The sequence below is a fragment of the Streptomyces sp. NPDC005722 genome (genome assembly GCF_040630935.1).
Lineage (GTDB): Bacteria > Actinomycetota > Actinomycetes > Streptomycetales > Streptomycetaceae > Actinacidiphila.
Genome location: NZ_JBEXYN010000034.1, coordinates 1 through 56,687, shown reverse-complemented (window position 1 = coordinate 56,687; position 56,687 = coordinate 1). Strand labels below are relative to the sequence as shown.

At 74.1% G+C, this 56,687-nt stretch carries 48 protein-coding genes (1 of these 48 running past the window's edge); 24 read left to right on the top strand and 24 right to left on the bottom strand.

The genetic code is table 11. The features are described from left to right. A protein-coding gene (locus ABZ479_RS30280) for a hypothetical protein (protein WP_499603822.1) crosses the window boundary here: on the bottom strand, positions 1–63 show its start. 156 nt of this gene lie to the left of the window's left edge; only the first 63 of its 219 coding nucleotides appear in the window; it begins with the start codon at positions 61–63; its stop codon lies beyond the left edge, outside the window. A gap of 202 nt (positions 64–265) precedes the next feature. Then, positions 266–1,036 carry a DUF8842 C-terminal domain-containing protein gene (locus ABZ479_RS30275; RefSeq protein ID WP_500464530.1) on the bottom strand — a complete coding sequence of 257 codons (771 nt, stop codon included), beginning with the start codon at positions 1,034–1,036 and terminating at the stop codon, positions 266–268. Positions 1,037–1,580: 544 nt separating this feature from the next. Here ABZ479_RS30275 and ABZ479_RS30270 point away from each other — a divergent pair. From ABZ479_RS30270 to ABZ479_RS30260, 3 genes are all read left to right on the top strand, one after another. Next, on the top strand, positions 1,581–2,207 hold the full coding sequence (locus tag ABZ479_RS30270) for a LysM peptidoglycan-binding domain-containing protein (protein WP_500464529.1): 627 nt from the start codon (positions 1,581–1,583) through the stop codon (positions 2,205–2,207). A 113-nt stretch (positions 2,208–2,320) separates the two neighbouring features. After that, complete coding sequence (locus ABZ479_RS30265) at positions 2,321–2,839, top strand: LysM peptidoglycan-binding domain-containing protein (protein ID WP_500464528.1); 519 nt, start codon at positions 2,321–2,323, stop codon at positions 2,837–2,839. Positions 2,840–3,232: 393 nt separating this feature from the next. Next, positions 3,233–4,561 carry a glycosyltransferase family 4 protein gene (locus ABZ479_RS30260; RefSeq protein WP_500464527.1) on the top strand — a complete coding sequence of 443 codons (1,329 nt, stop codon included), beginning with the start codon at positions 3,233–3,235 and terminating at the stop codon, positions 4,559–4,561. A gap of 85 nt (positions 4,562–4,646) precedes the next feature. Here the strand turns inward: ABZ479_RS30260 and ctaD are convergent, their stop codons facing one another. Next, positions 4,647–6,359 (bottom strand): aa3-type cytochrome oxidase subunit I, encoded by a 1,713-nt coding sequence (gene ctaD, locus ABZ479_RS30255; protein WP_500464526.1) that lies wholly within the window; start codon positions 6,357–6,359, stop codon positions 4,647–4,649. Between the two features lie 320 nt (positions 6,360–6,679). Here ctaD and ABZ479_RS30250 point away from each other — a divergent pair, with 320 nt between their 5' ends. The 3 genes from ABZ479_RS30250 (at position 6,680) to ABZ479_RS30240 (ending at position 8,413) form a co-directional block, all read left to right on the top strand. Then, positions 6,680–7,585 (top strand): bifunctional DNA primase/polymerase, encoded by a 906-nt coding sequence (locus tag ABZ479_RS30250; protein ID WP_500464525.1) that lies wholly within the window; start codon positions 6,680–6,682, stop codon positions 7,583–7,585. 4 nt (positions 7,586–7,589) lie between these two features. Beyond that, complete coding sequence (locus tag ABZ479_RS30245) at positions 7,590–7,979, top strand: DUF779 domain-containing protein (protein WP_499603810.1); 390 nt, start codon at positions 7,590–7,592, stop codon at positions 7,977–7,979. A gap of 218 nt (positions 7,980–8,197) precedes the next feature. After that, positions 8,198–8,413, top strand: coding sequence for an I78 family peptidase inhibitor (locus ABZ479_RS30240; protein ID WP_500464524.1), 216 nt, complete (start codon positions 8,198–8,200; stop codon positions 8,411–8,413). A 117-nt stretch (positions 8,414–8,530) separates the two neighbouring features. Here the strand turns inward: ABZ479_RS30240 and ABZ479_RS30235 are convergent, their stop codons facing one another. Then, on the bottom strand, positions 8,531–9,535 hold the full coding sequence (locus ABZ479_RS30235) for a phosphatase PAP2 family protein (protein ID WP_500464523.1): 1,005 nt from the start codon (positions 9,533–9,535) through the stop codon (positions 8,531–8,533). A 668-nt stretch (positions 9,536–10,203) separates the two neighbouring features. Here ABZ479_RS30235 and ABZ479_RS30230 point away from each other — a divergent pair. Then, entirely contained in the window at positions 10,204–11,832 is a 1,629-nt protein-coding gene (locus ABZ479_RS30230; protein WP_500464522.1) for an MFS transporter, read from the top strand. A gap of 82 nt (positions 11,833–11,914) precedes the next feature. Further along, entirely contained in the window at positions 11,915–13,099 is a 1,185-nt protein-coding gene (locus ABZ479_RS30225; RefSeq protein ID WP_500464521.1) for an acyl-CoA dehydrogenase family protein, read from the top strand. Between the two features lie 48 nt (positions 13,100–13,147). Here the strand turns inward: ABZ479_RS30225 and ABZ479_RS30220 are convergent, their stop codons facing one another. Then, the gene (locus ABZ479_RS30220; protein WP_499603801.1) at positions 13,148–13,597 is read right to left on the bottom strand and encodes a cell division protein SepF; all 450 of its coding nucleotides are present in this window, start codon (positions 13,595–13,597) and stop codon (positions 13,148–13,150) included. Positions 13,598–13,890: 293 nt separating this feature from the next. Between ABZ479_RS30220 and ABZ479_RS30215 the strand changes: the two genes are divergently transcribed. The 3 genes from ABZ479_RS30215 (at position 13,891) to ABZ479_RS30205 (ending at position 17,629) form a co-directional block, all read left to right on the top strand. Beyond that, complete coding sequence (locus tag ABZ479_RS30215; protein ID WP_500464520.1) at positions 13,891–15,033, top strand: DUF5685 family protein; 1,143 nt, start codon at positions 13,891–13,893, stop codon at positions 15,031–15,033. 472 nt (positions 15,034–15,505) lie between these two features. After that, on the top strand, positions 15,506–16,567 hold the full coding sequence (locus ABZ479_RS30210) for a S1 family peptidase (protein ID WP_499603796.1): 1,062 nt from the start codon (positions 15,506–15,508) through the stop codon (positions 16,565–16,567). Positions 16,568–16,717: 150 nt separating this feature from the next. Then, complete coding sequence (locus tag ABZ479_RS30205; RefSeq protein ID WP_500464519.1) at positions 16,718–17,629, top strand: S1 family peptidase; 912 nt, start codon at positions 16,718–16,720, stop codon at positions 17,627–17,629. A gap of 35 nt (positions 17,630–17,664) precedes the next feature. Here ABZ479_RS30205 and ABZ479_RS30200 read toward each other — a convergent pair whose 3' ends face one another. Then, entirely contained in the window at positions 17,665–18,786 is a 1,122-nt protein-coding gene (locus ABZ479_RS30200; protein WP_500464518.1) for a winged helix DNA-binding domain-containing protein, read from the bottom strand. A 62-nt stretch (positions 18,787–18,848) separates the two neighbouring features. Here ABZ479_RS30200 and ABZ479_RS30195 point away from each other — a divergent pair, with 62 nt between their 5' ends. Both ABZ479_RS30195 and ABZ479_RS30190 read left to right on the top strand, forming a co-directional pair. Continuing rightward, on the top strand, positions 18,849–19,814 hold the full coding sequence (locus ABZ479_RS30195; RefSeq protein ID WP_500464517.1) for a helix-turn-helix transcriptional regulator: 966 nt from the start codon (positions 18,849–18,851) through the stop codon (positions 19,812–19,814). 124 nt (positions 19,815–19,938) lie between these two features. Further along, complete coding sequence (locus ABZ479_RS30190) at positions 19,939–20,901, top strand: slipin family protein (RefSeq protein WP_500464516.1); 963 nt, start codon at positions 19,939–19,941, stop codon at positions 20,899–20,901. Here ABZ479_RS30190 and ABZ479_RS30185 read toward each other — a convergent pair. Further along, positions 20,894–21,736 (bottom strand): GNAT family N-acetyltransferase, encoded by an 843-nt coding sequence (locus tag ABZ479_RS30185; protein WP_500464515.1) that lies wholly within the window; start codon positions 21,734–21,736, stop codon positions 20,894–20,896. The two genes, ABZ479_RS30190 and ABZ479_RS30185, sit on opposite strands and share 8 nt — an antisense overlap. A gap of 147 nt (positions 21,737–21,883) precedes the next feature. Between ABZ479_RS30185 and ABZ479_RS30180 the strand changes: the two genes are divergently transcribed. Further along, complete coding sequence (locus ABZ479_RS30180) at positions 21,884–22,999, top strand: S1 family peptidase (RefSeq protein WP_500464514.1); 1,116 nt, start codon at positions 21,884–21,886, stop codon at positions 22,997–22,999. A 100-nt stretch (positions 23,000–23,099) separates the two neighbouring features. Here the strand turns inward: ABZ479_RS30180 and ABZ479_RS30175 are convergent, their stop codons facing one another. Next, positions 23,100–23,393, bottom strand: coding sequence for a hypothetical protein (locus tag ABZ479_RS30175; RefSeq protein ID WP_500464513.1), 294 nt, complete (start codon positions 23,391–23,393; stop codon positions 23,100–23,102). Between the two features lie 274 nt (positions 23,394–23,667). On the opposite strand from ABZ479_RS30175, the gene ABZ479_RS30170 reads away from it, so the two are divergent. Further along, positions 23,668–24,897, top strand: coding sequence for an amidase (locus ABZ479_RS30170; protein ID WP_500464512.1), 1,230 nt, complete (start codon positions 23,668–23,670; stop codon positions 24,895–24,897). Here ABZ479_RS30170 and ABZ479_RS30165 read toward each other — a convergent pair. Continuing rightward, positions 24,884–25,765, bottom strand: coding sequence for a thermonuclease family protein (locus ABZ479_RS30165; protein WP_500464511.1), 882 nt, complete (start codon positions 25,763–25,765; stop codon positions 24,884–24,886). The two genes, ABZ479_RS30170 and ABZ479_RS30165, sit on opposite strands and share 14 nt — an antisense overlap. 170 nt (positions 25,766–25,935) lie before the next feature. Here ABZ479_RS30165 and ABZ479_RS30160 point away from each other — a divergent pair, with 170 nt between their 5' ends. From ABZ479_RS30160 to ABZ479_RS30150, 3 genes are all read left to right on the top strand, one after another. Beyond that, positions 25,936–29,427, top strand: coding sequence for a DNA polymerase III subunit alpha (locus ABZ479_RS30160; RefSeq protein ID WP_500464510.1), 3,492 nt, complete (start codon positions 25,936–25,938; stop codon positions 29,425–29,427). After that, on the top strand, positions 29,424–30,464 hold the full coding sequence (locus tag ABZ479_RS30155; RefSeq protein ID WP_500464509.1) for a DNA polymerase Y family protein: 1,041 nt from the start codon (positions 29,424–29,426) through the stop codon (positions 30,462–30,464). The genes ABZ479_RS30160 and ABZ479_RS30155 overlap by 4 nt, the downstream gene beginning before the upstream one ends. Before the next feature lie 169 nt (positions 30,465–30,633). Next, on the top strand, positions 30,634–31,578 hold the full coding sequence (locus tag ABZ479_RS30150) for an esterase/lipase family protein (RefSeq protein ID WP_500464508.1): 945 nt from the start codon (positions 30,634–30,636) through the stop codon (positions 31,576–31,578). A gap of 9 nt (positions 31,579–31,587) precedes the next feature. Here ABZ479_RS30150 and ABZ479_RS30145 read toward each other — a convergent pair whose 3' ends face one another. After that, positions 31,588–32,601: a lytic polysaccharide monooxygenase auxiliary activity family 9 protein gene (locus ABZ479_RS30145; protein ID WP_500464507.1), complete on the bottom strand. Its 1,014-nt coding sequence runs from the start codon at positions 32,599–32,601 to the stop codon at positions 31,588–31,590. 618 nt (positions 32,602–33,219) lie between these two features. Here ABZ479_RS30145 and ABZ479_RS30140 point away from each other — a divergent pair. After that, positions 33,220–33,732, top strand: coding sequence for a DUF4232 domain-containing protein (locus tag ABZ479_RS30140; protein WP_500464506.1), 513 nt, complete (start codon positions 33,220–33,222; stop codon positions 33,730–33,732). 60 nt (positions 33,733–33,792) lie between these two features. Here the strand turns inward: ABZ479_RS30140 and ABZ479_RS30135 are convergent, their stop codons facing one another. Together ABZ479_RS30135 and ABZ479_RS30130 are read right to left on the bottom strand one after the other, a co-directional pair. Then, positions 33,793–34,548, bottom strand: coding sequence for a DUF2637 domain-containing protein (locus ABZ479_RS30135; protein ID WP_499603768.1), 756 nt, complete (start codon positions 34,546–34,548; stop codon positions 33,793–33,795). A 54-nt stretch (positions 34,549–34,602) separates the two neighbouring features. Continuing rightward, positions 34,603–34,917 (bottom strand): hypothetical protein, encoded by a 315-nt coding sequence (locus tag ABZ479_RS30130; protein WP_499603767.1) that lies wholly within the window; start codon positions 34,915–34,917, stop codon positions 34,603–34,605. Between the two features lie 118 nt (positions 34,918–35,035). Between ABZ479_RS30130 and ABZ479_RS30125 the strand changes: the two genes are divergently transcribed. The 3 genes from ABZ479_RS30125 (at position 35,036) to ABZ479_RS30115 (ending at position 38,297) form a co-directional block, all read left to right on the top strand. Beyond that, the gene (locus ABZ479_RS30125; RefSeq protein ID WP_500464505.1) at positions 35,036–36,565 is read left to right on the top strand and encodes a carboxyl transferase domain-containing protein; all 1,530 of its coding nucleotides are present in this window, start codon (positions 35,036–35,038) and stop codon (positions 36,563–36,565) included. 194 nt (positions 36,566–36,759) lie between these two features. Next, the gene (locus ABZ479_RS30120) at positions 36,760–37,926 is read left to right on the top strand and encodes a methyltransferase domain-containing protein (protein WP_500464504.1); all 1,167 of its coding nucleotides are present in this window, start codon (positions 36,760–36,762) and stop codon (positions 37,924–37,926) included. After that, entirely contained in the window at positions 37,923–38,297 is a 375-nt protein-coding gene (locus ABZ479_RS30115) for a GntR family transcriptional regulator (RefSeq protein ID WP_500464503.1), read from the top strand. The genes ABZ479_RS30120 and ABZ479_RS30115 overlap by 4 nt, the downstream gene beginning before the upstream one ends. Before the next feature lie 16 nt (positions 38,298–38,313). On the opposite strand, the gene ABZ479_RS30110 is transcribed toward ABZ479_RS30115, so the two are convergent. Beyond that, positions 38,314–38,856, bottom strand: coding sequence for a TrmH family RNA methyltransferase (locus ABZ479_RS30110; RefSeq protein WP_500464502.1), 543 nt, complete (start codon positions 38,854–38,856; stop codon positions 38,314–38,316). After that, entirely contained in the window at positions 38,856–39,971 is a 1,116-nt protein-coding gene (locus tag ABZ479_RS30105) for a DUF5925 domain-containing protein (protein WP_499603759.1), read from the bottom strand. Before ABZ479_RS30105 ends, ABZ479_RS30110 begins: the two co-directional genes overlap by 1 nt. Before the next feature lie 130 nt (positions 39,972–40,101). On the opposite strand from ABZ479_RS30105, the gene ABZ479_RS30100 reads away from it, so the two are divergent. Beyond that, a complete protein-coding gene (locus tag ABZ479_RS30100; protein WP_500464501.1) occupies positions 40,102–41,523 on the top strand; it encodes a xylan 1,4-beta-xylosidase in 1,422 nt (473 codons plus the stop codon). A gap of 620 nt (positions 41,524–42,143) precedes the next feature. Here ABZ479_RS30100 and ABZ479_RS30095 read toward each other — a convergent pair. The 7 genes from ABZ479_RS30095 to ABZ479_RS30065 form a co-directional block, all read right to left on the bottom strand. Next, on the bottom strand, positions 42,144–42,347 hold the full coding sequence (locus tag ABZ479_RS30095; RefSeq protein WP_500464500.1) for a hypothetical protein: 204 nt from the start codon (positions 42,345–42,347) through the stop codon (positions 42,144–42,146). Between the two features lie 118 nt (positions 42,348–42,465). Continuing rightward, positions 42,466–46,236, bottom strand: coding sequence for a lipopolysaccharide biosynthesis protein (locus ABZ479_RS30090; RefSeq protein WP_500464499.1), 3,771 nt, complete (start codon positions 46,234–46,236; stop codon positions 42,466–42,468). Then, positions 46,229–47,053, bottom strand: coding sequence for a polysaccharide deacetylase family protein (locus ABZ479_RS30085; protein WP_500464498.1), 825 nt, complete (start codon positions 47,051–47,053; stop codon positions 46,229–46,231). Before ABZ479_RS30085 ends, ABZ479_RS30090 begins: the two co-directional genes overlap by 8 nt. Positions 47,054–47,105: 52 nt before the next feature. Further along, on the bottom strand, positions 47,106–48,068 hold the full coding sequence (locus ABZ479_RS30080) for a glycosyltransferase family 2 protein (RefSeq protein WP_500464497.1): 963 nt from the start codon (positions 48,066–48,068) through the stop codon (positions 47,106–47,108). Beyond that, positions 48,065–48,862 (bottom strand): glycosyltransferase family 2 protein, encoded by a 798-nt coding sequence (locus ABZ479_RS30075; RefSeq protein WP_500464496.1) that lies wholly within the window; start codon positions 48,860–48,862, stop codon positions 48,065–48,067. Before ABZ479_RS30075 ends, ABZ479_RS30080 begins: the two co-directional genes overlap by 4 nt. A gap of 413 nt (positions 48,863–49,275) precedes the next feature. Beyond that, positions 49,276–50,373: a GNAT family N-acetyltransferase gene (locus ABZ479_RS30070; RefSeq protein WP_500464495.1), complete on the bottom strand. Its 1,098-nt coding sequence runs from the start codon at positions 50,371–50,373 to the stop codon at positions 49,276–49,278. Position 50,374: 1 nt separating this feature from the next. Further along, positions 50,375–50,701, bottom strand: coding sequence for a hypothetical protein (locus ABZ479_RS30065; protein WP_499603746.1), 327 nt, complete (start codon positions 50,699–50,701; stop codon positions 50,375–50,377). A 460-nt stretch (positions 50,702–51,161) separates the two neighbouring features. Here ABZ479_RS30065 and ABZ479_RS30060 point away from each other — a divergent pair, with 460 nt between their 5' ends. Further along, the gene (locus tag ABZ479_RS30060; protein WP_500464494.1) at positions 51,162–51,953 is read left to right on the top strand and encodes an SGNH/GDSL hydrolase family protein; all 792 of its coding nucleotides are present in this window, start codon (positions 51,162–51,164) and stop codon (positions 51,951–51,953) included. 104 nt (positions 51,954–52,057) lie between these two features. On the opposite strand, the gene ABZ479_RS30055 is transcribed toward ABZ479_RS30060, so the two are convergent. The 3 genes from ABZ479_RS30055 to ABZ479_RS30045 form a co-directional block, all read right to left on the bottom strand. Then, positions 52,058–53,707, bottom strand: a complete 1,650-nt coding sequence (locus ABZ479_RS30055) for a serine/threonine-protein kinase (protein WP_500464493.1) — start codon at positions 53,705–53,707, stop codon at positions 52,058–52,060. A gap of 82 nt (positions 53,708–53,789) precedes the next feature. Beyond that, positions 53,790–55,466 carry a nickel transporter gene (locus ABZ479_RS30050; protein WP_500464492.1) on the bottom strand — a complete coding sequence of 559 codons (1,677 nt, stop codon included), beginning with the start codon at positions 55,464–55,466 and terminating at the stop codon, positions 53,790–53,792. Further along, positions 55,463–56,687, bottom strand: a 1,225-nt coding sequence (locus ABZ479_RS30045) for a tetratricopeptide repeat protein (RefSeq protein WP_500464491.1), incomplete at its 5' end; no start/stop codon positions are given. The genes ABZ479_RS30050 and ABZ479_RS30045, both read right to left, overlap by 4 nt.

The following is a 56,687-nucleotide window of genomic DNA, read 5'->3' as shown; positions in this document are numbered from 1 at the left end:
GGTGCGGAACAGCCTGCGGTACTCGGAGTAGAGCGCGTCGTAGATCGGCGTGCCCTCACTCACGGACGCCTCCTGCGCGGTGCGCATGGGAGGAATGGGGCTCCGGTACTGGGCTCGTGAGGAAGCGTCAAAGGTGTGCACGTCGTGGCAACGAGCGGCTCAACTGCGGGGATGCGGGTCGTACGGATGAATCACGCATATGCACTGCCATAGGCCAAAGGCGCGTACGGACAGCCGTACGCGCCTTGGGCCGGAGCTGGGACGATCAGGTGCCGGAGAGGGGCATCGTCGCCGCGACGAGGAGCCCGCGCCCGCAGGCGCGCTCGAGGGCGTCGCGCAGCAGGTCCTCGCGGGGCTGCTGGCCGATCGTGCCGTGCGGGGCGGCGTACACGTACACCTCGTTGGTCTTGTGCACCGCCTGGCGCCAGCCCTCGCTCACCGCGAGCGGCTGGTGCGCCTGCCACCACGCGCCGGCGGAGCCGGGCTGCAGGATGGCGTGCAGTTGCCCCATGGCCAGCAGCACGGACCAGCCGGGCAGCGGGGAGGGCGGCGTGGACAGGTCGTTGACGGGGAGGAAGCCCTGCTCGATGAGGATCGGCAGGAAGTCGTCCTCCGGGCCGTTGTCGCCGGGGCGGGCGATCGGGCCGGTCGGTTCGATGACCAGGGCCGGGCACACCTCCTCCTTGACCAGGACGAGGCCGCAGGTGATGCCGAGCACCGCCTGGCGGGGCACGGCCGGCGCCGCGGCACCGGCCACCTCCTCGCCGGCGATGCTCTGCACCGCGCCCTGCAGTTGCTCCTCCGACACCGGTACGACCTGGGAGGGGATGCAGGTCGCGTGGGCGAAGGCGAGCACGGCGGTCTCGTCGCCGACGAACAGCACCGTGCTGGTGCGCTCCGTGGCGGTGTCCCCGGGGGTGCGGCAGGAGGTGCAGTCGTACGTGCCGGGCGCGCTGTCGCCGGCCAGCAGGCGTGCCGCCTCCTCATCGCCGATCTCGGCTCGTACCTCGTCGCTGACGTCGAGCATGGGCGGCACTGAAGCCTCCTTGGAAATGTACGGCTACGGGCTCCTTTGCCGGGCCTCGCCCGGCACATAGTGACAACGGCCGATCTGTGGCGGGAGTCACGGCCTACTTGGTGCGTGCTCGTGCGTCCGCGTGCGGAGGGTGAGCGGAGGTGCGGAGCCGGTCACTCCTCGTCCCACCTTTCACCCCCGGAAGCCTCCGCGCCTATGAGACGGGTCACATGGCGCATATGCGCTGTGCGGACATGCCGTAAAAAGCACCATCAATCCGGTGTCCGGAATAGGTCTTTACTCCCGGTAACCCTCAAGTGGCCTGCGACGTAAGGGATTTGCTTGGTGACGGAGCGCGAGCCTGCCTAAATTGGCCCGCCGTGTGCAGGGAGCACCACCCGGGAGGGCCCGTACGGAGGGCGACCGCGGCCAGGACGGCCGGCGGTCGGCGGTCGGCGGGCGAAGGGGGCGGGGACCGCGCCGGATGCGCGGGGACCCGTCCGTCGGGTGCCGTACCAGGAGTACGGCGCCATGGGGGAACCCCGGGTCCGTGGAGAGGGATTCCATGGCCGTATCAGCCAAGTACCGCCGGTCCGCAGTCGCAGCCGGCGTCACCGTCCTGACCCCGCTGGCCCTGATGGCCGCCGCGGGGCCCGCGAAGGCCGCCGGCAACGGGGTCTGGGACCGCATCGCGAGTTGCGAGAGCGGCGGGAACTGGCACATCAACACCGGCAACGGGTACTACGGAGGACTCCAGTTCTCGGCCGGTACCTGGCGCGCCTACGGCGGCACCGCGTACGCGGCCACCGCCGACCGGGCGAGTCGTGAGCAGCAGATCGCCGTCGCCACCAAGGTGCAGCGCGCGCAGGGCTGGGGCGCCTGGCCCACCTGCTCCGCCCGCGCCGGCGCCCAGGGGAGCGCGCCCGCCCGCGGCAGCGCCCCGACAGCGCCCAGGACGGAGCGGCACACCGCCCCGGCGCCGGCGAAGCAGTCGCGAGGTACCGGCGACCACGCCGACCGCGGCCGGAGCCGGCCGGCGGGGCACGGTGACTACAGCGTCCGCAGCGGCGACACCCTGAGCGGCATCGCGGCCGCCCACGGGACGACCTGGAAGAAGCTGTACGCCGTCAACCGGTCCGTGATCGGCGCCGACCCCAACCTGATCCTGCCGGGTCAGCGGCTGTCGGTCTGACCTCCCGCGCACCCCGGACCACCCGGCGGCCGTGCGCCGACCGGGTGGGCCCGGGCCGCGCCCACGGCGCGGCGGGCGACGACGCCCGCCGCGCCGCGCCTAGCCTGGCCCGCATGTTCCGCCCCCGCCGTCCCGCGGTGACCGCGCTCGCCCTGCTCGCCACCTCGGCGGCCCTCGCCACCTCGGCGGCACTCGCCACCGGCGTCGCGCGGGCCGACGGGCACGCCCCCGTCTGGGTGGAGCTCGCGAACTGCGAGAGCAGCAACCGCTGGAAGACCAACACCGGCAACGGCTTCTACGGCGGGCTGCAGATCTTCCAGCCCACCTGGGCCGAACACGGTGGCCTCGACCTGGCGTCCCGGCCCGACCGCGCCACCCCCGACCAGCAGGTGACCGTCGCCGAGGAGATCCTCCGCGACCAGGGCTGGGAGGCCTGGCCGACCTGTGCGCAGCGCCTGCGGCTGGCCGGCCGTGCGCACGCCGTCCAGTCCGGCGAGACCCTGGAGTCCGTGGCCCGGCGCTTCGACGTCAGCGGCGGCGCGGCGGAGCTGTACCGGCTCAACCAGGACGTCGTCGGCTCCGATCCGGCCCGCCCGCTCACCCCCGGGACGCTGCTGCGCCTGCCGAAGTGAGACCGGCGGGCACGCTGTGAGCGCTTCCCCGAGCCCCGCCGTGCGCTGCTCCATGTCCCACCGACCCCGTGCCCGTGGCCTCCGCCGTCCACCGTCACCCGGTGCGCCCTTAGCCCGGTGGGGTGATACCGCGGACGCCGGCCTGGGGGCCTGAGCCGTCCGCGGAAGGCGGCGTGGAGCGCGATCACCGCGCCGCGGTAGGGCCTCCGTACCGCGTGGTGCGGCATCCGGGGAGGATGCCTCGGGACCTCACGTGAATGTCACAACGAGGAAACAACGGGGACATGACGGGGAACCGGGTAGGCGGACGGGGGCAACCTGTTGGTTCCCGAGGCGGTCTTGCCAGTACGAGGGGGGACACCGGTCGTGGCGAGCAGGAGAACGCGGAGACGCATGCGCATTTCCATACTGATCCACAACGCATACGGAGTCGGGGGCACCATCCGCACGACGTACAACCTGGCAAGTGCCTTGGCCGAGCGGTACGAGGTCGAGATCGTGTCAGTGTTCCGCCACCGTGACGAGCCTGTCTTCACCCTCGATGCGCGCGTCGGCCTGCGTCACCTGGTGGACTTGCGCCGGACCAGCAGGACGTGCGACCTCGACGACCCGCTGTACGGCCGGCCGGCCAAGGTCTTCCCCTCCGGCGAGAACCGGTACGAGCAGTACAACGCACTCACCGACCAGCGGATCGCGGCACACCTTGCGTCACTCGACGCCGACGTCGTCGTCGGCACGCGCCCCGGGCTGAACGTCCACATCGCCCTGCAGGCCCCGCGGCACGTGGTGCGGATCGCGCAGGAGCACCTGACCCTGGAGACCCACCGCGTACCGCTCATCCTCACGCTGCGCCGGTTGTACCCACGGCTGGACGCGGTCACCACGACCACCGAGGCCGACGCCGCCGCCTACCGGCGCAGGCTGCGGCTGCCCGGCGTGCTGCTGGTCCCCCTGCCGAACAGCGTCCCCGACCCGGGCGTCGCGCCCAGCACGCTGGACGCCAAGTACGTCGTGGCGGCCGGCCGGCTGGCCCCGGTCAAGCGCTACGAGGACCTCATCAGGGCCTTCGTCAAGGTCGCGGCGGAACGCCCGGACTGGGGTCTGAGACTGTACGGCTCGGGTGCGCAGAGGGAGAAGCTGGAGCGGCTCATCGCGCGCCTGGACATCGGGGACCGGGTGACCATGATGGGCACCTCCTCGCCGATCGAGCCGGAGATGGCCAAGGGGTCGATGCTCGCGGTCTCCTCCAGCATGGAGTCGTTCGGCATGACCATCGTCGAGGCGATGCGCGTCGGTCTGCCGGTGGTGAGCACCGACTGCCCGCTCGGTCCCGGCGAGATCATCAGCGACGGGGTGGACGGCCTGCTGGTGCCCCCGCGGGACGTGGACGCGCTGGCCGCGGCGATGCTCCGGCTGATCAACGACGACGAGCTGCGCCACCGCATGGGCCGGGCGGCCCTGGAGAAGGGCGCCAGGTACGACCCCGCGGAGATCGCGGGCCACTTCGAACGGCTGCTGGAGGTACTCCTCGCCCGGCGGGTGGGCGCCGTGGGCCGGCTGCGCGCGGTCGGCCGCCACGTCGGTGGCCTGGGCGTGGGTGTCGTCTACTCGGGCAAGGACCTCGCCCGCGCGGCCAAGCGGCGGGCCCGCAGGCTCCGCAAGAAGCTCCGCGGGAGCGGGCGCAAGGCCGGGTCCCCGGCGCGGGGCCGGTCCGCGGGATAGCGGGATGGCGGGGTCCTGGCCGCGGGTCAGCGCGGGCCGGGCCGGACGGGGCGGGGCGGTACGGCGTCGTGGCGCCCCGCCCCGCTCAGCCGTTCTCCCCGGCCCCGGCTCCGGGGTCGACGGCGTCGCGGCGGCCGGTGGACCGTGCCTGGTCGAGGGCGGCGACCTCCGGGTGGTGCAGGTCGAAGGCGGGGGACTCGGAGCGGATCCGCGGCAGCGTCGCGAAGTTGTGCCGCGGCGGCGGACACGAGGTCGCCCATTCCAGTGAACGGCCGAAGCCCCAGGGGTCGTCGACCTCCACCCGCCGGCCGTACCGGGCGGTGCACCACACGTTGTAGAGGAACGGCAGGGTGGACAGACCCAGCAGGAACGCCCCGATCGTCGAGATCGTGTTGAGCACCGTGAAGCCGTCCGCCGCCAGGTAGTCGGCGTACCGCCGGGGCATGCCCGCCACGCCCAGCCAGTGCTGGACGAGGAAGGTGGTGTGGAAGCCGACGAAGAGCGTCCAGAAGTGGATCATCCCCAGCCGCTCGTCGAGCATCTTCCCGGTGAACTTCGGCCACCAGAAGTGGAAGCCGGCGAACATCGCGAACACCACCGTCCCGAAGACCACGTAGTGGAAGTGGGCCACCACGAAGTACGAGTCGCTGACCTGGAAGTCCAGCGGAGGCGAGGCGAGGATCACCCCGGTGAGGCCGCCGAACAGGAAGCTCACCAGGAAGCCGACGGACCACAGCATCGGGGTCTCGAAGGACAGCGAGCCGTGCAGCATCGTGCCGATCCAGTTGAAGAACTTCACCCCGGTCGGCACCGCGATGAGGAACGACAGCAGCGAGAAGAACGGCAGCAGGACGGCGCCGGTGACGAACATGTGGTGCGCCCACACCACCATCGACAGGCCGGTGATGGCCATCGTCGCGCCGACCAGCGTCGTGTAGCCGAAGACCGGCTTGCGCGAGAAGACCGGGATGACCTCGGTGACGATGCCGAAGAACGGCAGCGCGATGATGTACACCTCCGGGTGGCCGAAGAACCAGAACAGGTGCTGCCACAGCAGCGCCCCGCCGTTCCCCGGCTCGAAGACGACCGAGCCGAAGCGCCGGTCCGCCTCCAGCACCAGCAGCGTCGCCGCCAGCACCGGGAAGGCCATCAGCACCAGCACCGAGGTGAAGAGCACGTTCCAGGTGAAGATCGGCATCCGGAACATGGTCATGCCGGGGGCGCGCATCCCCAGGATCGTCGTGACGAAGTTGACCGCGCCGAGGATGGTGCCGAAGCCCGACAGCGCCAGCCCCATGATCCACATGTCGGCGCCGATCCCCGGCGAACGGGTCAGGCTGTTCAGCGGCGCGTAGGCGAACCAGCCGAAGGAGGCGCCGCCGGTCGGCGTCAGGAAACTGCCCAGCACGATCAGGCCGCCGAAGAGGAAGAGCCAGTACGACAGCATGTTCAGCCGGGGGAAGGCGACGTCCGGCGAACCGATCTGCAAGGGCATGATCTCGTTGGCGAACCCGGCGAAGGTCGGGGTGGCGAAGAGCAGCAGCATGATCGTGCCGTGGACGGTGAACAACTGGTTGTAGCGGTCGTTCGTCATCAGCTGCAGACCGGGGCGGGCGAGTTCGGCGCGCATCAGCAGGGCCATGAACCCGGCGGCGAGGAAGAAGCCGAAGGACGTGATCAGGTAGAGGTGGCCGATCTTCTTGTGGTCGGTGGTGGTCAGCCAGTCCACCATCAGCCGCCCGGGCCGCCGGGGTGCCTTCGGCCGTCCGGTCGTGGTCCGTGCTGCGTACGTCCCCATCGGAGCGTTCCCTCGCGGTAGGAGATCCTGCCGGTACCCGCGGTCCTGCGTACTCGATCCTCCGTACAGTCTCGGGCAGACGGCCCGTCATGCGACGGACCGGGACGGGACGGCCGTGCCGCGTCGTCGACGGGTGTCGGTCCGGAGCGTCACCATGGGGGGTGACCGGCCCGGGCGGGAGAGGGCGCGTGAGGGCTCGTCAGGCACCCGGTGCCGGGCGGGCCGGCGGCTCGTAGGGGCTGTTCGGCGCGCCATTGAGTGGGCGGTCGAACGAAAGTACGATAAAGAGGCCATGCCGTAGCGCATCGAGGGGGCACCCCGTGACGCATCCGGACCACGACCGCGCGCTGGAGTGCGCGCTCGCCGCCGCGCGGCGCGGCTTCCCGGTCATCCCGCTGTCGCGGACCAAACTCCCGGCGGTCCGTTCACCCCACCGGGGGGAGACCGGCCGCGGGATGTGCCGCGGCCAGTGCGGACGGCTCGGCCACGGTGTGCACGACGCCGCCACCGAGCCCGCCCGGATAGCCGAGCTGTTCGCCGCCGCTCCCTGGGCCGGCGGGTACGGGATCGCCTGCGGGCGCGCGCCGCACTACCTGATCGGCCTCGACCTGGACCGCAAGGACGGCGTCGACGGCGTGACCGACCTGGTGGACCTGGCCGCCCGGTGGGGCTTCGCCGTGCCGTGGACGCGCACGGTGATCACCCCGAGCGGCGGCCGGCACCTGTGGCTGCGCGGGCCGGCCGAGGTGATCGTGCCCAACTCCGTGCGCCGGCTCGGCAACGGGATCGACGTGCGCGGCAGCGGCGGCTACCTCGTGGGGCCCGGCTCGGTCACCACGGCCGGCTTCTACCGCTGGGACCCGCCGACGGCCTCGATGCCGCCGGCCGCCGTGCCCAGGAGACTGCTGCGGCTGCTGCTGGCGACCCCGCAGCGCCGGGCCGTGCGGGCCGCGGCGGGCGGTGCCGGCGGTGGTGGGGGTGGCGGCACGGCCGAGCCGCTGATCCGCTTCGTCCTCGGCTCGCCGGTGGGGGAGCGCAACGAGCGGCTCTTCTGGGCCGCCTGCCGGGCGTTCGAGAACGGGCACGGCGACCGGGTCGCCGCGGAGATGGTCGGAGCGGCCGTCAGCACCGGCCTGCCGGAACGCGAGGCGGAGTCGACCGTGGGCTCCGCCCGCCGGCATGTCCTGCGGGGGTCTGGCGGGCGGCGCCCGGCGGGAGCACTCTGACCCCATGACCTCAACCGCACCGAGGGCCCGCCGGGTCGACGTCACCGAGGAGGCCGCGGGGCTGCTGCGGCTGCTCGCCGACCAGCACGGCCCGTTGATGTTCCACCAGTCCGGCGGCTGCTGCGACGGCAGTTCGCCCATGTGCTACCTGCTGGGCGAGTTCCTCACCGGGGACTCCGACGTGCACCTCGGCGACCTCGACGTCCCGGGCGTCGACCCGGTGCCCGTGTGGATGTCGCGCGACCAGTTCGCCTACTGGAGCCACACGCATCTGACGATCGACGTGGTGCCGGGGCGCGGCAGCGGCTTCTCGCTCGAAGCACCCACGGGCAACCGGTTTCTGATTCGGTCCCGGCTGCTGACGGACGACGAGCTGTCGTCGCTGGGGATGTGATGTGAGGGAAGTGTGTGGATCGTTTCCCGGAATTCCGCCGGGACCGGTCCGGCCGGTTTTCCGCGGTCCGGACCGCGAATTCGGCGGCCGATTGGAAAAGTCGCCCCCAAAGAGTGAACGGTGCACGCCAAACGCTGCCCGGGATTCTGTGACAGAAGTGTGACGATCAAGCCGGCCGCGCCTTCCGTCACGGCTCGTGTGCGCCTACGGTTGCTCACATGGCAACCGATCCGACCGCCGCACGGCAACCGCAGGACGAACCGGAGACCTACGTCGGCCTCCCCGCCGACGAGGCCGAGCGCCGGGCCACCGAGCGCGGCTGGAGCGCGGTGCGCGCCCTGCCGCCGGGCGCCGTCATCACCATGGAGTACCGGGTGGGCCGGCTCAACTTCACCGTCGAGGGCGGCCGGGTGACCCGCTGCTGGAGCGGCTGAGGTCCCCCGTACCGCCCCGCACCACGGCGAAGGCCCCGGCCGCCCCTGTGAGGGGCGGCCGGGGCCTTCGTACGCGGCGCGGGCGGGGTTGAGTGTGCGTACCGGCCCCGCGGGCGGTCAGCCGGTGGCGTTGCGGCCGCGGGCCACGCCGGCCTGGCCGACGGGAGCCGGGCGGCCCGGCCGGTCCGTGGGCGGGCGGCGGCTGCCGGCCGGGGTGACGGGGGTGCGCTCGTGCCGGTTGGTGTGCGGGCGGGCCGGGTGGTGCGCCACCCCCGGGGTGGGCGCCGTCGCGCGGCCGCTGAGAACGACGGGCTCGAGTGGGCCGTCAGGGTTGTCGGCGAGCTGCGCGGAGGCCATCGACGCGTTCGCTACGGGGGCCGCGGCCGGAGCCGGCGCGGTGCGGCGGCGGCGCGCCCAGGCGGCGGTCATCCGCTGCTCGGCGGAGGCCATCAGGGGCTCGAACCAGGGCAGTGCCAGCAGGATCAGCAGGCCGGCCGCCCAGCCGAGCAGGACGTCGCTGACCCAGTGGGTGCCGAGGTAGATGGTGGTCATGCCGACGCCCAGCGCCAGCAGCGCCGCGATCACGGAGGTGACCCGGCGGACCCACGGGGTGGTGGCCAGATAGGCCAGGACCCCCCAGGTCACCACCGCGTTCGCGGTGTGACCGGAGGGAAATATATCGCCGCCGGCGAAGAGTTCGGCCGATCCGGCGCTGGTCGCGTAGTGCGGGCCGAGCCTGCCGAGGCCGTACTTCACCGAACCCACGGTGACGTTCAGCAGCAGCAGCGACGTGCCCAGCACGAGCAGCGGGTGCAGGGTGCGGTGGCGGCAGGCGCGCCAGCCCAGCCAGGAGGCCACGATCACGGCCGTCGGGCCGCGCTGGCCCAGGACCACGAAGTAGTCCAGGAAGGCGTGGATCTGCGGCCATTGCTTGTACGGCCGCCACATCATGACCTGCCAGTCCAGGGTCACGAGCTTTGACGTGGTCAGGACGGCTACGACGATGGCCACGTAGGCCACGAGCGTCGAGCCGAACAGCAGTACGCGTGTCCGGCTCATACCCGGGGGCGCCTGGGCCGTCTCGGGCTCCTCCATGAGGCGAAGCTTGTCATCGGTACGCACTCAATCGACGTTACAGCGTGTGATGGCGGAGTTCGGCCGGAGGGACGGGTTCGTAATGACGATGTGATGTGGACTCCGTCTCACTCCACCCATTGGCCGTAGCGCTGACGTGCGCATTGAGCCGAATGCGGGAACTCCTTGATTTTATGTTTCGAAGTGCTTCCGGAGGGTCTTGTGAAATAGTGCGTTCGATTTTCTTATGCCTTGTTTATCTTTGATTGGCCGTCACTTCTCCTGGAGTTCGCCCGGCCTTGGCCCGGGCCGCCCCCGGGCCGCCCCCGTGCCGTCCGGACCGGCCGCCGCGGGCCGGAGGCGGGCGGGCGGTCGGGGCGGATTCCCCGTCGGCGGGTGCGTGAACGCATGGGAAGGGCGTGCGCGTTGGCTCGCGCGCCCCCGGACCGTGCTGCGTGCGACGGGAACGGACGGGTACACGAGACCGCGTGGACACCCCGGCGGACGGCCCGCCGGCACCGGAAACGTCCGGCAGGTCGCCGGCGGATGACCGTCACGTGACGACGGCCACGGGGCAACGTGACCTGCGCCACCCACCATCGGCGCGGACTCGCGTAGTCTGACGACTTCACTCGCCCTCGTCACTGGGTTCCCCCGGGACCGTCCCCCTCGTCCTGCCCAGGGACACCGCGAGAGCACCGCTGGGAGGTACGTACATGACAGGGACGTCCTCGGCCGGCTTTCCCGCGCGGGCCGCCGTCCCACGGCACGATCGACCGGTCAACCGCTGGACCGTGCTGATCGTCCTCTGCGTCAGCCTGCTGCTCGTCGCCCTCGACGCGACCGTGCTGCACGTCGCCGTTCCCGCGGTGAGCGAGGACCTGCGCCCCGGCGCGATCGAGCTGCTGTGGATCGTCGACGCCTATCCGCTGGTCGCCGCGTCCTTGCTGATCCTCTTCGGCACCCTCGGGGACCGGGTCGGAAGACGCCGGATCCTGCTGCTCGGCTACGCGATCTTCGCGGCCGCCTCGGCGGTGGCCGCCTTCGCGCCCGACCCGCACGTGCTGATCGCGGCCCGCGCCCTGCTCGGCGTCGGCGGTGCGATGATCATGCCGGCGACGCTGTCGATCCTCCGGCAGGTCTTCCCCGACCGCCGTGAGCGGGCCGTCGCCATCGGCGTGTGGAGCGCCGTCGCGGCCGTCGGCGCCGCCGTCGGGCCGGTCCTCGGCGGTTTCCTCGTCGAGCACTTCTGGTGGGGCTCGGTCTTCCTGATCAACATCCCGCTGATGGCCGTCATCCTTCCGGTGGCCCGCTGGCTGCTGCCGGAGTCCCGCGGGGAGCTGGACGGGCCCTGGGACGTCCTGGGCGCGGTGATGGCCGCGCTGGGCATCCTCGGCGCCATCCTCGGCGTCAAGCGGATCGGCGGCGGCGCGGCCCCGTACGGGCCCTCCGTGCTGGTCCCGCTGCTCGTTGGCCTGGGTCTGCTGGTGCTGTCCGTGCGCCGGCAGCGGCGGCGCGAGCACCCGCTCATCGACATACGCATGTTCACCAGGCCCGCCTTCGGCACCTCCGTGGGCTGCATCGTGCTGGCGCTGCTCGCCCTCGTCGGCCTGGAACTGATCGCCGTCCAGTACCTGCAGCTGGTCCTCGGCCTGAGCCCCCTGCAGACCGGGCTGCGGCTGCTGCCGCTCACCCTCGCCGCCATGGGCGCCGGCCTGCTCGGCTCCCGGATGCTCGGCGGCCTCGGGCCGCGTGTCATGGTCAGCTCCGGCTTCGTCCTCACCGCGTGCGCGGTGCTCGTGCTCACCCTGATGGGCCAGCACGACCGGCCGGGAGTGCTGGCCACGGGCTTCGTCCTGCTCGGCTTCGGGCTGGAGACCACGCTCTTCGGCGCGTACGAGTCCATGCTCAGCGACGCCCCCGCCGAGCAGGCGGGCGGCGCCGCCGCGATCGGCGAGACGTCCTACCAGATGGGCGCCGGACTCGGCATCGCGCTGCTGGGCAGTGTCATGAACGCCGCCTACGCCCCCGGCGTCGCCCGGGTCCCCGGCGTGCCCGCCGAGGCCGGCGCCTCGGCCGGGAAGTCGCTCGGCGAGGCCTACGAGGTCTCCGACCACCTCGGCGGCTCCGCCGGGGCCTCCCTGCGGCACGCCGCACGGCACGCCTTCGTGCACGGGATGCACCTCACCCTGGTGGTCAGCGCCGGGCTGCTGCTGCTCGGCGCGGTCGCCGCGCTGCGGCTGCCCCGCCGGATGGAGTGCGGAACGGCGGCCCAGCGGGCCGCCACGCCCGGCATCCCCTCCCCGCGCGAGCACGCCCTGGCCGGCGCCGACGTGTCGCGCTGAGCACACCGCCGGGGGCTTTACCCGCCCCCGCCGCGGAAGTAGCTTCGTCGGCGAAGCGCAGTGATCACCGGAGAGGACGACGATGTCCGCTGGAAGGCCGCAGTTCGACCCGTACGACCCGCTCGGCATCGACGACCTGCTGGACGACGAGGACCGCGCCGTACGGGACACCGTCCGGGTCTGGGCCGCCGACCGCGTGCTGCCGCACGTGGCCGAGTGGTACGAGCGCGGGGAGCTGCCCGGGATCCGCGAGCTGGCCCGGGAACTCGGCTCGATCGGCGCGCTGGGCATGTCGCTCACCGGCTACGGCTGCGCGGGTGCCACCGCCGTCCAGTACGGCCTGGCCTGCCTGGAGCTGGAGGCGGCCGACTCCGGCATCCGCTCGCTCGTCTCCGTCCAGGGCTCGCTGGCGATGTACGCGATCCACCGCTACGGCTCCGAGGAGCAGAAGCAGCGGTGGCTGCCGCGGATGGCGGCCGGCGAGGTCATCGGCTGCTTCGGGCTCACCGAGCCCGACCACGGCTCCGACCCGGCGGGCATGCGCACCCACGCCAAGCGGGACGGCTCCGACTGGATCCTGAACGGCCGCAAGATGTGGATCACCAACGGCTCGGTCGCCGGCGTCGCCGTGGTGTGGGCCCAGACCGACGAGGGCATCCGCGGTTTCGCCGTGCCCACCGACGCCCCCGGGTTCTCCGCCCCCGAGATCAAGCACAAGTGGTCGCTGCGCGCCTCCGTCACCAGCGAGCTGGTCATGGACGACGTCCGCCTGCCCGCCGACGCGGTCCTGCCCGGGGTCACCGGCCTGCGCGGCCCGCTCAGCTGCCTGAACCACGCCCGCTACGGCATCGTCTGGGGCGCCATGGGCGCCGCGCGCAGCAGCTTCGAGGCCGCCCTGGAGTACTCCCGCACCCGTGAGCAGTTCGGCCGGCCCATCGGCGGCTTCCAGCTGACCCAGGCCAAGCTCGCCGACATGGCGCTCGAACTGCACAAGGGCGTCCTCCTCGCGCACCACCTCGGGCGGCGCATGGACGCGGGCACGCTCCGTCCCGAACAGGTCAGCTTCGGCAAGCTCAACAACGTGCGCGAGGCGATCGAGATCTGCCGCACGGCCCGGACCGTGCTGGGCGCGAACGGGATCTCGCTGGAGTACCCCGTCATGCGGCACGCGACCAACCTGGAGTCCGTGCTGACCTACGAGGGCACCGTCGAGATGCACCAGCTCGTGCTCGGCAAGGCGCTCACCGGGATCGACGCCTTCCGGTAGCCGCGAGGACGGCGCCGGGTCCCGGGACCCGGCGCCGTCCCCCCGCGGTCAGTTCTGGTTGAAGAAGCCGTCGCCCCCGCGCTTGCTGTCGGCGTTGACGACCAGGTAGTCGGGCGGGGTCAGCAGGAAGACGCGGTTCGCCACGCGGTCGATGGAACCGCGCAGGCCGAAGGTGAGTCCGGCCGCGAAGTCGACGACGCGCTTGGCGTCGGCGGGGTCCATGGCCGTCAGGTTGACGATGACCGGGACGCCGTCCCGGAACAGCTCGCCGATGCCGCGGGCGTCCCGGAAGCCGTCCGGGGTGACCGTCGCGATCCGGCGTCCCTGCTCCTCGGCCGAGTCGGACGCCACGCGCACGCGGGGGTCGGTGACCCAGGAGTCGGGGGAGGACGTCTCGGCGCCGTCGCCGTAATCGGCGTAGTCCTCGTCGTAGTACTCCTCGGCGCTGTTGTCGTCGACGAGTCCCAGCCAGGCGCTCGCCCGTCGTACCGATCCCATGGACGCCTCCTCTCGCACGCGGTTCAGTTTGCCGTCCGCACCCCTATGGTCGTCCATGATGCGGATGATGCGCCAAGCGGATACCCACCGTGGGGTGGATTCGTGACAGACCTGGTGCATAAATCGCACTAGTGGCCCCCAGTCACCCCACGGAATACGGATCCTGACGGATCATCGGAAAGGGTCCCGCTCGGTAGAGTGATGCCGCACCGCCGGACAGCCGAACGGGTGGCGTACCGAACGACCAGCCGATGACGTGCTCCATTGCTGCGAATGACGTACGGGGGATTGCGATGTTCGGAATCGTCAGACCGTGCAGACACCGTCTGCCGGAGAAGCTGGCCATATCGTGGACGGCCCATCTGTGCGGCCTCTGCCTCGCCCTGAGGGACGATCACGGGCAACTGGCCAGGGTCGCCACGAATTACGACGGGCTCATCGTCTCGGTGCTGGTCGAGGCCCAGGCCGGGCGGGCGCGGGACGCCCGCCGCACCGCCGGGCCGTGCCCGCTGCGCGCGATGCGGACGGCGCCGGTCGCCCAGGGGGAGGGCGCGCGGCTGGCGGCGACGGTCTCGCTGGTGCTGGCCTCCGCGAAGGTGCGCGACCACATGGCGGACGGCGACGGGCTGCTGGCGCGCCGTCCGGTCGCCGCGGCGGCGCGCACGGTGGCCCGGCGCTGGGACCGGGCGGGCGCCGTGACCGGTTCGGGGCTCGGGTTCGACACCGCGGTGCTGCTGGACGCCGTCGGCCGGCAGACGGCCGTCGAGGCGGCCGCCGGTCCCGGCACGTCCCTGCTGACCGTCACCGAGCCCACCGAGACGGCCACCGCCGCCGCGTTCGGCCACACGGCGGTGCTCGCCGGGCGCCCGGCCAACCGCGCCCCGCTGGAGGAGGCGGGGCGCCTCTTCGGCCGCCTCGCCCACCTGCTGGACGCCGTGGAGGACCTGGAGGCCGACGCCGCGGCGGGCGCGTGGAACCCGCTGACCGCCACCGGCGCGAGCCTGGACGAGGCGCGCCGGCTGTGTGACGACGCCGTGCACGGGGTCCGGCTGGCGCTGCGGGACGTCGAGTTCGCCGACGGCGCGCTCGCCCACCTCCTGCTCGCCCATGAGCTGCGCCGCTCCGTGGACCGCGCGTTCGGCGCCTCGTGCGCCCACCACCCGGGCCCGGGCGGGCCCGGGCAGCCGGTGCAGTCGCCCTGGCTGACCCCCGGCCCCCCGCACCAGCAGGGCCCCCGCCGCGGCCTGCTCGCCGGGTGCGCGGTGTTCGCGGGGCTCTGCTGCACCTGCCAGATCTGCTGCCGGGACCACTACGAAGACCCCTGGAGCGGCAAGCGGCGCGAGGGCTGGTGCTCCAACTGCGACTGCTCCTCCTGCGACTGCGGCTGCGGTGACGGCTGTTGCTGTGACTGCGACTGCTGCGGCTGCGACTGCTGAGGGGGCGTGCGGCCCGTTCCCGGCGTGGGTGTCCGGTCTCGTGCGCTCGCCGGGCGGGTGAGGCGGTTCAACGGGCCTTGCGCGGTGGGGGGATCCCGCGGTGGCGGGGCTGGGTACGGGGCGGCCGCACAGCGGGGTTGCGTGCGGCGTTCCGCGGAAGGGGCGGGGCGGAGCCGCCCGTTCGCGCCAAACCGGGGGTGGGGTGGGGCGGTGGCGCCCGGGTGGCGGGGGCGGCGGTCCCATCAGGTGATACACCGTCACCCCGGCACGCCCCCGGGGCGCCGCCGCGGAGTTCGGGGGGTGTGCCGCGGCCGAAAGCTGCCCTTGTGCGCTTGTGCGTGACTCTGAATACTCCCGTGTGCGCAGCACTTGTCAGGGGCACGCCACCCCCACAGTACGGCGGCGTCCTGGCTGCGCCTCACCGGCCCGCGCTACGCGGGTCAACTTCCGTTCCCCCACAGGAGGAAAACGCGTGAGGATCAAGCGCACCACCCACACCCCCGTCCCGAGACGCGCTCGGCTGATCGCCGTGGCGTCCGGTCTGCTGGCGGCCACCGCGCTCACCCTGCCCGCCGCCCAGGCCGCCCCCGCGCCCAAGGCCTCCCCCGAGGCCGCGGCCGCGCTCACCACGTCCCTCGGCACCGCCTCCACCGCCGGTTCGTACTACGACGCCAAGGCCAAGGCCATGGTCGTCAACGTCACCAGCGACAAGGCGGCCCAGGCCGTCAGCGCGGCCGGCGCGGTCCCGAAGTTCGTGGCGCACAGCACCGCCCAGTTGGAGAAGGCCGGCAAGGCCACCCTCGCCGCGGACGTCGCGGGCACCTCGTGGGTCGTCGACCCGAAGTCCAACCGGCTGGAGGTCACCGCCGACAGCACGGTCTCCGGTGCCGAACTCGCCAAGCTGCAGGAGGCCACGGCCTCCTACGGCGACGCGGTCACCTTCCGCCGTACGGCCGGCACCTTCAAGCGGCTGATCGCCGGCGGCGACGCCATCTACGGCGGCGGCTACCGCTGCTCGCTCGGCTTCAACGTGCGCAGCGGCAGCACCAACTACTTCCTGACCGCCGGGCACTGCGGTGAGGTCGCGTCCACCTGGTACTCCAACTCCAGCCAGTCCACCGTGCTGGGCTCCAACGTCAGCTACAGCTTCCCGACCAACGACTACGCGCTGGTCCGGTACAGCAACACCTCCGTGACCAAGAGCGGCACGGCCGGCAACACCGACATCACCAGCGCCGGCAACGCCTTCGTGGGCCAGGCCGTCCTGCGTGACGGCTCCACGACCGGCATCCACAGCGGTTCGGTCACCGGCCTCAACGCCACCGTCAACTACGGCGGCGGCGACGTGGTCTACCAGATGATCCGCACCAACGTGTGCGCCGAGGGTGGCGACTCCGGAGGCGCGCTGTACACCTCCGGCGGCATCGCGCTGGGTCTGACCTCCGGCGGCAGCGGCAACTGCAGCGTCGGCGGCACGACCTTCTTCCAGCCGGTGACGGAGGCGCTCAGCGTCTACGGCGTCAGCGTCTTCTGACCTTCCGGGAGGTCCACGCCCTCCCTTCCGTCACGGACGTGCCCGGCGGCCCCACGGCCGCCGGGCACGTCCCGTATGGCCCTCTTGTCCGACAGGGCTGATCGTCGCAATACTCCGCGAGGCACCGCATAACCTCGTAGGGGGGAACATATGAGGAACAAGCGCACCACTCCGCGCCGCGGCCTCGCCAGAGGCGCCGCACTGCCCGGAGCGGCGCTGCTCGGCCTGCTGGCCGCGACCGCGGTCGCCGTGCCGGACGCACGGGCCGCCACCGCCGCGACCGCCGCCCGCACCGCCTCGGCCGCGCAACTGGCCGCGGCGGGGCTGGCGGCCGAGTCGGCGGACGTCGCGGGCAGCGCCTGGGCGGTCGACCCGCGGAGCGGCGCGCTGGTCATCGCCACCGACGACACCGTCTCGCGCAGCGGGCTCAGCGCGCTGCGGCGGGCCGCCGGACGCCACGGCGGCGCGGTCCGCTTCGAGCGCGTGGGCGGCTCCTTCAAGCGCATGGTCGCCGGCGGCGACGCCGTCCACGGCGGCGGCTTCCGCTGCTCGGTCGGCTTCAACGTCCGCGCCGCGGGCACCTACTACTTCCTGACCGCGGGTCACTGCGGACGCGCCGCCACGACCTGGTACGCCGATCCCGGCCGGACCAGGACACTGGGCACCACCACCGCCTTCAGCTTCCCGTACGACGACTACGCCCTGGTCCGCTACACCGGCTCCGTCGCCCGGCCCGGCAAGGCCGGCCGCCAGGACATCAAGAAGGCCGCGCGGGCCCGGGTCGGGGAGGCGGTGAGACGGGACGGCTCCACGACGGGCGTCCGCAGCGGCACCGTCACCGGGCTCGGCTACACCGTCAACTACGGCGACGGCGACATCGTCCGCGACCTCATCCGCACCGACCTCTGCGCCGAACCCGGGGACTCCGGCGGGCCGTTGTACGACGGGACCAAGGCACTGGGGCTGCTCTCCGGCGGCAGCGGCGACTGCACCGAGGGCGGCACCACCTTCTTCCAGCCGCTGCCCGAGGTCCTCACGGCGTACGGGGTCAGCGTGTACTGAGCCGGCCCCGCCGCCGCCCGGGAAACGCTCCGCGGTCACCCCGCGAAGCGCACCTCCCGGGCGGCGGCCTCCGGCACCGCGAACGCCAGCAGCCGCCCGCCCTCCGCCGCGACCGCCTCCCGGGCCCGGGCGCCCAGCGGCGCGTACGGCCGGACGTGGAGCACGGCGGCGTCGCGGGCGGCCTGGATCCGCCACAGCCCGTGGACGAAGCCGTCGTGCAGGAAGAAGCCGCGGTTGCTGCCGCTGCCGGGCAGCGGCAGGTCGGTCCGGGGGTCGCGCGGCATGATCCGTGCCCGGTCGGCGTGCGAGAGGGCGATGTTGTCGTACTGCGGCAGGAAGCGCGGCGGCGCCGGTGTCCCGGGGTCGGGGAAGGGCGCTCCCGGGACGTCGTACAACGTGGTGCCCTTCTCGTCGCGGTAGACCCGCAGCCGCGGGCGGAGCCGGTCGACGACCGCGCCGAGCCCGGTCAGCCCCGACCAGACGGCGACGTCCCGGGGCGAGGCGGGCCCGAAGGCGGCGAGGTAGCGCAGGACGGCCGCGTCGGGCGCGGCGCCGTCCGCGAGGTCGAAGTCCCGGCCCAGCCAGCGGTCGGCCGGGGTCTGCAGGGCCGCGCCCGAGGTGCGCCACAGGCCGCGCGGCGGCGGCTGCACCGTCGGAACGCGGGCCGTGACGGCCAGGCTGAGCGGCAGCCGCTCCCGGTCCGGCCAGCGCTCGCGCAGGGCGTCCCCGAGCCGGCTCGCCGGCAGTGGGCCGGCCGAGAGCAGCGCCCGGCCCGCCGCGGCCACCTCCGCCAGGTCCAGCCCCGCCAGCTGCCGCCGGAACTGCCCGAGCAGGCGGCGTTCGATCACGTCCTGCACCACCGGGCGCAGCGCCGTGCAGTCCCGCGCCGTCACCAGATGCACCGTCCACCGCAGCAGCGACATCCGCACCGCCCGCCGGTCCTCCAGCAGCGCGGACAGCTCGCGGGGCGCGAAGTCCTCGACCCGGGACCACAGCGCCACGTACGGGTCCTGCGGCTCCTGCGCCTGCAGCCCCACCAGCCGCTCGACCGTCTCCGCGACGCCGGTGCGCTCCCGGCCCAGCAGCGACTGCCGCGCGAGAAGGGAGCGGTTGAGCGTCCGGCGGTCGAGGACGGTGCCCTCGGGGATCGTCTCCATGGACGTGACGGTAGGGCGGAACGCGGTCAGGAACCGTCCGCGACGACTGCCAGACTGATGCCGTGCTGGAAACCTCCGCCCGTCTGCTGCGCCTGCTGTCCCTGCTCCAGTCCCGGCGCGACTGGCCGGGGCCCGAACTCGCCGAGCGCCTCGAGGTCACCGCCCGGACGGTGCGCCGCGACGTGGAGCGCTTGCGCGCCCTGGGCTACCCGGTGCACGCCACCCCTGGCACCGCCGGCGGCTACCGGCTGGGCGCGGGTGCCGCGCTGCCCCCGCTGCTGCTCGACGACGAGGAGGCGATCGCGGTCGCGCTGTGCCTGCGCACCGGCGCCGGCGGCACCGTCGAGGGCATCGAGGAGACCTCGCTGCGCGCCCTGGCCAAGCTGGAGCAGGTGCTGCCCTCCCGGCTGCGCCACCGGGCGCAGGCCATGGAGGCCGTCGCGGTCGCCCGGCCCGCCGTCCTGCGGAGCGCCGTCGCCCAGGACGTGCTGACCACGATCGGCACCGCCTGCCGCGACCACGAACGGCTGCGCTTCGACTACCGGGCGCACGGCGGCACCGCCAGCCGCCGCACCGTCGAGCCGCACGGCCTGGTCCACCACGGCCGCCGCTGGTACCTGCTCGCCTGGGACACCGACCGGCAGGACTGGCGCACCTTCCGGGTGGACCGGATGGAACCCAAGTCCCCGACCGGCCCCCGCTTCGCGCCCCGGCGGCCTCCGGCGGACGCCGCGACGTACGTCGCCCGCGGCGTCACCTCGCGGGCCTACCGCCACCAGGCGGTCGTCGCCGTGCACGCCCCCGCCGAGGCGGTGGCGGAGTACGCCGGCTACGCGACCGTGGAGTCCACCGGGCCGGACAGCTGCGTGCTGCGCACGGGTTCCGACTCCCTGGACGCGCTCGCCGTCTACATCGGCATGATCGGCGTCGACTTCGAGGTGCGGGAGCCCCCTGAGCTGGTGGAACGGCTGCGGGTCGTCGCGGACCGGCTCGCCCGGGCGGCGGGCGAGCCGGGCGCGCCGCGGTAGGGCGCCGCCGGGGGCGCGCCCGGCCGGCGACCGGGCACCGTAACGGGGCATCCCGGACCGTATCCGGCGGGTTACCCGCGAGGTACCGTGGAAGTACTGCGATTCCGGACCCCAGGGGGCCGTGATGGTCGTCGAGTTGATAGCCGCCGTGCTCTCGGCGGGAGCGCTGTACTTCGTCGCCGGGGCCCGTGTGGTGCAGCAGTTCGAGCGGGGCGTGGTGTTCCGGCTCGGCCGGGTCAGGGGCGGGGTGCGCACGCCCGGATTCACCATGATCGTGCCGGTCGTCGACCGGATGCGGAAGGTGAACCTGCAGATCGTGACGATGCCGGTGCCCGCCCAGGAGGGCATCACCCGCGACAACGTCACGGTCAGGGTGGACGCGGTGGTGTACTTCAAGGTCGTCAACGCCACCGACGCGATCATCAACGTCGAGGACTACCGGTTCGCCGTCTCGCAGATGGCGCAGACCTCGCTGCGGTCGATCATCGGCAAGAGCGACCTCGATGACCTGCTCTCCAACCGCGAGAAGCTCAACCAGGGGCTGGAGCTGATGATCGACAGCCCGGCGATCGGCTGGGGCGTGCAGATCGACCGGGTCGAGATCAAGGACGTCTCGCTGCCGGAGACGATGAAGCGCTCGATGGCCCGCCAGGCCGAGTCCGAGCGGGAGCGCCGGGCGCGGATCATCAACGCGGACGCCGAGTTCCAGGCCTCCAAGAAGCTCGCCGACGCCGCGGCGGTCATGAGCGACACCCCCGCCGCGCTCCAGCTGCGCCTGCTGCAGACGGTCGTCGCCGTCGCCGCGGAGAAGAACTCCACGCTCGTGCTGCCCTTCCCGGTGGAGCTGCTGCGCTTCCTCGAACGCGCCCAGCCGGGCCCGTACCCCGCGGTCGAAGCGCAGCCCGCGCCGGCCCCCCGCGCGGCGGCCCCGCGCGGGCCCGCGCCACGGGCCGAAGCCGACCCGCCGGAGTCCGGCGTTCCGCTGGAGGAGCCCGCCGAGGAGCTCCCCGCCGACCTGCGCGAGACGCTTTCGGCGGACCCGCTGCTGGACACCGTCCGGCCGCAGCGGCCCCCCGACGTCAGCTGACCCCGTCGCCCGCGGGCGGCACGTCCGGCCGCCACACGTACGGCACCGTCACCGCCACCGGCAGCAGCCCCAGCCGGGCCAGGATCGGGGCGATGTCCGGGGAGGCGTCGACCTGCACGAAACGGTGCCCCGCGGCGACCGCCAGCCGGGCCCGGTGCGCCACCGTCGCCCGGTAGGCGCCCCGCCCCCGCCACTGCGGCAGGGTGGAGCCGCCCCACAGCGACACGAAGTCGGTGCCCTCGTGGAAGCGGGCCCAGCCGGCGCAGACCACCGTGCCGTCGGAGGTCTCGGCGACGACCACGGTGCAGGGGTCGCCGGGCCCCGACACCTCGCTCTCCAGCATCCCCGGCAGCCAGTCGTGGGGGACGCCCCAGACCGCCTCCTCCATCTCCCTGACGCGCTCGAAGTCCGCCCGTGACGTGACCTCCCGCAGCGCGAGACCCGCCGGCAGCACCGGCGCGGCCGTCAGCGCCGCCGCCTCACCGACAAGTACCGTCTCCGGTTCCTCCGGCACGAAGCCGGCCGCGACCAGCCGGTCGGGCAGCCCCGGCGGCAGGTCGTGGGCGTGGTACTTCCACTCCACCGGCATGCCCAGCGCCGCGTAGTGGTCCCGCTGCCGGGCGATCAGGGCGTCCAGCCCGGGGCCGTCCAGTCCGCCGAGGTCGCGGTAGTCCAGGAACCCCGTCTCCCCGTGCTCGTAGGTCTTGCGCAGCAGCGGGCCGTCGCGTTCCACCGAGCGGAACCGCGAGAGGTCGGCGGGCACACGGGCGCGCAACTGCCGGTCGTAGGCGGCGCGGTACTCCAGCGCCACGGGGGAGGGGTCGAAAGTGCTCATCGGGCGGATTCCACCACAACCGCGACCGCGGACGCGAGCGGATCGGCGGTGGTGAACGCAACGGGGCGGGCCTGCGTATGTGGGACGAACGACGCTTCCCCCTGAGCCCGACGATCCGGCCTGTATCCCCCCACAGGAGGTCACGAGTTGAAGCACAAACAGATAGCCAAGAGGAAGATCGTGTTCGTCACGGCCGGTGCCGCCGCCATCGCGGCAGCGGCCGTACTGCTGCCCAACGCCAACGCCTCGCAGTCTGCGTCGCAGGAACGTGAGGCCGCCGCGCCGAAGAAGTTCAGCGCCGCGTCCGCCGCGGAACTCGCCTCCCGGCTGGGCGCGGAGTTCGGCCCGTCCGTCGCCGGGGCGTACTACGACAAGGCGAGCGGGCGGCTCGTGGTGAACGTGGTCGCCGGGGACCACGGCGACGTGATCGCACAGGCACAGCGGGCCGGCGCCGAGACGCGGACGGTCGAGAACAGCGCCGCCGAACTGACCTCCGCCGCGCGGACCTTGAAGCAGCGCGCCACGATCCCCGGCACCGCCTGGGCCGTCGACCCCCGGACCAACCGGATCCTGGTCACCGCGGACCGCACCGTCACCGGCGGCAAGTGGGACACCCTGGAGTCCACCGTGCGGTCCCTGGGCGGCGGCATGGCCCGGATCCGGAAGTCCGCGGGCGAGTTCAAGCCCCTGCTGGCCGGCGGGGACGCCGTCTTCGCCGACGGGGCGCGCTGTTCGCTGGGCTTCAACGTCGTCAAGGACGGCGCTCCGGCCTTCCTCACCGCGGGCCACTGCGGGGTCGCCTTCCCGAACTGGTCGGACAGCCAGGGCGGGGCGCCCGTCGCGACCGTGCGGCAGGCGGTCTTCCCGGGGGACGGCGACTTCGCCCTCGTGACGTACGACGACCCGGGCACCCAGGCGCCCAGCCAGGTGAACCTCGGCAACGGCCGGGCCCTGGCGGTGGGCGGGGCCGCGGAGGCGGCCGTGGGCCAGGAGGTGTTCCGGATGGGCAGCACCACGGGGCTGCACGGGGGCACGGTCCTCGGGCTCGACGCGACGGTCAACTACCCGGAGGGCACCGTCACCGGGCTGATCCAGACCGACGTCTGCGCGGAGCCGGGCGACAGCGGGGGCGCACTGTTCACCCGTGACGGCAGCGCGATCGGCCTCACCTCCGGCGGCAGTGGGGACTGCCAGGCGGGCGGGGAGACCTTCTTCCAGCCGGTGACCACGGCGCTGGCCGCGGTCGGGGCGCAACTCGGCTGACGCCCACGTGTTCCGGCGGGCCCCGGGCTGCGGCGGAGTCCGGGGCCCGGCCGTGCGCGGCCGGGGGAGCCGCACCGGGTGCCGGGCCGGGATCAGGGGGTCAGTGGAACCGGCGGTGCAGGGGGAAGGCCATGACCGTCGCGCCGACGTGCACGGCGGCCCGGTGCGCCGGGCGCGGCGCCTTCGCCTCCTCGTGCAGGCCGACCAGCAGCGCCGCGAGCCGGTGCCGGAAGTCGTCCCAGACCTCGGCGTCCTCGTCCTCCGGGTACCGCGGGGGCCGTGCGCCGCACGGCGGCTCCACCAGGCCGGCGGCCGCGAGGCGGCGCAGGCGGCTCACCATGCGCAGCCGGCCGGGGTGCGCCACGGGTCTGGAGAGGATGTCGGTCGCCGTCATGGCGGTCAGTAAATCGTGCCGTCCCCTTGCCTTCGCAACCCCTGAGTAGCCACTGGGGTGACGCGCGCGTGACACGGGTTGACGGGTGGGGCGAGGGAGCATCCACGTGACATCGGGACGTGACGAATCTCGCACCGACGCGGTGTTTGGGGCGCCCGGGAGGGCGCGTACGCTCGCCCCCTTCCGGGCCGGGCCGCCCGTCCCGGCCCGCGGGGGCCCGCGGGGCGGGGCGATGACGCCGTGTCCGGGGAAGGCCGGGGCTTTTCGGCGTAGCGTGGCGGCCGTGACGGATCTGGTGGCACGGACTTGTGACCGCATCGACCGGCTCGACGCCCGGATCAAGGCGTTCGTACGGGAACCGGACCGGCGGGGCCGGCTGGCGGCGGAGGCGGCCGCGGCGCCGGCGGGTGCGCTGTCCGGGATGATGGTGGGCGTCAAGGACATCGTCCGGATCGACGGGATGGAGACCAGGGCCGGGTCCGCGGTGCCGCCGGAGGCGCTGGCCGGGCCGCAGGCACCGCTGGTGGACCGGCTGCGGGCGGCCGGGGCGCTGGTCGCGGGGAAGACGGTGACGGCCGAGTTCGCGGTGACCGCCCCCGGGCCGACCCGCAATCCGCACAACACCGCCCACACGCCGGGTGGTTCGAGCAGCGGTTCGGCGGCCGCGGTGGCGGCGGGCATGGTGCCGCTGGCGGTCGGGACGCAGACCGTCGGCTCGGTGGTCCGGCCCGCGGCCTACTGCGGGGTGGTGGGCTTCAAGCCGACCTTCGGACGCGTACCGGTGGACGGGGTGATCGCCAACGCCCCGAGCTTCGACACGGTCGGCGTGCTCGCCGTCGACGTGGCCACGGCGGCGCGCGGCGCGTCCGTCCTGTGCGACGACTGGCGGGAGCCGCCGGCGGCCGGCGAGGGCCGGCCGGTGCTCGGCGTCCCCGTCGGCCCCTACCTGGACCGGGCCGGGGCGGAGGCCCGGGATGCCTTCGCGGCCCAGGTCAAGCGGCTGGAGGCGGCGGGCTGGACGGTCCGCGAGGTGCCGGTGATGGCGGGCCCGGGCGAGTTCGACGCGGTCGTACGGCAGTTGTACGTCATGAACCGCTACGAGGCGGCCCGTACGCACGCCGACTGGTTCCCCCGGTACGGCCACCTATACCGCGAGCAGACGGTCGCCGCCATCCGCGAGGGCCACGCCGTCGGCCGCGACGACTACGAGCGGGCCGCGGGCGAGCGCCGGGTCTTCCGCGAGCGGCTGCTGGCGGCCATGGGGGAGGTCGACGTCTGGCTGGCGCCGTCCGCCACCGGCCCCGCCCCCTTCGGGCTGGGCAGCACCGGCGACTCGGTGATGTGCCTGCCGTGGAGCAACGCCGGCTTCCCCGCGGTGAGCCTGCCCGCCGGGTTCGCCGCGAACGGCCTGCCGTTCGGTCTGCAGGCCGTCGGACGCCCCGGCGAGGACGAGGAACTGCTGCGGTGGGCGGCCGGGTTCGCCCCGGTCGTCAGGCCTCGGTGAAGACCAGGTCCTCGATCGGGACGGTCATCCGCACGGTGTGGTCGCCGGTCACCTCGACGACCCGGTGCAGTCCCCGCACCTGCGTGCGGGGGGTGTCCGAGGACAGGATCCGGTAGCTGTCCGCCGCCCCGGCCAGGAAGGCGCGGAAGGCGGCGAGGGAGGGCTCGCCGAGTGCGAGGTAGTCGGAGAGCCGCCGGAAGAGCTTGGGGACGAGCACCGCGTCGTCGGTGAGCGAGGAGAGCCCGGTGATCTTCGCCCCGGTGGTGCTCACGTCGCCGGGCCACAGCCCCTTGCCCGCGTCCCGGGCCTGCCGGGCGACCTCGGTCAGCTCCTGGCGCAGGTCCTCGTAGAGGTTGCTGTAGAAGGTGGGGTAGGCCAGGCCCTCGGTGATCAGGTGGTGGTTGACGGTCTCGCGCAGCAGCGGCACGCCGACGGTGACCTCCTGCCCGCTCTTCGTGCCCTCCGGCAGCGGGCCGCGGCCGGCCAGGGCGACGCAGCGGCCGTGCACGTCCACCCCGCCGGTCAGGATCCAGCCGGGGACGCTCTCGGGGGCGGACGCGACGACGCGCTCGTCGCCGGGCCCGCGCTCCACGGCGGTGAAGCCGAGCCAGCGCAGCAGCTCGTCCCGGGCCGCGTGGGCGAAGGGCAGCGGCTGGTGGGCCGGGGCGGAGGTGGGTCCGTAGTGGGTCTCCAGCGCGTCGACGGCGTCCAGGCGCAGCTTGCCCCGGCAGGAGTTGGTGAGGTCGAGCCCGAGCCCGCCCCTGACCCGGTTCCAGTCGGGGTGGCGGGTGGGGGTGAAGCCGACGGTGTCCCCGTCCGGTTCGGTGTTCTTTATCTGGAAAGAGCCCTTGACCAGCAGCATCGGCATGGCGACTCCCCGTCGGGGTGCGAGCGTCGGTGACGTCGTGTGCATGAAACCACGCGGAGGGTGGCGGAGGACAGGGATCCGGCGCGTCTTCGTACATGTGTTCGACAAGTGGTCTATGGTGGGTGGCAGAGGGTTCGGAAGGGGGGAGACGCGAGCGGTCGGAGGTGCGTATGGCGGGATTCACGCACCTGCACACCGTCTCCGGCTTCTCGCTGCGGTACGGGGCCTCGCACCCCGAGCAGCTCGCCGAGCGAGCCGCCGAACGGGGGATGGACGCGCTGGCACTGACCGACCGGGACACCGTGGCCGGTGTGGTGCGCTTCGCCAAGGCGTGCGTACGGGCCGGGGTGCGGCCGCTGTTCGGCGCCTCCCTGGCGGTGCCGGCGGCGTACGCCGGAGGGGGCGCCGCCCCGCAGACCGGCTCCCGGACCGGCTCCCGGACCGCCCCGCCGGCCGCCCGGCGGCGCACCCCGGTGCGCGGCGGGGCCTTCGTGCCGGAGGCGACCGACCGGGCGGTGTTCCTCGCCCGCGACCGCCGCGGCTGGGGCACGCTGTGCCGGCTGGTCAGCGCCGCCCACACCGACGGCGGCATCGGCTGGGAGGACCTGGGACGGGAGGGGCTGTACGTGCTGCTCGGCGCGGACTCCGAGGTCGGCCGCGCGCTGGCGGCCGGACGCCCCGACCGGGCCGCCCGGCTGCTGCGCCCCTGGCGCGAGGTGTACGGGGACGCGCTGCGCCTGGAGGCCGTGCACCACGGCCGCACCGGCACCGGGTACGGCTCGCTGCGGCTCGCCGCCCGCACCGTCGGCTTCGCCGTCGAGCAGGGCGTCGTCCCGGTGCTGAGCAACGCCGTCCGCTACGCCGACCCCGGGCAGGGGGAGGTGGCCGACGTCCTGGACTCGGCGCGCCGCCTGGTGCCCGTCGACGTGCGCGACACCGGGAGCCTGGACAGCGGCGAGCGCTGGCTGAAGGACTCCGGGGACATGGCGCGCACCGCCGAACGGGTCATGGAGGCGGCCGGGTTCACCCGCGGCGACGCCCGCCGGCTGCTGCGGTCCACCGAGGAGACCGCCGCGGGCTGCGCCGTCGACCCCGAGGAGGACCTGGGGCTCGGGCAGGTGCACTTCCCCGAGCCGGAGGTCGTCGGCGCGGGCGCCCGCACCGCCGACCGCGTGCTGCGCTCCCACTGCGCCGCCGGGATGGTCCGCGAGGGCCACGACCGGGACCCGGCGTACTGGACGCGGCTCGACCACGAACTGCGGATCATCGAGCGGCTCGGGTTCGCCTCGTACTTCCTCACCGTCGGCCAGGTGGTCGCCGACGTGCGGGAGATGGGCATCCGGGTCGCGGCGCGCGGCTCGGGCGCCGGCTCGCTCGTCAACCACCTGCTGGGCATCGCCGCCGCCGACCCCGTCGAGCACGACCTGCTCATGGAGCGCTTCCTGTCCGGCCGGCGCGCCTCCCTGCCCGACATCGACATCGACGTGGAGTCCGCCCGCCGGCTGGAGGTCTACCGGCGCATCCTGGACCGCTTCGGCGGCGAGCGGGTCGCCACCGTCGCCATGCCCGAGACCTACCGCGTCCGGCACGCGGTCCGCGACGTGGGCGCGGCCCTCGGGATGGACCCGGAGCAGACCGACCGGCTGGCCAAGGCCTTCCCGCACATCCGGGCCCGCGACGCGCGGGCCGCCCTCGCCGAACTGCCCGAGCTGCGGCAGGTGGCCGGGGAGGACCACGGCCGGCTGTGGGAGCTGGTCGAGGCGCTGGACGCACTGCCGCGCGGGGTCGCCATGCACCCCTGCGGGGTGCTGCTCTCGGACGCCGGGCTGCTGGACCGTACGCCGGTGATGCCGACCAGCGGCGAGGGCTTCCCCATGTCGCAGTTCGACAAGGACGACGTCGAGGACCTCGGGCTGCTCAAGCTCGACGTGCTCGGGGTGCGCATGCAGTCCGCGATGGCGCACACCCTGGACGAGGTGGAACGGACCGGCGGCGGCCGGATCGACCTGGACCGCATCCCGCAGGGCGATCCCGCCACGTACGAACTGGTCCGCTCCGCCGAGACGCTGGGCTGCTTCCAGATCGAGTCCCCCGGCCAGCGCGACCTGGTGGGGCGGCTGCAGCCGGCCACCTTCCACGACCTGGTCGTGGACATCTCCCTCTTCCGCCCCGGGCCGGTCGCCGCCGACATGGTGCGGCCCTTCATCGAGGCCCGGCACGGCCGCACGCCCGTCCACTACCCGCACCCCGACCTGGAGCCCGTGCTGCGCGAGACCCACGGGGTCGTCGTCTTCCACGAGCAGCTCATCGACATCATGCGGGTCATGACCGGCTGCGACCGGGGGTTCGCCGACGAGGCCCGGCGCGCGCTGTCGGACGAGGCCCGGCAGGGGCGGCTGCGGGCCTGGTTCGCGGACGAGGCCCGGGAGCGCGGCTACTCCCGCGAGGTCATCCGGCACACCTGGGAGATCGTCTCGGCCTTCGGCGCGTACGGCTTCTGCAAGGCGCACGCCGTCGCCTTCGCCGTGCCGACCTACCAGTCCGCCTGGCTCAAGGCGCACCACCCGGCGGCCTTCTACGCCGGGGTGCTCACCCACGACCCCGGGATGTACCCCAAGCGGCTGCTGCTCGCGGACGCCCGGCGGCGCGGGGTGCCGGTGCTGCCGCTGGACGTCAACCGGTCGGGCGCGGCCTACCGGATCGAGCCGGTGCCCGGCGAGGAGGGCGAGGGGGCCGAGGAGGTGTGGGGGCTGCGGCTCGCGCTCTCCGAGGTGCACGGCATCAGCGAGGCCGAGGTCGCCAGGATCACCGCCGGACAGCCCTACTCCTCCCTCCAGGACCTGTGGGAGCGCGCCCGCCCGGGCCGTGCCGCCGCCGAACGCCTCGTCCAGGTCGGCGCGCTGGACTCCTTCGGGGGCAACCGCCGCGACATGCTGCTCCAGGTCGCCGAGGTGCACCGGCAGGGCCGGGCCTCCGCCTACGACGGCCAGCTCACCCTGACCGGAGGGGCGGGCGAGCCGTCGTTCGCGCCGGTCGGCCTGCCCGACATGGACGACGGCGAACGGCTCGGCGCCGAACTCGGCGTCCTCGGCATGGACGCCTCCCGCCACCTGATGGACGACCACCTCGCCTTCCTGGAGGAGCTGGGCGCGATCCCGGCGAACCGGCTGCGCGAGGTGCGGCACGGCGAGACCGTGCTGGTCGCCGGGGCCAAGGCGGCCACCCAGACGCCGCCCATCCGCTCCGGGCGCCGGGTCGTCTTCACCACCCTCGACGACGGCACCGGCCTGGTCGACCTCGCCTTCTTCGACGACAGCCACGAGGCCTGCGCCCACACCGTCTTCCACTCCTGGCTGCTGCTGGTCCGCGGGGTGGTCCAGCGCCGCGGCCCGCAGAGCCTGTCCGTCGTCGGCGCCGCCGCCTGGAACCTGGCCGAACTGGTCGAACTGCGCAAGGAGGGCGGCCTGGAGGCGGTCGCGGCGCGCCTGGCCGAGACCCCGGGCGAACCCGCCGGCCTCCCGGCGCCCCCGCCCGCGGGCCGCCGGGTCCGCATGTCCACCGGTTACGAGATGCACCCCTGGGCCGATCTGCGGCCCGCGGGCGAGGGCGTCCCGACCGGCCGCAAGCTGTGGCACTCCAGCCCGGGGAGCGCGGGACGATGAGCGCCGACCTGACGCGGGGCCCGCGGGCCGGGCGGAGCCCGCAGCCGCCGGGGACCCCGCCCGCGCCGCACGTGCTGTACGTGCACTTCCACGCCGCCGAGGAGCGGTACGAGCCGCTGCTCGCGCTGCTCGGCGGCTTCACCCCCGTCGTCCAGGCACTGCCGCCCGACGCCGCGCTCGCCGACGTCCGCGGGGCGCTGCGCTACTTCGGGCGCGACGCCGCGGAACTGGCCACGCTGCTGCGGGTGCGGCTGCTCGCGCTCCACGGCGTGGACTGCACGATCGGCGTCGGCCCGAACCCGCTGCTCGCCCGGATGGCGGCACAGGACGGACCGGAGGGCGCGGTGCGCGTCGCTCCCACCGACCCCGCCGCCGTCGCGGCCTTCCTCGCCGAGCGCCCGGTGGCGGCGCTGCACGGCGTCGGCCCGGCGACGGCACGGCAGTTGGCCACGTACGGCCTGGACACGGTGGGACGGGTGGCGGCCGCGCCCCTGGGCACCCTGCAGCGGATCCTGGGCGCCGTGGCGGGCCGCAGGACGCACGAGCGGGCCCGCGGCATCGACCCGGCCCCGGTCGTCCCGAACGCCCCCGCCCGCTCGGCCGGGGCCGAACGCCGCTTCGGCCACGACGAGCTGGACCCGGTGCGGCACCGCCGTGCCCTGCTGTCGCTCACCGAGGAACTGGGCTCCTCGCTGCGTGCGTCGGGCCGGGTCGCGCGCTCACTGACCCTCACCGTCCGCTACGCCGACCGCTCCACGACCACCCGCACCCGCGCGCTGCCCGAGCCGAGCGGCCACGGCACCGCACTCGCCGAGGCCGCGTACCGGCTCTACGAGGGGCTGGGGCTGCAGCGGGCCCGGGTGCGCGGACTCGCGCTGCGCGCCGAGGGGCTGACGGACGCCGGACTCGCGACGCTGCAGCTCAGCCTGGACCCGGGGGACGAGAAGGCGCGCCGTATCGAGGCGGTCGCGGACCGGGCGCGGGCCCGTTTCGGCCCGCGGGCGCTGATGCCCGCGGCGCTGTCGGGTGCCGCCTGACGCCCCTTTATCACATCGACGTGAAGCCGACGTGATGAATTCTTTACCGACCGGTAGCTGGCGACGTTTGTTACTCACTCGTAAATTGACGGAAGCTCAGCACTCTGGTGATCCGGATCACAGGCTGCACGGGAGCCAGTCCTTCCCCCACCTGCGAGGAGATCGCTCGATGCTGCCCATCAGACCGCGATCAGCGCTCCGGCTCCTCTCCGCGCTGACTCTCACCGCCGCCCTCTTCGCCACCCCCGTCCTGGCGGACACCACCACCGCCGCACTGGCGAAGGCCCCCGCGTCCGGCACCAAGGCCACCACGGCCGTCAACGCCGCGGCCACCGCCGCCGGCGCCACCGCGAGCAGCGGCTGGAACAACTGGTCCTGCAAGCCGTCCGCCGCCCACCCGCGGCCCGTCGTCCTCGTCCACGGCACCCTCGGCAACTCCATCGACAACTGGCTCGGGCTCGCGCCCTACCTGGTCAAGCGGGGCTACTGCGTCTACTCCCTCGACTACGGCCAGCTGCCGGGCGTGCCCCTCTTCCACGGACTCGGCCCCGTCGCCGCGTCCGCCCGGCAACTCGCCGACTACGTCGACCGGGTCCTCGCGGCCACCGGCGCGGGCAAGGTCGACGTCGTCGGGCACTCCCAGGGCGGCATGATGCCGCGCTACTACATGAAGTTCCTGGGCGGTGCCCCCAAGGTGAACGCCCTGGTCGGCATCGCGCCCAGCAACCACGGTACCGACCTGGGCGGGCTGCTCAAGCTGCTGCCCTACTTCCCCGGCGCGGCCGAGGCCATCGAGCACCTCACCCCGCAGGGACTGACCGACCAGATGGCCGGATCGGCCTTCCTCACCCAGCTGAACGCCGGCGGCGACACCCTGCCCGGCGTCCGCTACACGGTGATCGCGACCAAGTACGACGAGGTCGTCACGCCGTACACCTCGCAGTTCCTGTCCGGCCCCGACGTGCGCAACGTGGTGCTGCAGGACCTGTGCCCGCTCGACCTGTCCGAGCACGTCCTCGCCGGGCTGACCGACCGCATCGTGTTCCACGAGACGGCCAACGCCCTCGACCCGGCGCACGCCAAGGCGACCGACTGCGGGGACGTCTTCAGCTGACGGTCCGCCTCAGCCGGCGTTCCCCGCCCGGCGCCTGCGGGCGACCAGCAGCAGCACCGACGCACCGAGCGTCACGGCGGCGGCCCCCGCCGCCATCAGCGAGGTCGTGCCGGTGCTGCTGCTCCCGGTCTGCGCGAGGTCCGCGCCGGCCGGGGAGGCCTCCGCCGTCGTGGACGGCTCCGCGAGCGGGCTCGCGGGGCCCTCCGCGGCGGTCTGCGCGTGATGGCGGTGGCGCACCGTCGACCGGTCCGCCCCGGCGGAGACCTGCGCGTCGTCCGGCACGGAGGCGGTGGGCGCGGGGGCGGTCGTGGCCGCGGCCGGGGCGCCCCCGGTCGTGGCGGGGGCCGAGGTGGCGGGCGCGGCGGGTGCCTCCGGGGCCTTGCCGGTGTCCGCGCCGAAGACCACGTCCGAGCAGGAGTAGAAGGCCTCCGGGCTGTCCGAGCGCTGCCAGATCACGTAGACCAGCTGGCGCCCCGACCGGGCCGGCACGTCCACCGGCAGGACGTAACCGCCGTCCCGCACCTGGGGGTCGGTGACCTTCGCGAAGGGCCGCGCGTCCAGGTCCGACCACGTCAGCGGCCTCGACGGGTCGTACCCCGCCTTCGTCATGTACAGCTCGAACGCACCCTTGTGGCGGGCCGTCACGCGGTACGTCAGCTCCTGCCGTCCCGGTGCCATCCGCGTCGCCGGCCAGTCGGCCCGCGCCAGGTCCAGCGCCTTGAACTCCTCGTTGCCGGCGCTGCACAGCCTGCCGTCCGGTATCAACTGCCGGTGGCGCCCGGCCGCGTCGCCGATGCGCACCCCGTTCCAGTCGTAGAAGGCCTGCGTGCCGCCCGCCGCGACCGCCGCCCGGCACGCCGCCGACGACGGGTGCTCGGGGTTCTCCGCGTAGCAGGTCAGCACCCGGCTGACCGGGCCGCCCATGGTGCCGTGGGCGTTCGCCGGTCCCGCCGCCAGGCCGGTCAGCGCGAGCGGTCCGATCCCGAGGGCGGCGGCCAGGGCAGCCGTTCTGCGTGCGGTCATGGTGGGGTTCTCCTTCGGCGGTGGCCCGGGGTGCGCGGAGTGCCGGGACCCCGTCGGCGCCGCCCCCGTGCGCGGCGCCGACGGGCATCGGCGAACCAGCACGCTAGCCGCGCCGCAGGGGCGGAACCCCTGTTCGGGGGACCTGCGGACGATCTTTATGGCGGCGTTAAGGCATCGCTAAGCGGGGGCTGAGGATGCGGGACGCGCCCGGACCGCGACCTCACCGCCCCCGAGGGCGGCCGGCTGAGACGGCGGGGTAGTTAAGGCGCGTTGAACAACGTGTCCGGCCTGTTCTGAAAAAGCCCCTGATGTAGTTGGGTTCCCGGCGTGAGGATCATCAGGAAGTGCGTCCCGGCCGTCGTGGTGCTGCTCTGCGCCTTGGCGGGCTGTGCGACGCCGCCTCCCGCCGACGACTCGGGGCTCGCCGGAGCCCCGTCGCGCGCCGTCCCTGCTCCTCCCTCGCCGCGGTCCGTGCCACCGGTGTCCACGCCACCGCCGTCGGGGCAGTCCACGCGGCCCCCACGCCCGCGAGGTACCGCGTCCCGGCCGGCGCACGCGGGCACGCGACCGGCCGCTCGGCAGACGCCGCCGCAGGAGGCCGCGCCCAAGTGCCGCTCGGTGGACCTGACGGCCACGGCCGGGCGGTCCGCCGAGCCGCAGCCCGGCGGTCGTGTCGGCGAGTACCTTGCGCAGATCGTGCTGCACAACGTCTCCCACGGCACCTGTTCGCTGCAGGGCTGGGCGGGACTGGAGGTCTTCGGCGACGGCATACCGGTCGTCTGCAACGGCGCCGACGATCCGACCCCCGACTGCGGCAAGGGGCCCGACACGACGGAACCCAGGTCGGTCACCGTCACCCGGGTCCCGGGACTCGCGGCCGACCTCGTCGTGCTCGCGCCGGGGGAGCAGACCTCGTACGGCCTTCTCTGGTCGGACGAGCGGCGTCCCGAGTGCCATGCGACCGGCGGGTGGGATCCCCCGTACGGCGCCCGGGTCTGGATCCCCGGTGACTCCCGGCCGCTCACGGCCGCCCCGCTGCCGGACATGTGGGCGTGCGGGGGGCTCATCCGGCTCATGCCGATCGGCCAGACCTTCGTGCCGTTCGGAGGATCGGCCGGAGGCACCGGCTGAGCGGTCCGGCCGGCCCGCCGCGGCCCCGGCCCGCTCGACGGGCCGGGGAGGGGCGCCGTGTCAGGAGGAGTGCCGGCTGCGGGAGGTGCGGCGCGGCGGGTGGGTGAGGGTGATCTGCCGTACGAGCTGGTGGAAGCAGGACAGCGCGGCGATGGCGGGCAGGCTGGCGACGGTCCAGTCGGTGATCGTCCGGGGGGCGGAGGCGACGCAGAACAGGATCGCGAAGGCCGAGAAGAGCAGGACGACCGCCCAGGAGTGCGGTGCGCGGCGCTGGTGCAGCGCGGCCCGCAGGATCGACAGCGAGGCCACCATCCAGGGGCCGTAGACCAGCAGCGGCCACCAGTCAGCCAGCCCCGACGCCCCGTTGGTGGCGGCGATGTGCCGCAGCGGGTCGTGGGCGACCATCCCGCCGAGCACGCTCACCATGGCCACGATCGTGGCGGCGACCGCCGCGACGACGAAGCTGAGCGTCTGGGTCCTGGTCACCTTCTGCCGCAGCGCCGCCCCGCGGATCCTGCGGTGCCGGTGCCGGGTGAGCGGCAGTTCGTGGGTCGCGGCCTCCGGGGAGGGCGCGGCGAAGACGTCGTCCTCGTCGTCCTCGTCCACGTCGTCCAGCAAAGGGGGTTCGAGGAGCTGGGCCAGTTCCTCCTCGGACGTCCACACCCCGTTCAGGACGTCGTAGTCAGGGGCCGAGAAGACGCCGTTCCCCGAGGTGTCGTCCGGGGCCTGGCGGGGACTGTAAATGGTGTGGCCGTTGAGGTCGTCCTCGTACGGCACGTCGTTCTCGAAGCGGAAACGGTCCTGCAAAGGCGGCATGTAGGAATTCCTGTCGGGGCCGGGCGTGTGCGGGGGATACGGTGAATGCACGCCCTAATACCGCCCGTCCAGATCGATGCCGGAGCAGCGGCGGGTGAAATCACCCTCGATCCCGACCATTTCGTTGGCGAACTGTTCCAGTTCCGAAGAGCAGTACACGAGGGGAATGTGCTCCTCGCCGCGCTCGATGTAGGCGTCCGAACTCTGCCCGAAGAATCCCGCCGTCCCCGGGACGAAGACCCATTCCCCGAGGGGGAGGCCTTCCGGCGGGCGGTACGGACGGCTGCGGCGGATGGGCGCCGGGACCGTCCGGGGGACCTCACTCCCGGACGGCGCACCCGGCGCGTTCTGGGGATCGACTGTGACCACATCCCCACAACGACCTTCGGCCCGTGATGGAGTTGCGCCGTCCGAGTGACCTCCGCCCCGTGTTCCGTGAGGTGTTGGCCCTGGCCACCGCCTCCGTCGGGCACCCTAGGGTGGCCCCATGACCGAACCGACGCGCCGCCGCGCGGCCGCCCTCGAGCTCATCGACGCCGTCGTCGACCGCGGCACCTGGCACGGCTGGGACGAGCCCGTGACGGCCCTGCCCGGGTACCTCGACGACCCCGGCTACCGCGCCGACCTCGCCCGGGCCCGGGAGCGCACGGGGCTCGACGAGTCGGTCGTCACCGGCGAGGGGCGTATCCGCGGCCGCCGGGTCGCCGTCGTCGCGGGCGAGTTCCGCTTCCTGGGCGGCTCGATCGGCGTCGCCGCGGGCGAACGCCTCGTACGGGCCGTCGAACGGGCCACCCGCGAACGGCTGCCGCTGCTGGCCTCGCCCGCCTCGGGCGGGACGCGGATGCAGGAGGGCACCATCGCGTTCCTGCAGATGGTCAAGGTCGCGGCGGCCATCACCGACCACAAGGCGGCCGGTCTGCCGTACCTGGTCCACCTGCGGCACCCGACCACGGGCGGGGTCTTCGCGTCCTGGGGCTCCCTCGGGCACGTCACCGCCGCCGAACCCGGTGCGCTCATCGGATTCCTCGGCCCGCGGGTCCACGAGGCCCTGTACGGGGAGGAGTTCCCGGCCGGCGTCCAGGTCGCGGAGAACCTGCTGGCCAACGGCATCGTCGACGCGGTCCTGCCCTCCGGGGGACTCGCGGACGCCGCGGCCCGGGTGCTCGGGGTGCTGAGCGGCGACTCGTCGGCCGCCCCCGACCCCGGCGGGGCCGGACCCGAGCCCGCCGCGCCCGTCCCCGTTCCCACCGCCGAGGAGTCCATCCGGCGCTCGCGGCGGCCCGAACGGCCGGGGCTGCGCGCCCTGCTGGCGGTGGCCGCCCGGGACGTGACCCCGCTCAGCGGCACCGGCGCGGGGGAGCGGGACCCCGGACTGCTGCTGGCGCTCGCCCGCATCGGCGGCACGCCCTGCGTCGTCCTCGGCCACGACCGGCGGGAGACGGGCGACGGCCGGCCGCCCGCACTGGGCCCCGCCGGCCTGCGGGTCGCCCGCCGCGGCATGGGCATCGCCGCGGAACTGGACCTGCCGCTGCTGTCCGTCGTCGACACCGCGGGCGCCGCCCTCTCCCGGGAGGCCGAAGAGGGCGGGCTGGCGGGCGAGATCGCCCGTTCCCTCGCCGACCTGATGACCGTGCCCGCGCCCACGCTGTGCCTCCTGCTCGGGCAGGGCGCCGGCGGGGGCGCGCTCGCGCTTCTGCCCGCGGACCGGGTGGTCGCGGCCCGCCACGCCTGGCTCTCCCCGCTGCCGCCCGAAGGGGCCTCCGCGATCCTCCACCGGACGACGGAGCGCGCGTACGAGGTGGCCGGGCGCCAGGGCGTGCGCTCGGCGGACCTGGCCGCGCACGGCATCGTCGACCGCGTGGTGGAGGAGGCCCCCGACGCGGCGGACGAGCCCGAGGCGTTCCTGGTCCGCCTGGGCGCGGTCCTGGGTGCGGAACTCGCTGCCCTCCGGACCCGGCCGCGCGCCGTCCGCCTGGCGGCCCGCCGCACCCGCTACCGGAACCTCGGCCTGAGCTGACACCCCTGCCGTGGAGCGGTCGTTGACGCCGCGCAGTCGCGGGGCCGGCGACGCCCGCCCACGGACCCCGGGTCTGATGCGGGTGGCCGCCACCGGGTCCTGCCGGTGCGCCGGACGGCGGCCTCCGCGCCTGCGGCGGCGGGGGCGGCCCACGGTCATCCGGCGTTGTCAGTGGCGGGTGGAAGGATCACGGGGTGGGCGAACCGAGCAAGGACACGTACTGGGACACCGTGGCGGACCGCTTCGACGAGGAGCCGGACCACGGTCTGCGGGACCCCGCGGTGCGGGAGGCATGGGCGGCGCGGCTGCGGGGATGGCTGCCCGGCGCCCCGGCGGACGTGCTCGACCTCGGCTGCGGCACGGGCAGCCTCGCGCGGCTCGCCGCCGAGCAGGGGCACCGGGTGACGGGCGTCGACCGTTCACCGCGGATGGCCGCGCTGGCCCGGGCGAAGCTGGCCGGCACCGGGGCCCGGGTTCTGGTCGGGGACGCGGCCGGACCGCCCGTCGCGGACGGCCGGTTCGACGTGGTGCTCGTCCGCCACGTGCTGTGGGCGCTGCCCGACCCCGTGGCGGCGCTGCGCCGCTGGGCCCGGCTGCTGCGCCGTGGCGGACGCCTGGTGCTGGTCGAGGGCTGCTGGGGGGAGGCCGAGCCCGCGGGCATCCGCGCCGCCGAACTGGCGGCGATGGTCCGGCCGCTGGCCGAGCACACCCAGGTCGAGCAGCTCGCCCACGACACCGCGCTGTGGGGCCGCCCGGTCCACGACGAGCGCTACGCCGCGGTCGTGCGGATCAAGCAGCCCCGCAGGCACACGGAGATCGTCGACGTCCACCTCGTGCTCCGCCGCGGCGACGAGGTCCTGCTCGGCCGCCGGGTCAACACCGGTTACGCCGACGGCCTGCTGCACGCCCCCTCCGGCCACGTCGAGGACGGCGAGGACGTCCTGACCGCCATGATCCGCGAGGCCCACGAGGAGGTGGGCGTCGTGCTGCGCCCCGAGGACGTCTCCGTCGCCCTCGTCATGCAGCACCGCGCCCCCGGCGGCGGCGAGCGCATCGGCTGGTTCTTCGCGGCGGACGGCGACGCCCACGAACCGGTCAACCGGGAGCCGGACAAGTGCTCGGAGCTCGGCTGGTTCTCCCTGGACGCGCTGCCGGACGACATGGTGGCGTACTGCAGGGCCGGCCTGGAGGCGTACCGCGCGGGCGAGCGCTTCCTGCTGCACCTGCACGAGCCGGGCGACTCCATCGCCCACGACCCGGCGGGTCCAGGCCGTGCCGTCGTCCTCGCGGACGGCGTGTGCAGCACAATGGCCGCGACAAAGAGCGCCGATCCGTCCCGCCGGGAGGACGACACACCGTGAGCCTCAAGATCACCGTCAGGCCGGACGCGGCCACCGCCCCCTACGAGCAACTGCGCGAGCAGATCGCCGACCAGGCCCGTTCCGGCGCCCTGCCGGTCGGCTACCGGCTGCCGACCGTCCGCGGCCTCGCCGACGACCTCGGGCTGGCGGCCAACACCGTGGCCAAGGCCTACCGGGCCCTGGAGGCGGACGGTGTGATCGAGACCCGCGGCCGCAACGGCACCTTCGTCGCCGCCGCGGGCGACGCCGCCGCGCGGGAGGCCGCGTCCGCCGCGTCCGCCTACGCCCAGCGCGCCCGGCGCCTCGGACTGGACCGGGCCGCCGCGGAGACCGCCGTGCGGGACGCCCTGCGCGCCGCGTACGAGGCGTAGCCCGCGCCACCACCGGTCACAGCAGCCCGGCCAGCTTGTAGAGCGCAAGCGAGCCGGCGACGGCGACGTTGAGGCTGGCGCCCGTGCCCACCATCGGGATCTCCACGGCGAGGTCGAGCAGGTCGAGCGCCTCCGGCGGTATGCCGTGCTGCTCGTGCCCCAGCACGACGACGGTGGTGCGCCGCGCCGCCGGCAGGTCCGCCAGCCGTACGGCCTCCTCGGCGAGTTCCACCCCGACGACGTGCGCCCCCCGGTCGCGTTGCCGCTGCAGCCAGCCCAGGGGGTCACCGGTCCAGTGGACGCAGGCGGGCCGCCGCAGGGTGTTGCCGCGGGCGAGCGCCTCCGGCACCCAGGGGAAGCGTGGGACGACCAGGCACGCGCCGACTGCGTCGCACGTGCGCAGCAGCGTCCCCAGGTTCACGCCGTGCAGCGGCCACAGCGGCGCCGCGTACAGGTGGTCCCAGCAGCCGTGCGACCGCGGACGGCGTCCGCGGCGCAGTTCCGCCGGGGTACGGGTCCGGATCCGCCCCCGCGCCCCGGCGGGGGGACCCCCGGACATCAGAGGTAGAGGCCTCCGGAGGCGGAGGCCGGGGTCGTCTGGTGGGGAAGCGCGGTGCCGCCGGAGGAGGACGCGGCACGGCGCAGCGCGTACAGCTCCGCGAGCGTGGCACCGTCCCGGCCGACGCCCTCGGACGTGCCGAGCCACCCGGTCGCCTCGGCGCGGGTCAGCGGGCCCACCTCTATCCGGGCCAGGCAGCGGCCGGGACGGACCACCGCCGGGTGCAGACGCTCCAGGTCCTCGTTGGTGGTGATGCCCACCAGGACGTTGCGGCCCTGGCCGAGCAGGCCGTCCGTGAGGTTGAGCAGCCGCGACAGGGCCTGCCCGGTCTGGTGCTTGGCCTGGCCGCGGATGAGCTCGTCGCAGTCCTCCAGGAGCAGCAGCCGCCAGCGGCCCGGCCCTTCGGAGTCGTCCTCGCCGATGGCGATCTCCATCAGGTAGCCGACGTCGTTGAAGAGCACCTCGGGGTCGAGGACGCAGTCCACCTGGCACCAGTCGCGCCACGACCGGGCCAGCGTGCGCAGCGCGGAGGTCTTGCCGGTGCCCGGCGGACCGTGCAGGAGCAGCAGCCGGCCGCTGACGTCGTCGGCGGTGAGCTTCATCAGCCCGTCCATGGCCTCAGCCACGGGCGCCGTGTAGTTGCCCCGCACGTCGTCCCAGGGGGCGGCGCTGATCTGCCGGGTGATGCGGTGCGGGCCGCGGCGCGGCGCGACGTACCAGAAGCCCATGGTCACGTCGTCGGGCTGCGGTTCCGGCTGGTCCTCGGCGTCCTCGACGGCCTCGGCCAGGACGCGCCGCGCCAGCTCCTCGCTGACCGCCGTCACCGTCACGTCGGCCCGGCGGTGCCAGCGCGAGACGAGGATCGTCCAGCCGTCGCCCTCGGCGAGGGTCGCGCCGCGGTCCTTGTCCCGCGCGGAGCGCAGCACCGACCCGCCGCCCGGCAGGAGCGTCAGCCCCGACTTGACCCGGTCCAGGGACGTGCCGCAGGAGTAGGGCTGCTCGCCGGTGACGAAGCGGCTCAGGAACAGGGCGTCGATGGCGTCGGACGGCGAGTCGTCGTCGTTCATGCCGAGACGGATGGACAGGGCACGATGCGGGGGCGTTGCGTCGGGCATGCCGCACATGATCCGGCACAAGGTCCGCATTCGCACCGGGTTTTTGCGGAGTGGCGGAATACCCCTGAATCCCTGAACGGCCGGTGAAACCGGCCCGATCCGGGCATCGCGGCGGTTACCCTGACGGGTGATGGGACGTCATGCGAACGTGCGTGTGGGGTTGCCGGGGGCCGGGCGGCGAGGCGTCACCGTGCTCCTGGGCATCGGAGTGGCCGCGCTGGTACTCCTGTTGGCGATGTGCGATCTCGGGGGCGGCGCGGGCAGCACCGCGCGCGGCAGCGGCGGCGCGGGAGGCGGGGTGCACGGTCCGTCGACCGCGCCCACCGGAAGTCCCACGACCGGACTGGGCTTCGGCCTGACCCACACCGAGTACAGCGCGGACCACGGCGGCCGCACGGCCAAGCGGTCCGCGGAGCGGCTGCTGTCGGAGCGTGCGCTGCCGCAGAACCAGGCGATCATGGGCTGGGGCGCCGACAACCCCGAGCCCTCGCCCGGCACCTACGACTTCGGGGAACTCGACGACCGGGTCGACCTGGTCCGCGCCAGCGGCGGCACGCCCGTCATCACGCTGTGCTGCGCCCCGGACTGGATGAAGGGCGGCAAGGCCGGGACGACCGACTGGTCGCGGCTCGAGGTCGCCCCCGACCGCGCGCACTTCGACGACTTCGCCGCGCTCGCCGCCACCGTGGCCCGGCGCTACCCGGACGTGCGGCACTTCATCGTCTGGAACGAGTTCAAGGGCTTCTGGAACGACGGCCGGCAGCGCTGGGACTACGAGGGCTACACCGACCTCTACAACCGGGTGTACCGCGCCCTGAAGGAGGTGAACCCCGGCAACCTCGTCGGCGGCCCCTACCTCGTCATGGACAGCTTCGCCCCGGGCGACGACGGCAACGGGGACGCCTCCGCGACCCTCAAGGGCCCCTGGGGCGCCGCGGACCGGCGGGCCCTGGACGCCGTCGACTACTGGCTGGAGCACAAGGCCGGGGCCGACTTCATCGTCGCCGACGGCTCCAGCACCAGCCGCGACGACCGCATGCGGCCCGACGAGTTCGCCGCCACCGAGAAGTTCGCGGCGGTCGGCCGCTGGCTCGAGGAACGCAGCGGCGGGCTGCCCCTGTGGTGGGCCGAGTGGTACGTGGAGCCCGACGACGGCAGTGCCGGCTGGGACGAGCCCCATCGCACCGCCGTGCAGGCCACCGCGATGATGGAACTCGCCCGCGGCGGCGCCGACGCCGCCTTCTACTGGAACCCCCAGGAACGCGGCCGTTCCTGCCCCGGCTGTCTGTGGACCAGCACCGAGCTCTCCTCGGGCGGCGGGGAGCAACTGCCCATGATGGACCTGCTCCGGCGCTTCGCCGCCGCTTTCCCGCCGGGCACCCGGTTCCGTGACGTGTCCGTCGCGGAGGACGACCGGCCCAACGTGCGCGTCCTCGCGGACGACCGCGCCGTCCTGGTCGTCAACACGCTCGGCCGTACCATCCGGGCGACGGTCGACGGCCGTTCCTTCGACCTCCCCGCGTACGGCGTCCGCTGGCTGCGCCGGGGGTAGCCGAGCCGGGTGCGGGGCTGGTTGTTCGGCTGTCCCGCCGTGTCGCGCCCTGCGGGCGCAAAGCGGCTGGCTGCGGAGGGGAGGGTGGGGGTCCGGGGCTTGTCGGCAGTGTGCGGGTGGGTGGGTGGCTGGGGTTCAGGCGCCGGAGCGGGTCACGTTTCCGGTGGCCTCAGGTCTCGTTGCCGTCAGCGGGTATAGATGGCCGGTTGCCACGCCATCCGTGGGTGGTGGGCGCGCCCGCCGTAACCCGCGACTGCGGGTGATTCGGGGTGCTGCCTGGGCGGTCGGCGTGAGATCGGGCTCTGTTTCGACGGTATGGACGTCGGAAGAGAGCCCGATGTCGGGATCGGGGAAGCACCCGCAGACGCCGGTTACGGCGGGCGCGCCACTCACCAAGGGTGGGCGTGGTCACCGGCCATCTGCACCCGCGGACGGCAACGAGACCTCCGCCGAGGGAGAGGCACCCCGCTCCGGCGCCCGAACCCCGACCGACCACCGGGCCGCACACTGCGAACAAGGCGGCCCCCACCCTCCCCACCGCAGCCGGCGCTGTGCGCCCGCAGGGCGCGAGACGAACCCGCACCCGCCGGTCCACCGAACCTCCGGCGGGCCGCGGTCGGTCAGCCCACGGTGCGGATCAGCCACTCGTCCGGGTTGTAGGTGTCCCTGGCGGGCTGCGGGGCCGTGGCCGGGGTCTCCACGAAAGTGTCCTCCGGGCGTATGCGGTCCGGCAGCTTCCCGAAGCGGGCGCGCCGCGACTGCGCGGCCTCGTCCTCCACGGCCGGGTCCGCCACGGTCCTCCGGGGGTTCTGGTCCTCGGTCATCGGGCCACCTCCTTCACTCCTGCCACGACAACGCGGAGGCTCGGACGGGTGTTCCCCCGGGGGGCCACCCGACGAACCCCGGTGGCCCCCCGCCGGTACGGGCGGGGGGCCCGGCCGGTCACCGCAGGGTGAGGAACCGCTCGACCGTGGCGGCCAGGAACACCAGCAGCAGCGGCGCGGCCGCCAGCAGCGAGATCCGCATGCCGCGCCGCCGCCGTGCCTCGGGCAGCGTGACCCGGGCCAGTTCGCGGGCGCCGAGCAGCACCAGCAGCGCCACCCCGGCCAGCACGCCCGCCGCCGTCCAGGCGTTCCAGGTCACGACCGGGAAGACGCGGCCGGGCCGTGGCTCCGGTACCGGCCAGTCGGCGGGCTGCTCCCGCAGCTCGTACAGCGTCGCGTCCCCGTCGCGCAGCACCGGCCGCAGCTCGGGGCGTGCGTCGAGGGAGCGCAGCAGCTTGTCCGGCCAGGTCGCCGAGAAGCCGGCGTCCAGCTGCAGGTAGGTGTTCTGCCCGCGCGACACCATCAGGTACGAGTTGGGCCCGGCGTCGCGCAGTGCCTCGACCAGCGGACCGACCAGCACCGGGTCGCGCGGGGCGAGTACCGGCACGTACGTCACGCGTTCCATGTCGCGGGCGTTCCACGGCAGGCTGGGCGTGACGTCCTCCATGGGGTCGGTGCTGAGCCAGACCACCCGCGCGGTGGGCCGGTCGTGCTCGTAGACGTACTCCATGGCCGCGACCTCGCCCGTGCGGACCCGCTCGAAGGACTCGTTGCCCCAGCGCGCCACGAGGAAGCCCGCGATGAGCACCCAGCCGGCGAGCAGCGCCGCGACCGGCCCGCGCCACCCCCGGTCCGACGAGCTGCGCGGGAAGATCGCCAGCGCGCCGAGCACACAGGCACCGGGCAGGGCGAAGAGGAACACCCGCAGTGCCATCTCGCCGCCGTAGGACTGCATGCCGAAGCCGAGGAAGGGCACGAACAGCAGCACCAGCAGCGCCCGGTCGGTGAACCCCGCCCAGCGGCGGCGCAGCCAGCCCAGGACCGCGAGCGCCATGACGGCGCCCGCCAGCGCCACCCGCACGTAGAGCACCAGCTTGTGTACGGTGCTGCCGCCCTCGATGCGCCCGGAGACGCTGGAGGAGACGTTGCCGCCCAGCGAGCCCATGCCGCCGAACAGCTCGTCGAAGTGACCCGACCAGTACGGCTCGGCGACGAAGCAGATCCACCCGACCAGCAGCACCCCGCACAACAGGGGCAGCCCGGCCGGCGTGGAACGGCGGACGAGGACCAGCACGGTCAGCACGCCGAGCATGACGAACGGGGTCAGCTGGTGGCTGACGACCGAGGCGGCGAACAGCCCGACCAGCAGCGCCAGCAGCAGCGCCCGGTCGCCCCGGCCCACCGTCGGCACGTCGGCCTCGCCCGGGATCAGCTTGCCCGCGGGCGGGCCGGCGGCGCGGAACCACACCAGGAGCACGGCGGCGAACATCAGGTAGAGGAGGTGGTTGAGGGACTGCGGGGAGAAGTAGTCCTGCCCGACCCAGCCGCACAGCGCGAACAGCCACGCCGCGCACCACTTGGCCCGCCGGCCGGCCCGGACCGCGCGCAGCAGCAGCGCCAGCGGGGCCAGGGAGAGCAACTGGACGGCCAGCGGCCACCAGCGCAGCACCTCGGTGAGGTCGGTGACCCCGCAGGCCGAGGCGACGAGCGTGACCACCGCGAAGAAGCCGGGCCACGAGAACCGGGCGTCCATGTCGGGCGCCGCGTCCCCGGTCCGGCCGATGTAGTCGATGAAGCCCGCGTGCTGCCAGGCCGTCGCGAACCGCGGCTGCTCCTCCAGCACCGCCGGGACCGCGTGCAGCGACACCACGGTCGCCAGCAGGACGGCGGTCAGGAGCCATGGCCGCCGGCCGGGCAGCCACAGTCCGCAGACGAACGCCAGGACGAGCAGCGCCGCGCCGGCCAGCGTCGCGGGCGGCAGGACGGAGACCAGGCCGAGCCCGTTCATGGCGTCCAGCGAGCTGTCGTCCATGCCGCGCAGGGGCAGCCAGTACAGCCCGAGCGCGCACAGCAGCAGTCCCCACACGCCGAGTTCGAGCAGCAGGGTGCGCCCGCGCCGCCCCTCCTCCGGAGGCGGCTGCGCGGGCGGGCCCGGTCTCCCCGGCCCGTCGGTGGAGGGCTCCGCGGCCCTCCGTGCCGGGGACGCGGGGAGCGCCGGGAGCGCTCGGGACGCCGTCGCGGACGCGGACGCCGGCTTCGACGCCGGTGCCGGCACGGCGGTGCCCTGCGGGGGCGTCACATAGGGGCGCCGCTCCGGGTGGTCGAAGTCCATGCGCACGCCGAGCTGGAGCGTGTCGCTGTCCAGCGCCGCGGCGCGCGCCCAGCGCGTGCCGTAGACGATCTCCAGGTCCTCACCGGCGGCCGTCGTCTCCGCCGCGCGCGCCGCGTCCGCCGTGTCCGCGGCCTCGGTCGCCCCCGCCGTCTCCGCGGCTGCGGCCGGCTCCGCCGCGGGGACGGTGGACGCCGTGCCGGAGACCAGCCGCCGCAGCCCGACCAGCGAGACCAGCGCGATGACGACGAGGCTGCCCAGTTCGGCCCAGCCCGCGCCGGTGATGCCCAGCGGGCCCAGCAGCGCGAGGGTGAACCCCAGCACCAGGACGCACAGCAGCCCCTGGAGCACGGCGAGGAGGCCGGTCCGGCTCTGGGCGCGCAGGATGCCGAAGTACACCTCGATCAGCACTCGGGTCAGCGAGCAGAGCGCCAGCAGCCGCAGCAGCGGCGCACCCTCGCGTGCGTAGCCCTCGCCGAAGACGCCGAGTATCTGCGGTGCGAAGACGACCATGAACAGGGCGATCGGGACCATGATCCTGGCCATCCGGCGCAGCGCGGCCCGGCAGTTCTCCGCGATCCGCGACGGGTCGTGCGCGCCCTCGACGGTCAGCGAGGCGCCCATGTTGATCGCCAGCAGGTCGATCGTGCCGCCGATCGTCATCGTGATGTAGAAGTACGCGTTGTCCTCGGAGCTGATCTGCGAGGCCACGATCACCGGCACGAGGTAGACCACGGCGAGGGCGAAGAAGGAGCCGGTCGCGTCCCCCGCGACGAAGCGCCGCATCTCGCGCGGCGGGGGCGCGGCCGTGGTGCCCTCGGTCGCCTTGACGTGCCGGGGCACCAGCCGCCGGAAGACCAGCCAGCCGAGCGGGACGACCGACAGCGCGATCGCGGCGACCCACGAGACGAAGACGCCCGCGGTCGGCACGGCCGCGGCGATGCCCACCAGCAGCGCCAGCTTGGCCGCGGAGAAGACGGTGTTGCCCACCGGCACCCACACCGCGCTGCGCAGCCCGGTCAGCACCCCGTCCTGGAGGGTCAGCAGCGACCAGCCGACGACCGCCGCGAGGAAGCCGAGCCCGTTGACGGGGCCGTGCAGGAAGCGGTACGAGGGGCCCCAGAAGTCCAGGGTCAGCAGGAAGACCGCCGCGGCGAGCGCCACGACCGCCGAACTCCCCGCGTACGTACCGAAGATCAGCCGCCCGGTACGGCGCCCCGAGACGGGGATGAACCGGGCCAGCGCCCCGGTGAGCGTCACGGCGGTGAGCCCCGCGAGGAACTTCATCGCGGCGATCGCCGCCGAGCCCTGGCCGACCGCGTCCTCGGTGTAGTAGCGCGCGGCGACCAGCCAGTAGCCGAGGCCCAGCACCGCGGAGACGCCGGTGTTGAGCATCAGCGCGTACGCGTTGCGGAACAGCTGGTTGCCGCCGCGCTGGGCGGTCGTCCCCCCGTCCTCGCCCCTGTCGAGGGGGCCGCCGCCCGTGGCGGCGGGCGGCGGCGCGGCGGTGGCCCCGGGATCCGTGGTGGTCGTGCTCGTGGTGGCCGTCGTCTCAGACACGGGTCTCGTGCACCTTCCGCAGGCACCGCCGGGCTCTGCGGACCAGGGCGTACCCCTTGGTCAGCGCCCGGTCCTTGGCGAAGTCGCGGGCGACGGAGCGGCCCTCGACCAGCCGCTCGAACTCCTCGGTCCCCGTGCTCCGGCGTACGGTCACCCGGGCCAGCGCGTACGGCCCCTGGCGCCGGCGGTCCGCGAGGGCGTTGCCGACGGCGAGGGCGGAGGTGAACCCCGCGGAGCGCACGGCACGCCGTACGCGGCGGCTGGAGTAGCCGTACGGGTAGGCGAAGGAGAGCGGGGGAGCGCCCAGTTCGTCGCGCAGGACCTCCTTGCAGCGCAGCACCTCGGACCGCAGGCGTTCGTCGTCGAGCTGGTCCAGTTGGGGATGGGTGTGGCTGTGGCCGCCGATCTCCACACCGGCGGCGTGCAGTTCGCGCACCTGTTCCCAGTCGAGCATGGTGTCGAGGGCGGCGCCCGGCACCTCGTACGGCCCGCGCAGCCAGCCGGTCGAGACGAAGAGGGTCGCCGGGAAGCCGAGGCCCTTCAGCACGGGGAGGGCGTGCCGGTGCACGCCCTCGTAGCCGTCGTCGAAGGTGATCAGCACGGGGCGGGGCGGCAGCGGCCGCCCCGCGCGCCACGCGTCGGCCAGTGCCGTGCTGCCGAGCGGGCTGAAGCCCCGCGCGGCGAGCAGCGCCATCTGCCCGGCGAAGGCGCCGGGCCTGACCGACAGCCCGCGCGTGGCGGGCGCGGGCGTGTCGGTGACGGCGTGGTACATCAGGATCGGCACGGGGCCGCTCCCCTGCCCGGCCGGCTCGGTCATGCGAGGGCACCTCCCGGTGCGTTGTGGTCGGACGGGGACGCGGCGCTGGGTCTCATGCCGGGCCGGCCTCCCCTCGGGTGCGGAACCGGGCGACGGCGTAGCCCGCCGCCGTCGTCGCGACGCCGGCGACGATGGCGCCGGCCCGGCCCGCGCCGCCCGGACGTCCGCGCAGGGCGTCGCGCAGCCCGCGGGCCGCGCCGGCGGGCAGGACGCGGGTGGCGTACCGCCGTTCGGTCGCGAGCCCGGCGTCCGTGCCGACGCTGCGGGTGACCAGGGCCTTGGACAGGCCCTCGGCGTAGCAGCGGGTGCGGAAGTAGCCGAAGCGCTCCCGGGCGGCGGGGACGCGGTGCCAGATCACGGCGCGGTCGTCGATGAGCAGCAGGCTGCCCGGCTTGGCCTGGGTGAGCCGGATGCAGAACTCGGTCTCCTCGCAGCCCAGCGGCCGCCGGTCGCCGTCCCGGCCGATGCCGGTGGCGAAGCCCCCGGCGATGTCGAAGGCGATCCGCCGGAACGAGGCGTTGCCGCCCAGCACGTTGCGCACCCGGGCGCGCCCGGCGGGCTGCCCGCGGTAGGAGGCGCCGACCACCCAGTCGAACTCCTCGGGGAACCAGCGCGGCCGGCGCCCGGAGGCCCACACCGGGCGGGTGCGCCCTCCGACGCCCATGACGGCCGGGTCCCGGTAGGCGTCGGCGAACCAGTGCAGCCAGTCGCGTTCGGCGACGGCGTCGTCGTCGAGGAAGGCGACGACCTCGCCCCGCGACGCGGCGATGCCGGTGTTGCGGCCCGAGGACAGGCCGCGGGGGCCGGCGTTGGCGAGCACCCGCACGGCCGTGTCCTCGTAGTGGCCGGTCAGTCTTGCCAGCAGGACGGGGTTGTGGTCGACCACCAGCAGCACCTCGTGGGCCGGGAGGCGTTGCGCGTGCACCGAGGCCACCGCGGCGAGGATGTCCCCCCAGCGGTCCTCGGTGTACGCGCAGACGACCACGGACACCCGGAGGAGGTCCTCGTGGGTCACCGGGCCTCCTCGCGGCGGCCCGCCCGGCGCTCGCTCTTCTCCCGCAGGATGACCTTGAGGACCCGTAACCCGTCGCGGACCGCCCGCAGGTTGCTGGCGCCGTGGATGCGCACGTACTCGTGACTGGGGATCTCCTGGACCTTCAGACCGGCCGTGACCACTCTGATGTTCATCAGGGTCTCCACCTCGAAGCCCGTGCAGTCCAGGGTGATCTTGTCCAGGCAGTGCCGCCAGAAGGCGTTGTACCCGTAGCACAGATCGGTGTAACGGGCCCCGAACTTGGCGTTGACCGCGGCGCACAGCACGCGGTTGCCCAGCTTGCGGATGGGCGTCATGTCGTCGGTGCCCCCGCCGTTGGCGAAGCGGGAGCCCTTGGCGAAGTCGGCCCCGGCGACCAGGGCGGAGACGTAGGAGACGATCTCGGAGCCGTCCGCCGACCCGTCGGCGTCGACCATGACGATGATCTCGCCGGTGCAGGCGGTGAAGCCGGCGATCAGCGCGTCGCCCTTGCCCTTGCCGGTCTGCGGGACGATCCGCACGTCGGGCCGCAGCTCGCGGGCGACGCGGACGGTGTCGTCGGTGGAGTTGCCGTCGACCAGGACCACTTCGTGGATCCAGGACGGCAGGGTGGCGAACACGTGCGGCAGGTTCTCCGCCTCGTTCATCGCCGGGATGACCACGCTGACCAGCGGAGCGATGGCCAGGTGCGTGGAGACCGGCGTGAAATGGTCCGGCGCCAGGACTGCGGCGGTCTGCGCCTGCCCGGTGGCTGCCGGGCGCAGGAAGGAGCTCATGAGTCGTGTTTCCCTCTCGTCCGGTGGGCCGCCCGCGCGGGCGGCCCTGTGGCGTGTCCGGTTCGAAAGGGGGGTTGGTCTCACCCCGCCCGGGACCCCGCGCATGGCGGGCATGTCGGTGTCCCGTGCGCAGGCCGGCCGGGTGAGCGGGCATGCGTGACCGGCCGCGCGGTTCGCGGCTCGGCACACGTGTGACGGTGACCGAGCACGGCACCCCCCTACCGCGCCCCGCGGTTGTCCTGTCGCGACTCTCTGGCCCTCCCCTTGAGCCGCTGTGCATGACAGGTCGCCGCGGGTGGATGTACGACAATATTGAGGATTGAGACCCTATGGCAATACCTGACAGAGTGAATGCCGTTTTAAGAAATTGCCATGGACTCGTCTGATTGATCATGCCTGTACGGCAATGTCCGTTATTGTGCGCCGGCGCGCAACCGTCCCACACGCTTGAGGAATCGGTCCGCCGGCTCCCGCAGCGCGGGTCGGGCCGTCACCGCGTTGCGCAGCGCGCGCACCGGCGCACGCCGGGCGCGGTGCCCGAGCGCGACCGGATGACGGCGGGTCACCCATCCCTCGGAGACCGTCAGGTCCCGCGTCTTGAGCGACTCCTTGTACTCCTTGTGCCCCCGCCCCAGGTCGAGTTGGGCCACCCCCTCGGCGGCCGCCCCCTCCGCCATCCGCAGGTGCAGCACCAGGCCCGGGGAGAACTTGGAGAACTCCGTGTCGTACGCCGGGAACCAGCAGGCGAGCACGGCGGGCGTGCGCATCCCGAAGTGCGCCGCGACCGGCCGGTCCCCCGCGTACAGCACCGACAGCCGCCCGGCGAAGCCCTCGGTGCGGGTGTGGAAGAGGTGCTCCACCAACTCGACGATCCACGGCCGCGCGAAGCGGTCGCTGCGCCCGGTTCTTCGGTACTGCGCCGACTTCCAGGCCATCAGGCGCCGCAGCGCGGCCACGTCGCGCTCGTCGTGGACGTAGCGCACCTCGCCGGCGTCCCGGCCGAGCCTGCGCTCCTTGGCGAGCGTGGTCCGCAGGAACTTGGGCGAGTGCGCCCGAAGATGGCCGAGATACGCCTCGTACCCGTGTTCCACGTCCATGACGGGCGAGGGGTACGTACCGGTCGCGCCCTCCTCGAAGGGCTTCTGGCCCTCCATCAGGTGGTCGAACTCCCACAGGGCCAGGCCGCAGGCGCGCAGCAGCTCCCGCGCGTCCCACTGGAAGCCCGGCCGGTGCACGAGCCCCTGGCAGTCCGACAGCCCGAGCCCGACGGCCCGGCCCACGCCGGCCGCCGAGCGCTGGTGCGGGAAGAAGGCCACCGGGACGCCGTCCTCGCGGACCACGCCGACGCGCACCCCCCGGTGGTGGTGGGCCACGGCCAGCGTGAACTCCGGTGACAGGAAGGGATTCCCCAGTTGCGGGCTGCCCGAGGCCACGGCCTGGTCCTGCACGCGGGTCCACTCCGCCCGGTCGGCGGCGGTGAGCTCGCCGGGGCGGTACACGGTGATGTCCACTTTACGGAGTCCGCCTTCTCTCGGCCCGGGCAAGGGAGCGCCGCAGCAGCGGCAGCAGGAACAGCGCGGCGCTCAGCGCCGCGACCACCGCGACACCACCGCGGACCGACCACATGTGCAGGGCGAGCATGCCCTGCGCCACCAGCAGGTCGATCACGATCGTGCCGCCGGCCGCCACCACCGCCCGGCTCAGCGGGTCGAGGGAGCGCAGTGCCCCGGCGAGCGCGGCCGCCGGGGCGGCCAGCAGGAAGAAGAAGGTGAACGGTGCCCTGACGGGCGAGGCGATGTCCGCGAGCGCGAGCACCGCGCCGACCCCGCCGACTCCCACGGCGGCGCCCGCGAGCAGGGGAAGTGATTCGTTGCCGGTCGGGTGACCGGATGCGTTGTCTCTACGCGTTGGTTGCATTGGCGACTTTGCCCCCCAAAACGCCGGATGCAGAAGTTCAATGTCGCTCAATTCGGGCGCGTGCGTCAAGGAAGGGGCGAACAGAAGCGGCCGCCGCGCCCGATGGGGTGACGGGCGCTCGTGACGTGGGCGATTTACGTCGAACAGTTCGGACGGCCGGGGTGTTGTGTTCGATTGGCGTCGCGTTGGCGGCGCCCTTCGGGAGCGGGCCGACCGGGGGAGTGAGGTGCGGCGCCAGATGCGGCGTCAGCTCCGGTGCACACAGGGGCGATCGCGGCGTGCTTAGAAATGTTCATGTCAATAAATCTTGGCATGGACACTTCCCGAACGTGTTACTGCGCGGTACGAAAGACGCGGCAGAGATCCTGCTAAGGGAGGTTCCATGAGACTGTCCCGTTTCGTGTCAGCCGCATCCACACTTCTCCTTACCGCCACGATCGCCCTGTTCGGTACCGGTTCCGCCCACGCCGCCGGCCCCGTCTACGTGGCCCTGGGCGACTCCTACTCCGCCGGAGTCGGTTCCGGCAGCTACGACAGCTCGAGCGGCAGCTGCTACCGCAGCAGCAAGGCGTTCCCCCGGCTGTGGGCCAACACCCATAGCCCGTCCGGGTTCTCTTTCACCGCGTGTTCGGGAGCGACCACGACCGACGTGCTCAACAACCAGCTCGGTCCGCTCAACTCCTCGACGACGCTGGTCAGCATCAGCATCGGCGGCAACGACGCCGGCTTCGCCGACGTGATGACCACCTGCGTCCTCAGCTCCGACAGCACCTGCCTCAGCCGGATCAACCAGGCAAGGGACTTCGCCAACAACCAGCTGCCCGCGCGCCTCGACTCGGTCTACAACGCCATCAGCTCCCGTGCCCCCTCGGCGCGTGTGGTCGTCCTCGGCTACCCGCGCTTCTACAAGCTGGGCACCACCTGCATCGGCCTCAGCGAGACCAAGCGCAGGGCCATCAACGACGCGGCCGACCTCCTGGACACCGTCACCGCCAAGCGCGCCGCCGACCACGGCTACACCTTCGCCGACGTCCGCGGCACCTTCACGGGGCACGAGCTCTGCTCGGGCTCGGCGTGGCTGCACAGCCTCACCCTCCCCGTCTACGAGTCCTACCACCCCACCGCCTCCGGCCAGTCCGGCGGCTACCTGCCGGTGTTCACCTCCGCCGCGTGACCCGCCGCACGGCGGCGCGCAGCACCCGGACGGCATGAGACGAGGGGTGCCGGGCCATCGCCCGGCACCCCTCGGCCGTGCCGCGGCGGTTCGGGGCGCCGGCCTCAGGGGGTCGGCGCCGTGCCGTCCGAACCGCTCGGCGACGGGCTCGGCGCCCGGCACGTGACCGTGAACGGGACGTGTCCGGACTCCGATTCCACCGGGCTCCGCACGGCGAACGCGACCCAGCCCTCGATCGTGCCGTCCGGCTCGTAGGACGGCACCGTGTACGTGACCGTACGGCTCTTCGCGCCCCCCGCGGGGAAGTCCAGGGTCTGCTCGTCGTGGTCGGAACCGCCGGCGCTCGACGTCCAGCGGTAGGTGACCGTCACCGGAGTGCGGTCGACCGTGACGACCGCCGAGAAGGACGGCGCCTGCTCCGCGGGCGGCGGACAGCTCCCGGTGTAGGTGTCGCGCACGGCCGACACCGTGACGTGGACGTTCACCCGGGTCGGTGTGGCGGACGGCGCCGAGGAGTGCGGCGAGCCCGAACCGCCGCCGGCCGTCGCCTCGTAGCCGCTGGCCTCCGCGTCGTCCTCGTCCTCCGGCGAGCCCGTGGCGGACGGGGACGACCCGCCGCCCGGGGTCTCGCCGGCGGTGGTCGAGGGGCCGGAACCTCCCGGGTCCTCGTCGAACAGGGCGTAGGCCACGCCCCCGACGCCCAGCGCGAGGGCGAGCACGCCCGCCGTCATCGCCACCACCGCGCGGCGGGGCCGGGCCCGCGGACCGTCCGCGGGCGGGGGACCGTACCCGGGGCCGACGGGCGTCGTCGGCCCGAGCGGTGTGGAGGAGACCGGGGTCGAGGAGACAGGGGCCGAGCGGACCGGTGTGCCGCCCGGCCCCGGCGCCGGCAGCGGGACGGCGGCCCGCGTGGTGGCGTACGCCGTTCCGGCCCCCGGCGGGGTGCGCCCGGCGGCGAGGGCGTCCAGCAGCCGCTGCGTCTCGTCGCCCGCGAGCCGGGCAGCCGGGTCCTTCTGCAGCAGCCCCGTGATCACCGGGGCGAGCGCTCCCGCCCTGCGGGGCGCGGGCAGTTCCTCGTCCACCACCGCGCGCATCGTGCTCAGCGCCGTCTCGCGGCGGAACGGCGAACCGCCCTCCACCGCCACGTACAGCAGCACCCCCAGCGACCACAGGTCCGAGGCCGGGCCGGGACGGCGGCCCAGCGCCCGCTCGGGCGCCAGGTATTCAGGCGAGCCGACCAGTTCGCCGGTGCGGGTGATCGCCGACGACCCCTCGATCATCGCGATGCCGAAGTCGGTGAGCACGACCCGCCCGTCGTTGCCGATGAGCACGTTGCCCGGCTTCACGTCGCGGTGCAGCACCCCGGCGGCATGGCCGGCGCGCAGCGCCTGCAGCACCTTGCCGCCGACGCCCGCGGCGCGCCGGGGGTCCATGGGGCCCTCCGCGTCGAGGACGTCGTCGAGCGTCACGCCCCGCACGAGCTCCATGACGATCCACGGGCTGCCCTCGGCCATGGCCACGTCGTACACCTTGATGACGTTGGGGTGCTCGACCCGCGCCGCCGCGATCCCCTCCTGCTGCAGCCGGGCGTACAGCCGCTCGACCTCCCGGTCCTCCAGGCCCGGCGGGGCCTTGACCTCCTTGACGGCCACCTCGCGGCCGAGCAGTTCGTCCCGGGCCAGCCACACCACACCCATGCCGCCCCGGCCCAGCTCGCTGATCAGCCGGTAGCGCCCCGCCACGAGCCGTGTCATCGGCGTGTCCCCCCTTCGCTCCGCCCGCAGCCCAGCATGACCGAACTTCCTCCCCAACGGACCCTTTCAGCGGAAAGCTCCCTCAACCGGCCATCGCCAGCGCCGCCCTGAGCACCAGGCCGCAGCCCAGCACCAGCACCACGGACGCCGTGACCAGCGGCGCGAGCCGCCGCGCCGCGGCGAACGACCGCCCTCGGGCCCGCAGTACGGACGCCTTCCCGGCCAGCCGCCCGAGCCGGACGACGGCGAAACCGGCGGCCGTGAGCGTGACCGCCAGGCCCGCGCCGTACGCCAGGACCAGCAGGAAGCCGAACCAGGCCTGGCCCAGCGCGGCGGCGCCCACCAGGACGACGACCGCGGAGGGGCTGGGGACGAGACCGCCCGCGAAGCCCAGCAGGACGGTGCCCCGCAGGGTGGGCCGCGGCTCGTGCGGGTGGACGTGGACGTGCGGATGCGGATGCGGATGGACGTGCACGGGGTGGACGGGGGCGGGGCGTTCGGCGGTGAGGACGGTGGCGGGCACGGCTTCCGCGGCGGGCGCGGGCCTGGGCGCGGACGCGGGCGCGGGCGCGGAGGTGGGCGGGGCGTGATGCGGGCGGTCGTGGTGGGGATGCCCGTGGCCGTGGTGAAGGTGCCCGTGCTCGTGGTCGTGACCGTGCCCGTGGTCGTGACCGTGGGTCCGTCCCCGCAGCCGCCACGCGCGGCGGAGCAGCACCGCCCCTGCGCCGGCGACGAGCACACCGCTCGCCACCCCCAGCCAGCCGATGACCGAGGGCGCCGCTGCCGAACCGGTCGTCACCAGCAGCCCGAGCGCGAACACCCCCATGGTGTGGGTGACCGTCACGGAGGCGCCCAGCGCGACCATGTCCCGGCGCGAACGCCGGCCCCCCGCCGCGGCCGCCGCGGCCATCAGCGTCTTGCCGTGCCCGGGCGCCAGCGCGTGCATCGCGCCGAGCGCCAGCGCCGTCAGGAGCGCCAGGGCGGCGAAACCCGGGGTGAGCGCGTGCCGCGACACCAGGTCGGTGAGGGCCCGCGTCCAGCGGTCCGCGCCGCGCGGCAGCACACCGGCGGTGGCGGGGACGTCGTCCTCCGCCGCGAGCGCGGGGCCGCCCGGGGTCACCCGGAAACCGGCCGCGCGGTCGTCGGCGGGCGAGGAGAGCAGGTCCTTCGGGTACGCGGTGAGCCGCCGCGACACCGACTCCGCCGGCACGCCGGCGCCGTGGAGCGTCATGCGGTCGCCGCGCGCGGTGACCTCCCGCCAGCCCGGCCCCGTGGCGACGTCCGCCGGACGGTAGTCCAGGGACGCCGGCTCCCCGGACGGCAGCCGCGCCGTCATCCGGCACTCGACGCGCAGCGTCGTCAGTCCCGCCTGCCCCGGCCGCACCACCGCCGTCGCCCGGCGCACCGCGACCGGCTCGCGCCGGCCGTCGACGGTCGCCCGCGCGCCCTTCGCGGCGGCGTCGCAGCGCAGCGCCGCCCAGTCCGCCAACTCGGCGCGGCCCAGCGCACGGTCGCCGTCCCGGTCGATCACGGGTACGGCCTGTGCCGCCGGGATCTCGGCGAGGTCCTCGACGTGGTCGATCCGCAGCACACCGGGGGCGGCGACCAGGCCGTCGTAGCGGTTGACGGTGAAGTTGCCGAGCGGATGCGCCTGCGCCTGCCCCGCGGGCAGCAGCGCGAGGGCCGCTCCGGCCGCCGCCGTGACCGCCGCGGCGGCCGTCCTGTGCCGGATCCTGCGCCGGATCCTGTGCCGGATCATGACGGGTCTCCTTCGATGCGGGCCAGCGCACGGCGGGCGGCGGGGGCTGCGGTGGGCGAGAAGCCGGGGTTGAGCCGGAGTGCCGCGGTGAGGGAGGTCCTGGCCGCCTCGCGCCTGCCGAGGGCCGCCTCGATGACACCGCGGTGGTAGAGGAAGGCCGCGTTGCGGTAACCCGGCGCCGAGGAGCGCTCGGCGTACGGCAGGGCCTCGCGGTCGCGGCCGTTGACGTGCAGGGCCCAGGCGAGCGCGTCGGCGGTGTGGACCGTACGCCTGCGCGACCATTCGGCCCGTGCCGCCCGCAGCGCCTCCGCGGCGTCCCCGTGGTCGGCGGCGACCAGCGCCGCGTCCAGGTCGGTGGCGACGCCGTTCGCCCTGGCGAGGGCGATCCAGGTGCCGACGACCGCGTACTGCCGTGCCGCACGCTCCTTCCGCCCCGCGGCCTCGTACAGCTCGCCCAGGGCGGCCAGTTGGGCCGGCAGCGGGTAGCGGTCGACGACCGTGCCCAGGTCGCGCAGCGCCTTCTCCCGGTCGCCGAGGGCCTCGTGGGTACGGCCGCGGCCCTCGACCGCCGGCAGGTATCCGGGGTCGGCGCGCAGCGCGGTGGTGAAGTGCCGCAGCGCGTCCGGGTAGTGGCCCTGGCTCCAGGCGAGCTGGCCGAGGGCGGTGGCGACGTAGGCGGTGTCGCCCGGGGTCGCGGCCGAGTCCAGGGCGCGGGTCAGGATGCGGCGGGCACCGGCGGTGTCGCCGCGCAGTTCGTGGACGTAGGCGAGACGGGTGAAGACCGGGATGCCGGGGCGCACCGCGTCGGCGTGCTCGGCGGCGCGCAGCGCCTCGTCGTAGCGGCCGAGTTCGACCAGGGCGTCGACCCGTACGGCGAGGGCCCGTTCGGCGTAGGGGTTCACCTTCAGCGCCCGGTCCGCCTCGGCGAGGGCGGTACGGAAGTCGTGCCGTGCGGCGGCGAGCGCGGCACGCCCGGCGAGCGCGGCGTCGTTGCCGTGCGGGGAGATCCGCAGCGAGCGGCCGAAGGCCGCCTGGGCCTGCGGGTAGCGGGTCGGGTCGCCGCTGGTCCTGGCCTGCTCGACGTATGCGGCGCCGAGCGCGGCCCACCCCGCGGCGTCCTTGGGCTGGGCCCGCAGGTGCGTCTGCAGGGCCGCGATGCCGCCCGCGAGGTCGCCCTCGGCGAGGCGGTCCAGCGGGGCGTCGGCGGCGGGCGCCGCGGCC

What these genes read in the sequence shown, in the direction of transcription:
- ABZ479_RS30155 (WP_500464509.1), top strand. Translation starts at nt 29,424, where the DNA reads ATGAGCGCCGACCTGACGCGGGGCCCGCGGGCCGGGCGGAGCCCGCAG.
- ABZ479_RS30260 (WP_500464527.1), top strand. Translation starts at nt 3,233, where the DNA reads ATGCGCATTTCCATACTGATCCACAACGCATACGGAGTCGGGGGCACC.
- ABZ479_RS30175 (WP_500464513.1), bottom strand. Translation starts at nt 23,393, where the DNA reads ATGACGGCGACCGACATCCTCTCCAGACCCGTGGCGCACCCCGGCCGG.
- ABZ479_RS30185 (WP_500464515.1), bottom strand. Translation starts at nt 21,736, where the DNA reads ATGAGCACTTTCGACCCCTCCCCCGTGGCGCTGGAGTACCGCGCCGCC.
- ABZ479_RS30265 (WP_500464528.1), top strand. Translation starts at nt 2,321, where the DNA reads ATGTTCCGCCCCCGCCGTCCCGCGGTGACCGCGCTCGCCCTGCTCGCC.
- ABZ479_RS30145 (WP_500464507.1), bottom strand. Translation starts at nt 32,601, where the DNA reads ATGACCGCACGCAGAACGGCTGCCCTGGCCGCCGCCCTCGGGATCGGA.
- ABZ479_RS30055 (WP_500464493.1), bottom strand. Translation starts at nt 53,707, where the DNA reads ATGACACGGCTCGTGGCGGGGCGCTACCGGCTGATCAGCGAGCTGGGC.
- ABZ479_RS30200 (WP_500464518.1), bottom strand. Translation starts at nt 18,786, where the DNA reads ATGGAGACGATCCCCGAGGGCACCGTCCTCGACCGCCGGACGCTCAAC.
- ABZ479_RS30060 (WP_500464494.1), top strand. Translation starts at nt 51,162, where the DNA reads ATGAGACTGTCCCGTTTCGTGTCAGCCGCATCCACACTTCTCCTTACC.
- ABZ479_RS30125 (WP_500464505.1), top strand. Translation starts at nt 35,036, where the DNA reads ATGACCGAACCGACGCGCCGCCGCGCGGCCGCCCTCGAGCTCATCGAC.
- ABZ479_RS30095 (WP_500464500.1), bottom strand. Translation starts at nt 42,347, where the DNA reads ATGACCGAGGACCAGAACCCCCGGAGGACCGTGGCGGACCCGGCCGTG.
- ABZ479_RS30165 (WP_500464511.1), bottom strand. Translation starts at nt 25,765, where the DNA reads ATGCCGATGCTGCTGGTCAAGGGCTCTTTCCAGATAAAGAACACCGAA.
- ABZ479_RS30050 (WP_500464492.1), bottom strand. Translation starts at nt 55,466, where the DNA reads ATGATCCGGCACAGGATCCGGCGCAGGATCCGGCACAGGACGGCCGCC.
- ABZ479_RS30205 (WP_500464519.1), top strand. Translation starts at nt 16,718, where the DNA reads ATGAGGAACAAGCGCACCACTCCGCGCCGCGGCCTCGCCAGAGGCGCC.
- ABZ479_RS30075 (WP_500464496.1), bottom strand. Translation starts at nt 48,862, where the DNA reads ATGAGCTCCTTCCTGCGCCCGGCAGCCACCGGGCAGGCGCAGACCGCC.
- ABZ479_RS30105 (WP_499603759.1), bottom strand. Translation starts at nt 39,971, where the DNA reads ATGCCCGACGCAACGCCCCCGCATCGTGCCCTGTCCATCCGTCTCGGC.
- ABZ479_RS30150 (WP_500464508.1), top strand. Translation starts at nt 30,634, where the DNA reads ATGCTGCCCATCAGACCGCGATCAGCGCTCCGGCTCCTCTCCGCGCTG.
- ABZ479_RS30135 (WP_499603768.1), bottom strand. Translation starts at nt 34,548, where the DNA reads ATGCCGCCTTTGCAGGACCGTTTCCGCTTCGAGAACGACGTGCCGTAC.
- ABZ479_RS30245 (WP_499603810.1), top strand. Translation starts at nt 7,590, where the DNA reads ATGACCTCAACCGCACCGAGGGCCCGCCGGGTCGACGTCACCGAGGAG.
- ABZ479_RS30270 (WP_500464529.1), top strand. Translation starts at nt 1,581, where the DNA reads ATGGCCGTATCAGCCAAGTACCGCCGGTCCGCAGTCGCAGCCGGCGTC.
- ABZ479_RS30085 (WP_500464498.1), bottom strand. Translation starts at nt 47,053, where the DNA reads ATGACCGAGCCGGCCGGGCAGGGGAGCGGCCCCGTGCCGATCCTGATG.
- ABZ479_RS30215 (WP_500464520.1), top strand. Translation starts at nt 13,891, where the DNA reads ATGTTCGGAATCGTCAGACCGTGCAGACACCGTCTGCCGGAGAAGCTG.
- ABZ479_RS30110 (WP_500464502.1), bottom strand. Translation starts at nt 38,856, where the DNA reads ATGTCCGGGGGTCCCCCCGCCGGGGCGCGGGGGCGGATCCGGACCCGT.
- ABZ479_RS30220 (WP_499603801.1), bottom strand. Translation starts at nt 13,597, where the DNA reads ATGGGATCGGTACGACGGGCGAGCGCCTGGCTGGGACTCGTCGACGAC.
- ABZ479_RS30190 (WP_500464516.1), top strand. Translation starts at nt 19,939, where the DNA reads ATGGTCGTCGAGTTGATAGCCGCCGTGCTCTCGGCGGGAGCGCTGTAC.
- ABZ479_RS30225 (WP_500464521.1), top strand. Translation starts at nt 11,915, where the DNA reads ATGTCCGCTGGAAGGCCGCAGTTCGACCCGTACGACCCGCTCGGCATC.
- ABZ479_RS30160 (WP_500464510.1), top strand. Translation starts at nt 25,936, where the DNA reads ATGGCGGGATTCACGCACCTGCACACCGTCTCCGGCTTCTCGCTGCGG.
- ABZ479_RS30100 (WP_500464501.1), top strand. Translation starts at nt 40,102, where the DNA reads ATGGGACGTCATGCGAACGTGCGTGTGGGGTTGCCGGGGGCCGGGCGG.
- ABZ479_RS30230 (WP_500464522.1), top strand. Translation starts at nt 10,204, where the DNA reads ATGACAGGGACGTCCTCGGCCGGCTTTCCCGCGCGGGCCGCCGTCCCA.
- ctaD (WP_500464526.1), bottom strand. Translation starts at nt 6,359, where the DNA reads ATGGGGACGTACGCAGCACGGACCACGACCGGACGGCCGAAGGCACCC.
- ABZ479_RS30240 (WP_500464524.1), top strand. Translation starts at nt 8,198, where the DNA reads ATGGCAACCGATCCGACCGCCGCACGGCAACCGCAGGACGAACCGGAG.